Source organism: Aureicoccus marinus (assembly GCF_002954325.1).
Taxonomy (GTDB): Bacteria; Bacteroidota; Bacteroidia; order Flavobacteriales; family Flavobacteriaceae; genus Aureicoccus; species Aureicoccus marinus.
On sequence record NZ_MQVX01000001.1, the window covers coordinates 3,000,320 to 3,047,489 of the forward strand.

The window sequence follows — 47,170 nt, forward strand, 5'->3', positions numbered from 1 at the left end:
GGGTAGCCGTTTTACCCGCCTTGAGCTCAAAGGGGCCAATAAACTTGACCATAGGCTTAAAGCGCTGTGCTTTGCGGTTCTTTCCTCCGTCGGCAGAGCCTCCTCCACCCACGGCGTAGATATTATCGACACTCAGGGAATAAGCCCCCATCACATCATCGAAGATGTCGAAGGTCTTTACTCCCAAGGCTTGGCGGGCGTAAAAGGCCTTGTGGATATCGGGGGTGGCAAAACGCGTGAGGTCCAGAAGTCCTTCGTCGACCACGGCCAGGGTATAGGTCATGGACTTGTTGTTCGCTTCTGACACCTTCACGTCAAAGTTCGTCTCGGGCTTAATTTCTTTGGCGAGTTGCAGCTGGGGTTCCAGTTGAGTTGCTGGATCATCTACCAGCACCGGGATTACTCCGTATAAGCGCAGGGGCAGGTCGTTCTTGCGTTCTGTATGTGGCTGCAGTAAAGACACGGTGAAGTAGACATTGGGTGCCATATCCGCCTGAATAGGAATGTCGGCAACCGTTTCTTTGGTGGTGGTATTCACCCACAGGGTTTGCAGCACTTCGGTTCCGTTTTCGATACTGATGAGGGCTCGACTGCCTTGATCAGAAGGGAAGGTAATTCGGGCGGTTTCACCGGTGGTGTAGCGATCCTTATCAGCCGAAAAAATCAGCATTTTAGCGCTCTCGGCGTCTTGACTACCGGCTCTCTTCCACCAATCACGGTAGAAGTAGGCGATTCGACCGGTGGCGTGCCCGGAGGACTTGTCCAGGATTCGAATCAAAAAGCGGCCGCTTTCGTCTTCCGGAATATTGAGATCAAATTGGGCCTTTCCTTGGGCGTCTGTGGTGATCTCTTCTGTTTTGAACGGGCGGTGATAGGTCGAATTCTCGTAGCGCGAAAGGTTGTCGTATCCGCGGTTCCACCACCAGCGCCATTCGATTTTGTAGACCTGTACAGTGAGTTTTCGGTTGCCACTTTTCTTGCCTTGGGCGTCTACAGAGAGGAGTTCAAAGGCGTTGTTTTGATCGGTAAAAAAGGAGCCGTAGCGCTGGGCTTCAGGAGACTTTAAACCGACAAAATGCGAATAGGGGGCCAGGGGTTGACTCATGACATCCAACGAAAAGTCCCCTCCACCTTCCAATAATTTGGTGGTAAAGGTGGCTTCCAGCATGCCGGGAGACTTTTTAGAAACTGAGAACTGCTCTTGGAAGGACTTGAGTCCGCTGGCATCCAACTGACCTTTGGAGAAGGTGTTTTGCACCTCGTAAAAATCCCGAACCGGATCGGTGAATTCGTAGCCGTTGTGTTCCGGGAAGGGGTTGCGCTTCAGGCGTAATGTAGATTGAATTTCGTACTTGAGGTTGCGGGCGGGAGCACCGTGTAACCAGCTTCCCTTCAGCTCTCCCCGAATCGGTTTATTGCCTTCCAGAATCGCGTTCTTAAAGCTGAGGTCGATCTTGAGTCGATTGGGTTTGACGGTGGCGACCTTCAGGCTTTTGCTAAACTGAGCGCCACCCACACGGATGCGAGCGTACCAACTGCCTGTTGGCGCATCTTCTGCCGTTTGAATTGGGAAGTAGTAGAAATTTCCTTCTTGCTTGGCGTAGAGTCCGTTGCCCACTTCCTGGGGCACGCCTTTGAGGATGATCCTTTCGGCAAGCTTGCCTCGTGCATCAGTCACTTCCAGCTCCACGGGGTGTCCTTTAGGCAGGGGGTTGGCCGAGTCATCTAAAACAAAAGTGAGGTGGATGGTCTCTCCCGGGCGGTGGACCCCTCTTTCGGTATAGGTAAAGCCCTGAAGGCCTTCCTGCAGCTGTTCGCCGGAGATGTCAAATTTACTCATTGACAGAGCGTTTCCGTCATTTAGTTTGGCGTAGGCGAACATATTATTGAGTTCTGCCACGGCAAAGGCCACATTCTGCTTGGCGTCAAAAATGGCTACCCCATTGCGGTCTGTGGTCAGGGTGCTCAGGAGCTGTTGCTGGTAGTTGTAGAGTTTGACCTGGGCTCCTTGCAGAGCTTTGGCCGAAAGCAGATCCGTCACGATAAAGTGGTAGGATTGGTTCTTGCTCTTTTTGGCAATCAGTCCCAGATCGCTGCCCATCAGGTTAGTGAAGACCAGGCGGTCCTCGTTGTAGTAGGCTTCGTGACAGGGATTGTTGCGCTCTCTCCAGTTGTAGCGGTAACGTCTCCAGTTATAGAGCTCGTTGTCCCAGTACTGTTCTTCTCTTCGGGCCTCATCCGGATCTTGTTCCGTATTGGCATCGTAGGGCACAGCCTCGCTGTATTCGAATTCTGAACCACTTGAAGCGCTTCCTTCATCATCGACACAGCCATAGGCACTGTGCTCTTTTTTAAACGAGAACTCAACGCGGTAGAGGGCTCCCGGATCGGCTTCGATCATGTCCGAGAGGTCCAGTGCATGGGCCTTCCAAAAACTGGTGTTCGTCTGCCCGTCTTTGGTCAAATCGATGACCTTGTAAGCGACTCGCCGTCCGACACGTCGCAAATCACGTCGGTAAGAAACCCCCAAATCCTGGTCTTGCAGGAATTGCAACATATTGTCTTGGAAAACCTTGATCACTCGTACTTCAACCGCATTCAAGTTCACGGTTTCAAAGTAGATGGGTGTGCTTTTGGCGTTGGGTAAAATGGTCCCCTTCGAAATCATACGGACCGCCGGCTTGAGCTGTTCAAAACCAAGCACTTCAGAAAAGGACTTGCTCAGCTTGGCTCCGTAAATCGACTGCAATCCGGGATTGACCTTTACCCGGGCTTCTCCTTGTACCCGAATACTCGGATACACCCGCAGTAAGTTGCCATCCACCTCATAGCGCAAGTTGCTTTGGTTGCCGATTTGCACCAGACCTTTGAGCTCCTGTCCTTCATCCAAAGGCTCAGAAAAGTTGATGAGTAGCATGGTATTGGGGGAGCCCGTGGCGCGCGCACTGATCACGGTAAAATCTTTGAGTCCAGGAATAGAAAAACTGGAGTTTCCTTTGGTGTCCGCATTCACAGAGCTGCCATCCCAGCTCAGTTGCAAGTTTCGGGCCTCAGCGACGCGGGGAATACTATCCACCGTAAAATCGTAACTGCTTTGATCACTGTCCGAAAGCTTCCAATTGATGGTCAAACTTTCGCCCCCCAGGCTGGCCTGGATCAAATCTTTCATCTTTTCTCTGGGAAGGAAGTCGGATCCACGAAGACGCCCTTCCAGGTACTGCCAGTTGCGATCATAAGACTGGAGGGAGGAAAGGTCCACCTTAAAAGCCGGAGCAATGGTGGCAAAGGCGAAACGGTAATTCCTGAACTCCTTTTTAACCCCGTCGTAGAGTTTGTCCAGATGCAGGTTGACTTGGTATTCTTGATCGGGCTGCAGGTAGGCTTCCGGTTCAAAGACAAGGGTGTTGCTGTTTTCCACTACCAGGCGTCCCTTGACTTCGGGATCCATTTGCAAGTATTCCGCGGGAATCTCCTGGTCCATTTCGAACTGTTCCAGGGCTTGAGTGAGCCCAATAACGACCGGTTCGGCTATACTTTGTATCCCTTGGGAGTGATAAGAAATGTACTCTCTGAACTGATAGAGGTTGTCTTGTTGGTCAGCCGGAGCCTTCTTTTTACAAGAGCTGACAAGGAGCAAAACGATGAGGCTGCTCCCTAGGAAACGATGCAGTGTATTCATGGCGGAAAATCTTCCCCTTAAATTAGGGAACTGACTGAGTATGAACAAGAAGATTGGTAAAAAAATAACAGGTTTACCAGCCACCGGAAGCCCCTCCGCCTCCAAAGCTACCTCCACCGAAACCTCCACCAAAGCCTCCACTTCCACTGCCAAAGCCTCCTCCGGAGGAGCTGCTTCCACCACCGCTTCGGCCCATATTGCTGAGGATGATGATGTCCATAAGGTCAGCACCAAAGCCACCTTTGCGGCCTCCGCGTTTTCCGCCACCTCCGCCTCTGCGAATGATAACGAGGATAAGGATAACAAAAAAGAGGACAATGGCTACTACAAATGCCACCACGATCAGTGGAAGGGCCTTAGCATTACTAAGGTCTCGGGTTTCTTCGAATTCACCCGTTAGGATTTGAAAGAGCGCATCGGCGCCTTTGTCCAGCCCCCCGTAATAATCCCCTTTTTTGAATTCAGGAGTGATCACCCGATCGATTACCCGATAGGCCAAAAAGTCGGTAACAATCGGTTCAATGCCCTGCCCAACTTGGATGGTCATTTGGCGATCGTCCTTGGCCACAAGAACCAGAATGCCGTTGTCTTCTTCTGCCTGCCCAATACCCCATTTTTCGCCCCATTGAGCGCCGAGATAACTGATGTTTTCACCCTTGGTACTCGAAATAATGGCCATGGTGATCTGGGTGGAAGTTGAATCGGCATAGCCCCTCAACTTATTTCTCAATTGGGTGATTTCAGTTCCCGAAAGCAATTTGATTTCGTCATAAACAATTTGCTCCGGGCTGCTGGCTGGAGGCGCATCAGGAATATCGTATTGCGCACTGAGCTGAAGCGGCATCAAAAAGGCAAACAGCAGGCCCAGGCCCCATAAGGACCTAAGCACTGCGGAATGATATTTTTTAACCTTTTGAGATTTCATCGCTGAGTTCGTTGATATCGTCTTCCTCCCAAGGGAAGTGTTTTTTGAGTTCTTCTCCGGCTTTGAGCACTCCAGAGATAATGCCGTCTTTGAAGTTACCCTCCTCGAATTGCTGTTGCATCAGGGCCTTGGTGCTGTCCCAAAATCCATCGGGAACGGCTTTGTAAATACCCTCGTCTCCGTAGATCACAAACTTTCGGTCGTGAACAGCAACATAGATGAGTACTCCGTTGCGCTCCTCGGTCGCGTCCATTTTTAGCTGAACAAAGACCTGCTGAGCTCGACTAAAATGATCGATTTTGGCGAGGGCCTCAATGTGGACCCGAATTTCACCTGAGGTGTTTTTTTCGGCCTGCCGGATGGCGGCCACAATCTCGTCCTCTTCTGCTTTGGTCAGAAAAGCTTCGACTTGTGACATAGGATTCTGATTAAGATCCGAAATCGACTTCCACTGGTTTTTCGGCACCTTCAACCGACTCGAAACGGGAAAGATCATCTTCCAGTCCGAACCAGCCGGCCATGACAGAACCAGGGAACTTTTTGATGTGTTGCTTGTACTTGTTCACCCCATCGTTGTAGCGATCACGGGCGACATTGATGCGGTTTTCGGTACCTTCCAATTGCTGCTGTAACTCAGAAAAGTTCTTTGTGGCCTTAAGGTCAGGATAGCGCTCGACGCTAACCAACAAACGAGATAAGGCGGAAGAAAGACCTGCTTGGGCCTCTTGGAAGGCCGCGATTTTTTCTGGAGAAAGATCATCAACGCTAACGTTGGTCGCGGTGGCCTTGGATCGGGCTTCAATGACGTCCTTTAAGGTGCCTCTTTCGAAGTCAGCGGCCCCCTGTACGGTTTTAACCAGGTTGCCAATCAGGTCGTTTCGGCGCTGGTAGGCGCTTTCTACTTTGGACCATTCGGTTTTGGCGTCCTCGTATTTGACAACGCCATCGTTGTAGAATCCGACGGCGTAGTTGTAAACTACAAAGCCGAGGATTACAACGATTACCAAAGGAATAAGCCATTTTTTCATCGTGTAAAGTATTTGGTATTTATGAATAGGTATAAAGATGTTTCAATTTGTTACAGGACAACCTGCAATTGACCTAAAGGTTCTCCTTTATTTTCAAAAGCTCAGCCTTGACCCGTTCCAATTTCTGTATGATATCAAAGGTAGATAAGGCTTCTTTCTTTTCTTCTTTCAAGTGAATTTTTGCCCCTTCCAGGGTGAAGCCTCTTTCTTTAACCAGGTGGTAAATCAGTTGTAAATGCTTGATGTCGTCCGGGGTAAACTTCCGATTGCCCTTAGCATTTTTCTTGGGCTGAAGAATATCGAACTCCTTCTCCCAGAATCGAATCAGAGAGGTTTTCACGCCAAAGGCCTTGGCGACTTCACCAATTCCGTAGTAGCGTTTTTCAGGAAGATCAACATGCATAGGCCCTGAGGATTAATCCAGTGCTTGATTTTCGCGCTGAGAGAGTTTAACCAATAGGGCGTACTCTTCTGACGTGAGGTTGCCGGAGTAGAAGTTGATCGGATTCAACTTGTTTCCGTCTTTCCAGATTTCGTAATGGAGGTGAGGCGCTTGAGAGCGTCCAGTACTTCCCACAAAACCAATCAGGTCTCCACGCTTCACCTTTTGTCCCTTGGTCACGTTGTAACGGCTCAAGTGCGCATACAAGGTCAGGTAACCAAAGCCGTGGTCAATACGAATGTGCTTTCCAAATCCAGTCGATCGGCTGTCTGCACGAGTAACCACTCCGTTCCCGGTCGCGTAAATTGGCGTACCACGAGGGGCAGAAAAGTCCATTCCGTAGTGGAACTTACGCACCTTGGTAAAAGGATCCGAACGCCATCCAAATCCGGAGGCCATTCTTCTGAGGTTCTCGTTACTCACCGGCTGTATGGCGGGAATAGACTGTAGAAGCTCTTCTTTTTCGACGGCGAGTTTGGCAATTTCATCCAAGGACTTGGACTGGATGACTAATTGCTTTTGAAGCGTGTCCAAACGCTGAGCGGTCGATTTAATCAATTCGGTATTGTTGAAACCTTCCAATCCTGCATAGCGGTTCACCCCACCAAAACCAGCTCGGCGCTGGTCATCCGGAATAGGGTTAGCCTCAAAATACAGGCGGTAGATGGTGTTGTCGCGTTCTGCGATATCCGACATGACGGATTCCATGCGCTCCATCTTCTTGTTCATGATCTCATACTGCAACTCGTATTGCTTTACCTCACGCTGTAAAAGGTACTCGTTTGGAGTGATGACGAAGTTGGCGTTCAATAGAATGGTCAGACCCAATAGACCGAACAAGGCAGATCCCAGCAGGAAGAAAAATATGCGCAAATACTTGCTCGACCTTTTAGGGTCGATTTTTCTATAGGAGAGCGTGTCCGGATCGTAGTAGTACTTTACTTTAGACATGAGCGTAAATTATTCTATTTTTGGTCGGTATTTGGTAAACACACAAATATAGAAATTGTTTTGCTTAAAGCGTTAAAATTCACTAAACGCACACTATTCCAATGACTTCTTCCGAGATCCGCCAGGGTTTTTTGGATTTTTTCGAGAAAAATCCCATAAAATAGTTCCTTCAGCTCCCCTGGTCATGAAAAATGACCCAACCCTTCTTTTTACCAATGCCGGGATGAACCAATTCAAAGAGTACTTCTTGGGGTTGAGCCAGGTCGAGCACCCTCGTGTCACCGATACCCAAAAGTGTTTGCGCGTAAGTGGAAAGCACAACGACCTGGAGGAAGTGGGTAAAGATACCTACCACCACACCCTTTTCGAAATGCTCGGAAACTGGAGTTTCGGGGATTACTTCAAAAAAGAAGCCATTGAGTGGGCCTGGGAATTGCTCACCAAAGAATTTAAAATTTCGCCTGATCAGCTCTATGTCTCTGTTTTTGAAGGGAGTCAGGACGCTGATCAGCTCGAAATGGATAAAGAAGCCTATGCCTTGTGGTCGGCCATCGTACCCGAAGACCGCATTATCATGGGGAATAAAAAAGACAACTTCTGGGAAATGGGAGATCAGGGCCCTTGCGGTCCCTGTTCTGAAATCCATGTGGATATTCGTCCGGAAGAAGAACGCAAAAAGACCTCAGGCGCCTCTTTGGTCAACCAGGACCACCCGGAAGTGGTGGAGATTTGGAACCTGGTCTTTATGCAGTTCAACCGCAAAGCCAATGGGGAGTTAGAAAACCTGCCCCAAACCCATGTCGATACCGGGATGGGCTTTGAACGCCTTTGTATGGTGCTTCAAGGAGTGCGTTCCAACTACGATACCGATATTTTTACTCCGCTGATCCGGGAGATCGAAACCATCAGCGGCAAACGCTATGGTTCGGATGAAGAAACAGACATCGCCATCCGCGTGGTGGCCGATCACCTGCGGGCAGTTGCCTTCGCCATCGCGGATGGGCAATTGCCGAGTAATTCTGGAGCCGGATATGTGATTCGCCGCATTTTGCGTCGAGCCATTCGCTACGGCTTTACCTTTTTGGGAAGTAATAAGCCCTTTATCTACCGCCTGGTCAAGGTCTTGCGAGAAGTGATGGGCAAAGCTTTCCCAGAAATTGAAAAAGAACAACAGCTGATTGAGAACGTCATCCGGGAAGAGGAGCAGTCTTTTTTGAATACCCTGGAGCAAGGATTGGTGCTTTTGGATCAGGTCATGAAGAACGCCAAAGGGAAAGAGATCGACGGGCGAAAGGCCTTTGAGCTCTACGACACCTTTGGGTTCCCCATTGATTTAACGGCATTGATTCTTTCTGAAAAAGGGTATTCCCTGGACGAAGAAGGCTTTAAAAAGGCCTTGCAGGCCCAAAAGGACCGTTCCAAGGCAGCCGCTCAGATCAGCAAAGAGGATTGGGTTGTTTTAAGACAAGACAGCGAACAGGAGTTTATTGGGTACGACCAATTGGAATCCAAGGTGAAGATTGTCAAGTACCGCAAGCTCAAGAGCAAGAAAGAAGGAGAGCAGTATCAACTGGTTTTTAACTTGACTCCTTTCTACGCTGAGGGCGGAGGCCAGGTGGGTGACAAAGGCTATCTGGAAGCTTCCAATGGCGATGTGACCTATGTGGTCGACACCAAGCGCGAAAACAACGAAATCGTCCACTTTACGGAAAGCTTGCCTGCGAATTTAGAGGACGGCTTTCGAGCGGTTGTCGATGCCAAACAGCGGCATAGAACGGCCAGTAATCACACGGCGACCCACTTGCTTCACCAAGCACTTCGAGAAGTTCTGGGAACCCATGTTGAGCAAAAAGGTTCATCGGTACACAGCAAGTACCTGCGTTTTGACTTTTCGCATTTCTCTAAGCTGTCGGTAGACGAATTAAGAGCGGTCGAAAACTTTGTCAACGCCCGTATCGAAGGGCAGTTATCTTTGGAAGAGAATCGCAACCAGCCTTATCAGGAAGCCCTGGAACAAGGCGCTATTGCTCTTTTTGGAGAGAAGTACGGCGATACAGTTCGCACCATCCGTTTTGGTCAGTCTATGGAACTCTGCGGGGGAACGCATGTGAAGAACACCTCCGAGATCTGGCATTTTAAGATTACAGCCGAAAGCGCTGTGGCTGCTGGAATTCGTCGGATTGAAGCCATAACCTCCGATGCGGTCAAGTCGTTCTACTTCGAAAACAACCGCACCCTGTTTGAAATCAAAGATGTCTTGGGCAAAGCCCAGGATCCCGTACAAGCCGTACAGTCTCTGCAAGACGAAAACCAGCAATTGCGCAAGCAGATCGAAGGTCTCCTGAAGGAAAAGGCCAAAGGACTGAAAAAAGACCTGCAGCAAGCTGTACAGGAAGTCAATGGAGTGCAGTTTTTGGCCCACGAAGTGGATTTGAATGCTGGGGGTATGAAGGATCTCGCCTTTGAATTGGGGCAGGAAGTCGAGCCGTTATTCTTGGTGCTGGGAAGTAAACAAGACGGTAAAGCCTATTGGCCTGCTATATTTCGAAGGACCTGGCCACCGAAAAGGGTTTGCATGCTGGGAAAATCGTCAAAGAACTCGGTCGCTTCATCCAAGGGGGTGGGGGAGGACAACCCTTCTTTGCTACTGCTGGAGGGAAGAATCCAGACGGGATTGCCGAAGCACTTTCAAAATCAGCGGACTGGCTGAAGTGATTTCCGGGCTTTTGGTTACCTTTTGGGGGTTAAAACCCTACAATACACACTCATGAAAAATCTAGTTCTCATCTTGATCACGGCAGCTGTGAGCATTTTTGGCTACCGCTACTACGTCGAGAATTACGGAGATCCTTTTGTTATGGAGAGCGAATCTGCGCTGATCCAGGAAAAGCTCCAAAACGTCTCAAAAATTGTGGTGACCGAAGGTCATTTTTCGGAAGTCAAAAACATCAAGGAGTCCAAGGATCTTCTCGGTTCCTATTTTAACCCGAGTTGGCTGCGTACCCACCGAAACGTGCTTCTTGTGGTCAATACGGATGCCTCCATCTCTTATGATCTTTCCCAATTGGATTACGAATTGGACGACGCCACCAAAACGCTCCGTATTCTAAGTATTCCGGAGCCCGAGATTATGGTGAATCCTCAAATGAAGTACCTCGAGATGAACGAGGGATTTTTCTACTCTTTTGAAGAAGATGATCTCAACAAGATTCGGGATCGCGTTGAGGCCGATATGCGCGAAAAAGTGGAGGCTTCTACTTTACGCACCAATGCCCAAAACCGCCTGATGAGTGAGCTGTCTAAGTTCTTTGTTCTAACTAATTCTCAGGGTTGGAAACTGGAGTATCAAGGCGAAATCGTCAAGCCCCTGGAAGTCTTTACGGAATCCATTCAAAAGGCGAACTAAGTAGGTAATATGAGGCACTTCTTCGGTCGAATGGTGTTTTTATTGAGTGCACTACTCTTGGTCAGTAGTTGTCAAGAAGAAGAGCGTCTGTCGCTGAGTTACACCATACGTCCGGTACAAAATGACTCCCTTCCTCTTTTGGAGGTGCTTTTGGATTTGCCGCCTAATCCGGCAGGTTTTACACGTTTGCATTACGCCAACACGGCTTGGGGGGAGGAAGAGCTTCACAGGGCTTTGTTTTCCCTGCAAATGGAGCCCGAGCGACCCGATAACCGTGTCGAAATAAACAAGGACAGCGGCTGGATCGACCTGCATTACTCCCGTGATCTTAATCAATTAAAATTCCGCTACCAACTCCAGCAGGACTTTGATCAGGCCAAGCTGAGCACCTCGGAGGTGTATCGTCCGATCATTCAGGAGAACTACTTTCACCTGTTTTCGCACCACCTCTTCATGGGGCCTGCGACCGAGAAACCCCTCGACATTGCTGTTCGGTGGGCGGATTTTTCGGAGGACTATGTGATTCACAACAGCTTTGGAACAGGGCAGCGGATCCAACGCCTAGAATCGGTGGACTGGAATGACTTCCAGAGTGCCATTTTTGTGGGAGGGGACTTTCGGGTTTATCAGGATGAATTGATGGGGAACAAGATCAGTCTGGCCACAAGGGGTGATTGGATTCCTTTTGAGGAAGAAGAGGTTTTTGCCATACTCAAAGAAACCTTGGAGGCACAGCGTGAATTTTGGAATGACCACAGCCAAGCATACTTTACGGTGAGTCTCCATCCTTTTGGACAGGAGCAAGGCAGCAGTTTTCAAGGGACCGGTTTAACCAACAGTTTTGCCACCTCAGTTTCCAACAACAGCTATACCGATTTGGATCAACTGGTTTATCTCTTCAACCACGAATTGATGCACAACTGGATTGGACACCGAATTGAAAACAGCAATGAGGAAGAGCAGTATTGGTTTAGTGAGGGCTTTACCGAGTACTACACCTTTAAAAACATTGCTCGAAACGGGGTTGGAGGGGCGGAAGAAAGTTCCTTCTTTTCCTCCTTAAACTTAGCTGCCCGACAGCTGTATTCTTCGCCGGTTCGCGAAGAACCCAATAGCCAGATCAACTACGAGAACTTTTGGAGTAATCCGGACTACGGGAAGCTGCCCTATTACCGTGGGGCCTTGTTTGCCTTCCTGGTCGATATGCAAATTATTCACCATTCGGCAGGACGTAAGTCTTTGGACGATATGATGCGGGAATTCTTGGTTCTGTCGCAACAAGGAGAGCGCTTGAGTCACGAATTGTTTTTAGAGGTTTTAGAAGACTATTGGGAAGAGGGGAAAACCTATTTTGATCGGCACATTATTCGCGGGGAGTTTTTTGATTTCGCCAAGGAATATGCCCGCTTAGGACTGCAATACGAACCGGAAGCCGTGGTTTATGAAATGGGTTTTGAACTCTCCGATGATCGAAAGCAGATCAAAAGCGTCCAAGCCGGAACAGCGGCGGAGAAAGCCGGATTGCAAGCCGGAGATTTACTCTTTTCGCGTAGTATCTGGTATGGCAATACCGAGAAACCCATTGATTTGGGTGTTGTCCGGGGCAAGAAACAGCTACAGATTTCTTTTTTTCCAATTAAACGAGTGCAGCTACCCCAGCTCATCGAGAGCGGGAACAATTGGGATAAGCTCCAGATTTCCGTTAATTGACCTTAGTCGAAACTTCTAGTCGAGCCAGTTCCAGGCCGTCCCCAATCAGCTGGTTTTTTGCAGGCATTTGTGCCGCTCTTTCTTCCAGTACTTTTTGTAGCTCATCGGCCCAATCGAAGGCTTGGTTTTTCAAGGCAAATTCAAAAATTTCGACCCCCAATAACCAATCCTCTTTATAGGTGGATTCCCATGCATTCCAAAGCTGCTGCGCTTCTTCCAGAGATCCTTTTTGTTCGCGTAAAGTCCTCATTTGGCCATAAAGAGCTTCCTGCTGTACTTGTGCGGGGTCTTTTTCGGTTTCTCCGTGAGAGGGCTCCAATTCATGCGAGATCAAATTAAAACTCAAGAGGTCTGCCGGCCCATTGAATGCCGAGATCAACTCAGCCCCAACCGCCATATGATAAAGGCCCCAATCGGGTAAGAAGAGCTGTCTGCCTTCACAACTAACCGTACATTCTTCAAAGGTGATCAGTACGATCTTCCCGAGCAGGTTTCGGGTGCCGGTAATGATACGTCCCTCGACGACCACACCTCCTTCAAATTCCAGACGTACTTCTTCCCCTTCGTATATTTTATAAGCTTTCAGATCACGAGGCGCCATATCTTCGATGGCAATATTGATGCCCTTGAGTTTGCCAATCGGGGAACCAAACCCATCGGGGTGGTTTCGCGTTCCGTGACCGACCAGCTCCTTTTGCTGGTAGGAGAGAGCGGTAGGGCCCAAAGTCGTCATGTAAACGGGCTTGCCGTCTTTCTCTAAGACCTGGTTAAAGATTCCGGAAACTTGAATACCGGTACTGAGTTCTACCGTACCAAGAGACTTGGAATCAACGAGTTTTTGAATGCCCTCCAGACCGCCACGTCGCAGGGCCATACTGTCGGCAAAATCCTCCAGAACCTGGCTTAAAAAGGCAAAGTCTGGGGTTACATAGAGTTGAGGTTGGGGTTTGGTGATGTCAAAGCCTTGACGCGTAGCCTCAATGGAATAAGGCAGTTTTTGGACCTCGTCAGTCAAACACCATTGACTCTCGCCGATGGAAGAAAGCAAGCCGGCACCATAGATTTTAGGCTCTTCCAGGGAGCCGATTAGGCCGTATTCAACGGTCCACCAGTGGAGATTGCGAATAAGGGCCATTTCGCTGGGTTCACCCATATTGTTCTGCACCTGTTCAATGCGTTCTTCGGCCAATTTTATTTCTTCCGGAGCGGTTTCCGGAGCTTCTTTGATGATGGAGAGGTGACGTACTGCTTCGTAGAGTTCGTAATCCTTTCCGCTCGAAATCGCCTTGGAGCCAATTTCACCAAATCTTCTGAGGTATTCGGCGTATTCGGGGTTGGCAATGATGGGCGCGTGCCCTGCGCCTTCGTGAATAATATCGGGTGCCGGGGTGTATTGGATGTTCTCGAGCTGTCGGATATCCGAGGCGATCACCAGTACATTGTAGGCCTGGAATTCCATAAAGGCAGAAGGGGGGATAAAACCGTCCACAGCGACCGCAGCCCAGCCAATTTCTTTGAGAATGCGGTTCATTCCGTACATGTTCGGAATGCTGTCAATCGAGATCCCCGTCTTTTCTAAACCTTCGACGTAAGAGGAGTGGGCCACCTGACTGAGGTAGTCCACATTTTTACGCATCACGTAGCGCCATACCGCCTGATCAATAGGGCTGTAATCCTCGTAGTTTTGAGGTTTGATGTACTGACGCAGGTGGTCTGGAAGTCGGTCCAAAACCGGGTTACTCTCGTAAGACATAAGGTATTTTCTAAGGGTCTAAAAATACGAAATCAGGAGCGCATAAAAAAAGAGCCGCCCCGGTAAGGGAGCGGCTTTAGAGTTGTATAGCCTGTAGGTGTTATTTGGCTTCTGGCGGGTACTCCTGCAGAATTTCCTGAACGAATTCCTGGATACGGGCTTCCCGCTTTTCTACTTTTTTGCTGGTGCTCAAGTTTCCTGCACCGCGGCCTTGCCAGACCAGTTTCTTTTCATCCGCATCGATAAAGTCAATAAAGAGGGAGCCTTCTGTGCGGGTGCTCACGTTGTTACCTCCCCAGCCGTCCCCAGACCCAGGGGTTGTAAAAGCCGCCCCAACCACGACCCCAGCCCCAGCCGAAGTTGTTGTTGTACACGTCTACACGTTCGCGTTCTTTGGTGAAAATACTCACCAGTAAATCAGGATCATTGGACTTCACAAAGCCTCTGGCAGACATTTCCTGGTCGATGGCACGCAGAATACGGCGTTTATCCAGGTCGGAAATCTGGGCTTTGTCTATGCCTGTTTTGTAGAAGGCATAGGTCTTGTACTGTTGGAAATTCATTTTTTGGTCGTAGTCCGCGACCACGCGAACCGAGACACAGGAGCTCAGGACGAGCACCGAAAGCAGGGCAAAAAGGGGCATGCACTTTTTCATAGAACTTTTCATTTTCAATGGTTTGATAACAGGAAGAATACCACAAATAACATGCCGAATTTGCACTTATTTACGCTTTTTTCGGCCATTGCGTTCGTGGTAGCCGTAGGGACAATGGCGGCAGCCACTTTCGCAGCAGTACCCCCTTTTGAGGTGGTACTGTTCGGTAAACACTTTATACCCCTGTTCAGAGAGGTAAAAGTCTCCTTCTTCGAGTGGAATTCTTTCGTTCATTCGCAGGCTTTTGATCCGATTTTGGGATCCAGAGCAAAGATACGCTGGCTTTTTTTGATAAAGTGTTGGTAACTAACGATGAAGCGCAAATCGAAATAAGGGCCATTGGGTATCTTTGAGATGCCTCAATAAATGAAACCTTATGGTCCTTGTTATTCGCCAGTTTTTCCCCAAAGATTATGTTGGATTGTGCCTTTGGCCTTTCATCATTCTGCGGGAAAAGCACCTGCTCAATGACCAGATTCTTATCAATCACGAGCGCATCCATTTGCAACAGCAATGGGAATTGGGCATCCTGCCTTTTTACGTTTGGTACTTCATTGAGTGGTTATGGAAGTGTTTGCTTTACGGAGATCGTTACCTGGCTTACCAGAACATTTCTTTTGAGCGCGAAGCGTACGCCAACGAAGACAATTTGCTCTACCCTGCTCAGCGCAAGCGTTTCTCCTTTTTGCAGTACTGCTTCAAAAAATAATGCCGCTTTCTCGCCTACAGCCGATCGGCTCCTTTTTAGGTCTCCATGATTCCATAAGCCTTGATCTATTGCGGGAAGACGAACTACATCCTCTTGTCTCAGGGAATAAATTCAGAAAGTTAAAATACAATGTTCAGGCCGCCCTGCAGGGCTCCTATCCAGGCATTTTGACCTTTGGAGGCGCCTATTCCAACCATCTGGTGGCCACCGCTGCGGCCTGCGCAGAGGCGAGGATAAAGTCGATTGGAATCGTGCGGGGGGAGGAAGTCGCTAGGCTTTGGAAAGGCAATCCAACCCTGTCGACAGCAGCGGGTCTCGGGATGGAGCTTCACTTTGTCTCACGGGAAGTTTATGCCTCTAAAAGGGGAAACGTGTGGGCGGATTGGAAATCCCTTTTGGGCTTGGATAGTTCAAAAGATTACCTCGTGCTGCCCGAGGGAGGTACCAATGAATTGGCTATACAGGGCTGTGCCGAAATCCTTGAGGATTGTGACGACTATGATGTGGTTGTTGCGGCCGTGGGTACAGGGGGAACACTGGCGGGCCTTATCCGTGGATCAAGCCCTCAACAGCATATAATTGGAATCTCTGCCCTTCCGGAATCCGGAATGAGCGACCTTATCCGTACCTTTACCAAGCGAACCAACTGGGAGATTAGGTATGACTATCACGGAGGGCGTTACGCGAGCATAACCCCTGATCTGGTACAGTTTATGAATACCTTCTACCAGCAAAGCGGAATCCCGCTTGATCCGGTTTATACCGCAAAAATGCTCTGGGGGCTAAAAGAACTGTTCAATTCAGGCCAGCTGTCAAGCGACCAACGCGTTTTAGCGATTCACACCGGAGGCCTGCAAGGCATTGCAGGTATGAACCAAAAACTGGAGAAAAAACAATGGCCAAGAATTCTAGATCCCTCCGAATAACCGCGCTCTTTGCCTTGCTGATTGTTTCAGCCTGTGGAACCAAGAAGCGCACCTATTCCGATCGCAAAGAACGTCCGACCGAAGAAGTACGCGTGCCTAACAATCCAACCCCTGTTCCCCAAGGTGGAGTAGTGGTGGATAAAACGGAACTCTACCCCATGCCCGAGGATCCGGGTCGTTTTATTCGATTTACCATCAATTCGGTAGAAGACTACATCAGCACCTTTTCGGATATCGCCCAACAAGAAATGAAAGCGTACGGAATTCCAGCCAGTATAACGCTGGCTCAGGGCATTCTTGAAAGCGGAGCCGGTCGTGGGGAACTCACCCAGAAGACCAATAACCATTTTGGGATTAAGTGTCATCAGAATTGGACCGGAGCAGTAGCCTATCACGATGATGACGAAGAAGGAGAATGCTTCAGAAGATACAACCACCCGATGTACTCTTTTCGGGACCACAGTGTGTTTTTGTCGTCTCGCGCGCGTTACCGTTCTCTTTTTGACTTAAAACGGACCGACTATCACGCTTGGGCACGAGGCCTTAGACAAGCCGGTTACGCTACTGACCCGCGTTATCCACAAAAACTCACCTCCCTGATTGAGCGCTACAAGTTGTATCGCTACGACAATGAGGTCATCCGTCAGGGGATGAAAGTAAAGCGGGATCCCATCCCAACAGAAATTGTGACTTATGAGGTCAAAGCCGGAGATACCTTGTACGGAATTTCCAAGAAGTTCTTCGTTTCGGTTAAGGAATTGATGAGCTTTAATGGCCTGAAAAGCACATTAATTGAACCCGGTCAACAACTTAAAATTCGGAAAGAAAGCCGATGAGGTACCAAAGAAGTAGTGCCCTCTTTGCCGAGGCACAACAGGTGATTCCCGGTGGTGTGAATTCGCCAGTTCGGGCATTTAATGCCGTAGGAGGAACCCCCGTATTTGTGAAGTACGCCAAAGGTGCTCACCTCTACGACGAAGACAATAACCGCTTAATCGATTATATCTCCAGCTGGGGGCCGCTGATTTTAGGGCACGCCCATCAGGAGGTGGTTGACCGCATTGTGGAGCAAGCCCAAAAAGGTACTTCCTTCGGCATGCCGACCGCCATCGAAACCGAGCTGGCGGAGCTGGCCGTTTCTATGGTCCCGAATATTGATCAGATTCGTTTTGTCAATAGTGGTACCGAGGCTTGTATGAGTGCGGTCCGTTTGGCGCGCGGATATACAGGACGCGAAAAGATCATCAAGTTTGCGGGTTGTTACCACGGACATTCCGATGCCTTTTTAATTCAGGCAGGAAGTGGAGCGGTCACCTTTGGTTCGCCCAACAGTCCAGGAGTAACCCAAGGGACCGCGAAGGACACACTCTTGGCGAATTATAATGACCTGGAAAACGTCAAGGAATTGGTGCAGGCCAATAGTGGAGAAATAGCAGCCATCATTCTGGAGCCCGTAGCCGGAAATATGGGTTGTATACTCCCAGAAGAGGGATTTTTGGAAGGACTCCGGGCGCTCTGTGATCAAGAGGGAATTCTGTTGCTCTTTGATGAGGTAATGACCGGATTTCGCTTGGCTCCGGGAGGAGCACAAGAGCTTTTGGGAATCCGTGCAGATATCCTGATGTTTGGTAAAGTGATCGGAGGAGGATTGCCGGTTGGTGCTTTCGCCGCCCGAAAAGAAATCATGGCCCATTTGGCCCCATTGGGGCCCGTCTATCAGGCGGGTACCCTGAGCGGAAATCCCTTGGCCATGAGTGCTGGCTTGGCTATGCTGACCCATTTGAAGAATAACCCAGATGTATTCAATAGTTTGGATGCCAAGTGCGAGCAACTCGCCGATGGAATAGGTTCCATTTTAAAAGAAAAAGGCATCGTTCACCAGGTCAATCGTCTGGGAAGTATGGTGTCTGTGCACTTTTGTGAAGAAAAAGTTCGGGATTTCGCTTCGGCGGCTAAGGGCAATAACGAGCATTTTATGCGCTACTTTCACGGGATGCTCGATCGAGGAGTCTACCTGCCACCTTCCGCTTTTGAAAGTTATTTCTTGAATGATGCACTGAGTCAGTCCGATATCGAGTTTACTTTAGACGCAGTAAAAGACTTGTACAGCTGAGGCTAAAAAATAAGAAGGCCACGCGCATGTCGTGGCCTCCTCAATCAACAAAAAACACTACCTACTTCTACCTTTCCTCAGCATGCTCCTCTTGCCTTCCACACTGCGTGCTCTGATCTTTTTCCAGCGTAGGTACTGGTCCTCGTCAAGGAGCTCTCGCAGTTGTTGTTGGTAGGCGATCTGCTGGTCCAACACTTGGTTTTGTCTTTTATATCGTTCTTCCGCACTGGATCGGGTCTCCGAGGACTCACGGGCTTCTTTGCGGGTCTCCATCATTTCTTGTTTCCAACGGGCTTCTTCTTCGTTTAAAGCCTGAACTCCACGTTGTTGCTTGGCCGTCAAATCCAAAGCCAAGGACATTTTTTTTGTTTTCAAGGTTGCCCGTTCTTCAGGTGCAAGCTCAGAAAGCATTTGGCGTTGAGCTTTCATTTTTTTCATTGCTTGGTGTCCCTGAGCCTGCACAGCACTGAAGCTGCCCAGCAGAACAAGGGCAATAATTACTTTACGCATGATTTTGATTTTAATGTTACGCCTCTAGGACTTCTGTCATAGGGAAGCGTTTAAAACCAAAACCAATTTTGGGAAGGATTTCACATTTGCCTTCCGTGGTTCTTCGGTATTTAATCCAGGGTGTTTTGGTCGAGGAGCTCTTGCTCTTCTCCTTGAAGCTCTGAAAGATCTTGAGCTTCCATTTCTACGTAGTTTTCGCTAACGATCTGTAGAGAGTTTTGATTTTGTTCGTAGTCGTAGTAAAATACAGCTGCGATTACGAAGCAGGAAAGATAGACCAGGCTTTTGATTTTGTAGGTTTTCATGATTCATAGGATTTGGGTTACCTAAAGTACTCATTTATAACGCATAGAATTCGAATATGTTGTGAACCTAGGGAGAAGTGTAGGTGAACACCTGATTTTTGTACACGAAAAAGGGCAAACATATTGTTTGCCCTATGAAATTCGTCTAAACCCTCTTTTTAGCGAGGATCCAAGATCATATTGATGCGTTCCAGTGCATCTTGCAGGTGGTAACGGCTCATCGCATTAGGATTGCGCTTAAGTCCATTCTGAATGTCTGTTTTTAAACGATTCAGTTCTGCACGTGCAACCGAACGGATATCAGATTGACTGGTGTTTACAGAGGTTCTCCAGCCCCATCCGCGAGTTGATCCACGCTGGTTTTCTGCTGTCATAAGATACTCCAATCGGTCGATGTGAGCCTTTTGCAGGTTACGACGATAGGTGTCGATGGATTTACCGGTTCGGAGTTCAGACCAGATTCCTCTGCGCAGATCATACATCATTTCGGTCAGTGGATAAGCTTGTCTTCCGTAAAGGGCTTCCTGCTCAATAAGACGAGCCATACGACCTACCTGTAGCAGGTTGTTTACCGTACCGGCTTGCAGGGCACGTACGCGCTCTACTGCACCAGAACCTTCAACACGAGAAAGAATGTCTGTGTCGATCATCCAATTCGGTGTTTTAAAAAGCTGGGTCTGTAAAAAGGCCATGGCCTTCTTTTGGTGTGACTTCGAGACAGGGGTGTAAACTGCTCCCTCTTGGTCGTAGGTCTTGTAGTTTTCGTACACCCCACCAATATTGTTGGATACGTGACCCATATAACGACGGAACTGACCTAAAACCTGACCATACAAAGTGTTGAGGTCATCGTAGTTCTTACCGTCTTCTGAAGTCCACTCAATCAAGCGTGGCATGATGCGTTTCAGGTTCGCAATTCCGTACTCACTGGCTTTGACTGCATCGTCCCCAAGATCCTCCGTTTGAGAACTCGGATCGAGTACGCGCCCTTGTTGACGACCAAAGCGGTACATCGGATCTCCGGCGTGCTCCAGAATCCAGCTGTCCAAGATGGGTTTTTCTTCCTCAGCCGTTTTGCCGAGAATAGGACGGTATCCCCATTTGATGGAGTACTTGTCGTATATCCCAATGTTCGGCATAAGAGCAACACCTTTGTCCTGAGGTTGTGCAACGTAGTTAAAACGCGCGTAGTCCATAATAGATGGTGCTGTTCCGTATTTCTTCGTAAAGCTGGCCGAACGCAGGGAATCTACAGGGTAAGCCGCACTACTTCCCATATTGTGTGGCAAACCAAGTGTATGGCCAACCTCATGGGCAGAAACAAAGCGAATCAAACGTCCCATCACTTCGTCCTTAAAGGCGGTCCCTTGGGCTTGTGGGTTGATCGCAGCTGTTTGTACGAAGAACCAATTGCGAAGCAAGGTCATGACATTGTGGTACCAGTTGATGTCTGATTCCAAGATCTCTCCACTACGCGGATCACTTACGTGAGGACCATTGGCGTTAGGGATGGGTGAGGCCAGGTAACGAACCACAGAATAACGAACGTCTTCCGGTGACCATTCTGGATCTTCTTCTGAAGATGGAGGGTCCTTCGCTATAATGGCGTTTTTGAATCCAGCTTCTTCAAAGGCAACTTGCCAGTCTTCGATTCCTTGCTTGATAAAGGGAATCCACTGCTTTGGTGTTGCCCGGTCCACATAGTAAACGATCTGTTTCTTCGGTTCAACCAGTTCTCCTCGATTGAACTTTTCAATGTCTTCGTCTTTTACCTCGAGTCTCCAACGATCCAGGTAACGAACTGTTTTACTCTCTTGGGCGTCCAAACCATAATCGACCTGTCCACGAGCAAACCATCCAACGCGTTGATCAAAGTAGCGACGCTTCATCGGTTCAGCAGGCAATAAAATCATGGAGTTGTTGATCTCAATAGAGATGGAACCCAAACTTTGGTTGCTGGGTGCGGAGCGGGCTACATACGTCTTCACATGGCGCGCTTCAATATTCAGCGGGTAACTCTTGACCGATTCGATATAGCTTCTTTTGCCATCCAAACGGCTCACGCGGTAGCGGGTACGGTAGAAGCTCGGCATACCCAACGCTTGTACGTCGTCTTTAAACAGAGGGCCTGCTTCAATAACGGTAGCCGGCGAAAGAGAATCCTTCTTTTTGGCCTTGATATCAAAGGCAAAAAGCACAGGCTCGAAATTGGAATTGACAACGGCCTCATGTACGGGAAGGGAGTCTGCAGCAAAGTTGCCGTAAGAAACCACCCGAAGGAGTACTTTTTTGTCTTTCTTCTCCCAACGGAGCACCTGGGTGTTGATTTTACCACCACCGAAACCGATACCGGTTGCCGTTTTAGCAATTCGGCTGACCATCAACATCTCTCGGTTGAAAAGGGAATCAGGGATTTCGTAGTAGTGCTTGTCATCTACTTTGTGCACATCGAAAAGCCCTTTATCGGTTTTCGCGCTTTTGGTGATGACTTTGCTGTAGGGTTGGATACCGCCTTTTTTACTTCCCCCGCCTCGCGCTGCAGTAGATGCCGGTGCTTTCTTTTGTTTTTTCTTGAAGATTTGGCTGTGGGCATCAGGGGTTCCTACAACCAACAAGAAGCACATCAATAGTGCTGATCGTAATGCTGTTTTCATTAAATAGGGATTGAGTTAGCTCTTAACTGATCAAAGAACTTAAAAAAATCAGAAAGGATCTGTTAAATAATACTTAAGCCTAATGTGTCAAAAAAATCCGCCGGCATTTGGCGTTCCTGAATTTTACTAAGGATTCCCGCGTTTACCCCCTGTTTTCGGGGGATACAGAAGTCCTATAGAATTGTTAATTCGAGATCCGTCGGTGTAACATTTCCGAAAATCAAGAGTCTTATAAGCAAATCAATCATCAAAAAGCTTCGGCTTTATCATCAATCAAAATCAATCGGAATGAACAGTTTAATCATCATGGTAGGAAGTACACTTTTAGGGGGTACTTCGCTGGAGGCACAAAACCAGCAGCTCGAAAGCGCTACCCAGCAACAAGAGGTTGTTTATGTGGATCACCACAACAGCCAGAAAAAAGAATCATTGTACAATCCTTTCCTCATTCCTCAGCAGGACATGGAGAACGAGGTTGCCACAAAAAACCCTTTGTCTTTGGAGGATATCGCCTTCATCGAGATGGAAGGAGAAGTGGAGCTGGACTTCGATACCAAACCGTATCTGCCAGCAGGATTTAATCCGTACAAGAGTGGATTTGACGCTGATCAAATCGCCTTCGAGGATTTGGATGAAATCGGTCAGAACTTCGGAATTGCGAGTTCTCTACCCGCTAATTTTGATCCATATGCCATCGGAAACGTCATGACAGCGGTCAATTATATAGAATTGGAAGACGAAGTGGAGCTTGGCTTTGATACAGCCCTCTACCTTCCTGAGAATTTTGATCCGTACGGAGAATACGATTTCCTAAGTACCATCGAGTTTATCGAGATGGACGAAGAAGATTTTCAATTGGGATTCGATACCGTGGCTTACTTGCCATCTGATTTCGACCCACACAATAAAGAGTAGTTTTCATTTATCAATTCTTTGAGTTAGTTAGTTAGGTGAAAAACCCCTGGTGTCAACTGGGGGTTTTTTGCGTTCAGGGGTGAAGGATAGTGCAGTTCGTCGGACACACAACAAAAATGCACCCTTAGACAACCCCGTTTTGTTATTCTGATGAAAAGCGTGCAATTTTCTACTTCCCAAATAGAACTACCATGTTGAAATCCATCGTTTTAAGCCTGCTGTCTTTCTGTTGTTTAGCCCTGTCCTATGGCCAAAGCGAGGCTGAATTCTCGGCATTGGTTTCTCTGTATTACTCTACGGGAGGTCCGCAATGGGCCAAGCCCTGGGATTTGGGTCAGCCTGTTTCTGGATGGGAAGGGGTGGTTTTGGAAGAAGGTCATGTGGTCGAATTGCACTTGCCACTCAATCGTCTCAGCGGTCATTTACCGGAAAATTTTTACCAACTTCCTTACTTACGCGTACTCAACCTAGCCTATAATGAGCTGGAAGGACAGTTGTCTTCTCGCTGGAAGAAATTGCAATCCTTGGAAGAAATACAACTGAGTCAGAATAAGTTCACCGGGCCCATTCCTGCTGGATTGCGCAAGATGAAATCCCTGAAATCTCTCTTTTTAGCGGATAATGGATTTACTGATTACCGCGGTCTGCTGGAGATTAGAGAAGGGCAATTGCGCTCCTTTGACCTCTTAGCTCCTGGCGGTCAAGTACCGCAACAACTGCGTTCGCAACTTTCGAATACGCTCTTTGCGGACGAAGAATAGCACTAAGGAAAGAGTAAGGGGATGACCGTCAGGTACATCAAGATCAACACCCCAATCGAAATCAAATTCAAGACAACCCCTACACGGGCCATTTGGGATACTTCAATGTAGCCACTGGCAAAGACAATCGCATTGGGTGGTGTTGCCATAGGCAGCATAAAAGCACAGCTACTGGCCATAGTCACCGGAATCAGAACGTGTAGCATGGGTACCCCCAAACCGATAGCAATTCCGGCAACCACGGGGGCAAGTACTGCGACCAAGGCCACGTTACTCATCAATTCTGTCATAAACAACATCAGGGCGATCAAGAGACTTACCGTCAGAATGACGCTCCAGTCACTTTGGGCAATACCCTGAGCAACCAGGTCGACAATTCCGCTGGCTGACATGCCTTTGGCCAGTGCCAGCCCGCCACCAAAGAGAATTAGAATTCCCCAGGCGAGTTTGCTCGTGTCTCTCCATTCCAAAATAAAATCTCCTTTTCTCCAGTTGTTCGGAATGGCGAAGAGGGCGATGGCAGCAAAAATACTGATGCTGGTATCGGTAAGGCCCAAATCCGGAAACCAACCGTTAATCACCGTTCTAAAAACCCAGAGAGTTACGGTTACCGCAAAGATCCCAAGGACCTGTTTTTCTTTTCCGCTCAAGGGGCCAAGAGCTTTGAGCTCCTGGTCGATGAGGTTGCGCGAAGTCCCGAATACCAATCCTTTGTTCGGAAACATCCAATAGACCAAAACCAGGTAAATGATGGTGATCATGACAGCCGAGAAAGGCAAGCCAATTAGCATCCAGTCCACAAAGGCGATTTCGGTATTGTATTCATTTTCTAAAAGGCCGATGAGGACGGAGTTCGGCGGGGTTCCGATCACTGTGGCGATTCCACCTGCGTTGGCCGAAAAGGCAATGCCTAGCATCACACTCAGGGCAAAATTTCTGTCTTTTTTGGTGAAGCCGTCTTCGTCCTCGATAAGGAGCTGGATCACCGAGAGGGCGATGGGTAGCATAACCACCGTGGTGGCCGTATTGCTGATCCACATGCTCAGTGAAGCGGTCGCCAGCATAAAGCCCAGGACCACCCGATTGGGGGTCGTGCCGGTCAGGCGTATAATTGTGAGGGCAATTCTGCGGTGCAGATTGACTTTTTCGAGCGCCAAGGCCATGACAAAACCGCCAAAGAATAAAAAAACGATCGGGCTGCCGTAGTTGCTGCCCACATCGGCCAAAGGCATCACATCAAGTAGTGGGAAGAGTAGTAGCGGTAGGAGGGCCGTCACCGAGATGGAAACCGCTTCGGTCACCCACCAACAGAGCATCCAGGCGGCTACGGCAAGTACCATATCGGCCTGAGCTGAAATCAATTCTCCTGGCAGCAGGCTCATGATTCCAAACAGCAAAGGGCCAGTCAATAAGCCTAGGCGTTTGCTGTTTTTCATTCGACCCAGTGTGCCAGTAGTTGATCTTCTGTTTTCTCGACTTTCATCAAGCCTAATTTAACTAGATTTTTTGTGGATTTGTCCCATTTCTTTCCGCTGAGTCCTGCCTGCCCTTTGAGTTCCGCTAAAGGCATCTGCCCTAGGGGCTTGAGAATATCCCGAACAGCTTTCTCCTCCTCACTCAATTCAACCGCTTTTTTCTCTGGGCGCATTTGCGGGAAGAAAAGAACTTCCTGAATGGAGGCGTTGTCCGTGAGAAGCATGCACAGTCGGTCGATACCAATTCCAATTCCACTGGTTGGAGGCATACCGTATTCCAGGGCGCGTAAAAAATCCTGGTCGATGAACATGGCCTCGTCGTCTCCCTTTTCGGAGAGCTTGAGCTGTTCCTCGAAGCGCTCTCTTTGATCGATCGGGTCATTGAGCTCGCTGTAGGCATTGGCGATCTCTTTTCCGTTCACCAGAAGTTCGAATCGCTCGGTCAGGCCTTCCTTCTCGCGGTGGGCCTTGGTGAGCGGGCTCATTTCTTTCGGGTAATCGATAATGAAGGTCGGCTGAATGTAGTGGTGCTCGCATTTTTCACCGAATATCTCGTCGATGAGTTTACCAATCCCCATACTGGAGTCCACTTCGATGCCCAAGGATTTCGCGATTTCGGCCAATTCCGCTTCGCCTTTGCCGTGCAGGTCATGCCCGGTGTGCTCCTTGATGGCCTCCAGGATAGGCACCTTCGGATAAGGAGCCTTGAAGTCGATTTTTTGTTCCCCAACCGTCACCTCGGTTTGCCCGTGGGTGTCTTGGGCCACTTTTTCAAGGAGTTGCTCGGTCATTTCCATCATCCAGAAGTAATCCTTGTAGGCCACGTAGAGCTCCATTACGGTGAATTCTGGATTGTGGGTACGGTCCATTCCTTCGTTGCGGAAGTCTTTGGCAAACTCATATACACCATCAAAGCCACCGACAATCAGTCGTTTTAAGTAAAGCTCATTGGCAATCCGCAGATAAAGCGGAATATTGAGTGCATTGTGGTGGGTGACAAAAGGACGAGCGGCCGCTCCGCCAGGAATCGGCTGGAGGATGGGCGTTTCGACTTCCAGATAGCCCTTTTCGTTGAAAAAGGTGCGGATACTGTTGGTGATGCGCGTTCTTTTGACAAAGGTTTCACGCACGCTGGGATTGACGACCAAATCCACATAGCGCTGGCGGTAGCGCATCTCTGGATCGTTGAATTCATCGTACACCTTCCCGTCGGCATCGGTTTTCGGTAGAGGCAATGGGCGCAGGGCCTTGCTCAACAAAGAGAAGTTCTTGACCATTACGGTGGGTTCCCCCACTTGGGTGGTGAAGAGTTCTCCTTCTATTCCGATAATATCACCGATATCCAGCAATTTCTTGTAGACCTCGTTGTAGAGAAGCTTGTCTTCCCCTGGACAAATCTCGTCCCGGTTAAAGTACACCTGAATACGTCCGCTGCTGTCTTGAATTTCAGCAAAGGAAGCCTTACCCTGGATACGGCGAGACATCAGTCGTCCGGCCAGGACCACCTTCTTGCCTTCTTCGAATTTAGCTGTGCTGGAAGAAGCCGTGTCTTCCACTGGATACAAGGCTGCGGGATAGGGCTCAATTCCCAATTCCCGTAGACGCGTTAGTTTTTCTCTTCGTACGAGTTCTTGCTCAGATAGCTGCATGCCGCCAATTTTGGTGGCAAAATTAAGGTTTTGAACGGATTACTCAGCGTGAGTAACGAGGCAAATAGCTTTGGTCTTGGGTAATGGCCAGCAGGTCTTCTTCCAGACTGCGCCAAGGCCGTTCCACAATGCGGTTTATTTCTTGCCCCTGAGAGAGAATAATCAAGGTGGGTATACGCTTGATATGGTACTTCTTTTCTAGGCCTTCAGGACTGGTCTTGTACTTGCCAGGACGCCGGTCCAAAGCGATGATGCGAATTCGACTTTCCGCCACTCCAGCTTCTTTAAAAATACGCAGCATCCGCGGAACTTCCCGCTTGCTGTCTCCACACCAGGTGCCTAAAAACAAGATAAATTCCTTGTCTTCTGTGGAAGTTTTTAACTCTCGAAGGATTTCCGCTTTGGGGGTGTAGTTGGTGTATTGGCCTTCAAACCATTGGTTGTAGGTACCCATAGTCAGGTCGGACTGTTCGATATCTCCCAAGAGGAAAGGAGGGATAGGCGATTGATTGATTTCTTTTTGTGCTTGGGCATTTTGAACACAAAGCAACAGGGCCATTAGGCCAGTAGAAAGGATTAGTTTCATGGAAAATTACTTTTCCGCTAAACTCAAGCTCTCGCTGGGGTTGATCAAGGAAGTCCGGGTGGAAATAGGGCCTAGACCGGGGTGGAAATTCCTGTTTTTTCTTGTTTGATCTTAAGAATCAGCTCTTTTCGGCTTTGGACTCCGGTCTTCTTGTAAATGTTGTTCAGGTGAGTCTTCACCGTGCTCAGACTGATGTGGTGAAGATCTGCCAGCTCTTTATTGCTTTTACCCAAGGCAATATCACCCAACAAAGCTTCCTCTTTGGTACTTAAGGATTCGAAGGTGTTTTTGATTTGTTTTGATGCTGCTAGTCTCTTTTTAAAGAACCAATACCCCAATCCCAAGGCTACCAAAAGAAAGAGGTAGGGAAAAAGCAATGGGGTCTTTTCGGGTTTGGGTAGGCTATTCGAAAGTAAGTTGCTGTATGCGCTTTCGGAATAGCGGCTCGCCAGTTCGGATTCCAATTCACTCAAGAACGGATAGTCCTCTCTGCTCAAAAGGGAGCGGTATTCGTTTCGAGAATCCAGCACATCGCAAAGAGCAAAAAGGGTGAGCAAGGGGTCTTCTCCATCACGGTAATAATGCTCCAAATCCTCCATCCATTGCTGAAATTGAAGGCTTCGAGTGGTCTGGTTCATGGCCGCCTGGTCCCCGAGTGGTAAGGTCAGACGCAGGTCTTGGGCTTGCACCCCGGCGATGCTTTGTTCTGGCGAACCCTGGCACAAAAAGCCACCTTCATCTATGGAGCGAAAAACCAATTGGTCCTGGTTATTAGCGACAAAAAAGCGCTCTTCCAGGCCATGGCAGCGCATGCGGCTGTCGTGTTGTCCTTCAAAACAAGGGGCTGCATGGATTCGGTAGAGGCGGTTTTCTTCTGGTAAAAAGGCACCCTTAAAGGCAAACTGACCGAGAGAGTCCACTTCGGATTGCAGGAGAATTTGGTCGGCATAGACCCGATCACTTCTCAGGGGGTCCTTGATCAGGGACAAGGAAATGAGCTGCCCGGCCCATTCCTTGGGAACCTGGCCCTCGAAAGAAAACTGCCCGGAAGCCATACAGGAAAAGAGCATCGAAAAGACCAAGAATCCTATCCCTTTTTTAGTCATGCAGCACGAATTTCTTTCTAAATGTAACAAATCGGAGAAATGAGCGTCGCATAAGTACATCGTCAATCGAAAATACTATGAGCATCTGGAGAGTCTTACTAGCTATTTTGTTTCCGCCCCTTGCGGTTTACGACAGGGGTTGTGGGTCCATTATAATTGTGTTAATTTTAACAGTGTGTGGTTGGGTGCCCGGTACGATCGCGGCCCTAGTCATACTCAATAAACCACAGTATAACACCTACACTGCATACGAATGAAACAACTACGATTAGTATTTGCGGCCTTTACCTTGATTTGGGCTGCCTCCTGTAACTTTACCGAAGAGATTTATTTTGAGGACGACGGTTCCGGAAAACTATCCATCAGTTTTGACGGCTCAGCGCTTATGGCCATGGGCGGCGAAGAGATGGCCAAAGAAAAGGCAATTGATTCGACCATGTCGTTTAGAGATCTTTTAATCGAAAAGAAAGACAGTATAGCCCAGTTGCCGATTGAGGAACAAGAAAAATTGAAGAAGCTTGAGCCATTCAATCTGCATATGGTCATGAATCCAGAGACCAAGGAAATGAATTTCGACATGTACAGCGAGTTTAAAAACATCTCCGAAATGAATGACGCCTTCAATACCTTTCAGTCGGCCGGCACATTGGATCAAAAGGAAGGCAACAACAGCCTACCGATGATGGGGAATTCAGCGACCAAGGTGGAGTATACTTACAAAAAGAGAAAGTTCTCGCGTAGGGCCCGTATTTTGGATAAGGCGTTGCATCAGCAGGCCCTAGACAGTATGGCCAGTGCTGAGATGGTGTTGTCCAGCTCGAATTATACCCTGAAGTACCACTTCCCTAAGCGAGTCAAGTCGGCCAGTTTGGAAGGGGCTACCATTAGTGCTGATGGGAAGACCATGACCTACACCGTTAACTTTTTAGAAGCGATAAAAGACCCGACCAAGCTCAATGTTGAGGTCGAGTTAGAGAGACGCTAAGTCCGTATCTTTGCCTGATGAAAAACAGGCAAGTGCTTTTACGCGATCTGGGATTCCAGGATTTTAAAACAACCTGGGATTTACAGGAGCAGTTGTTGGCAGAAACCTTGAAGGTAAAGTCTGCTAATCGCGACCGGGAAGTCCCTGAATCAACGCCTAACCACTTTCTTTGGGTAGAACACCCCCATGTGTATACTTTGGGCCGCAATGGCAATCCGGAAAATCTTTTGGTTTCGGAGGAGTTGTTGGCGCAAAGAGGTGCTCAATTCTACAAGATCAATCGGGGAGGTGATATCACTTACCACGGTCCTGGTCAGTTGGTGGGTTATCCTATTCTGGATTTAGACAACTTCTTTACGGATATCCATAAATACCTGCGTTTTCTGGAGGAAGTCATTATACTGACTTTAGCCGAATATGGTATTGAAGGGGATCGCTCTCCTGGAGAAACCGGGGTGTGGTTGGATGTTGGGACCTCCCAAGCCCGTAAAATTTGCGCTATGGGAATCCGCGCCAGTCGCTGGGTGACCATGCATGGTTTCGCCCTCAATGTCAATGCGGATCTCTCTTATTTTGATTTGATGATTCCCTGTGGAATCCAAGACAAGGGGGTCACCTCCATCGCCAAAGAGTTGGGTAGAGAAATCCCACTCGAAGAGGTGAAAATAAAAATCCAAAAGCACTTCGAACTACTCTTTGAAGCTGAGCTTCAAACCTCCTAATTGAGTTGGTAAACGGTTAGGGCATTGGCTGCATCCCGAGTAACCATTTCTAGTTTCCGGTCTCCGTTCATATCGAGTAAGTCCACCGCAGAATTCCCTGTCACCGGGAAGCCTCCAAAGAGTTCAGCATTGCTGTCAAAAAGAAAGACCTTGCTGTTTTGGATATCGGTCACCGAGATATACAAGACATCTCCAAGGTAGAAAATGGTCGGTGAGGTATACACGCCGTTATTCAAACGTACTTTCTTGCCCTTTATATTCAGGGTGTTCTGATCCAAAAGTGCGAGGGTCTTGCTCGTGGTGTAGAACCCGTGGTCAGGGCCTTGCTGAAAACTCGTCGTTGTCACCCGACCATTGGCATCCACCTGATGGAGTACCCCTTTTTTATCGGTCACCGAGATTTTGTCCTTGTATAAGAAAGCGGGGTTATTCGAAAAATCTATTTTACCAGAAAGTGGAAGACGGTCTCTACCGTCACGGTGTTGAATTTTTAAGCTGCCATCAGCCAATTGGAAGACCAGGAAGTCCTTTTTCGCTATTCTGAAATGCTGAGGCGGGAATAAAACATCCGCTTGCGTCTCGGTGTACTTAAATCCATTGACCACCTGCCCTTTGCGGTTATACATAAATGCCTTTTTACCTTGTGTTACTACAAAGCGGTAGTCTCTGGACTGATCGTAGTCAAACACGGCCAGACCATTGAGGTTGCCACCAGAATAGGATTTTTCGAAACTGCTCACCGGGCGTCCGTTGCGATCATAGACCAGGAATTGATCTTCTGTGCAGAAAGCCAATTGCAGTTTTCCGTTTTTAAACAGGTCGACTTGGCTGATCTTTCCTTGGATTTGACTTTTGAGTTTGCGTTTCCACAAGACCTTTCCGTCGGTCGATATCAAATACAAGTTGTTGCGCTTGTCCTGAACAATAATTTCCCATTGTTGGGTGTAGTGATTCCTGACGTATTGGGGCTGGGTGGCTACGTCGTCATCTAGCAGAACACTAAAAATTGGATTGACTTCTGCATTGGATCGCACTTCTCCCTTGCGCACCACACGGGCCGTGGTATGGAAAAAGTCATCCTCTGCGATCAATTGGAAAGCAAAACCGTAGTCCTGGTAATTTGCCTTCTTGACTTCTCGGAAAAGTTCAGGAGCAAAATGATCGGACAGGGCCGATTCAATTCCCCGTGAATTCGCGATATAGAGAATACTGGATTCTTCTGCCATGTTTTGCATGACGCTTTGGTAAAGTGCCGTTTGCTGGAAATGATCGTCTTCCTTCCAAGAGCGAATAACGGCTTGTACGGGTTTGATGCTGTTTCCAAAGACGATGCTGTTGTCCAATTGAGCGCAATACTTGGGTTCAAAACGGTCGAGAAGTGGTGCAAGCCCTTTGGTCAGGAACTCTGTTTCTGTGATTTCTAAAATATCAAGGTTTTGGTAGCGGGTACTTCCTTTGCTGTTGATCTGGAAGTAGGTCATGATGTCGTTTGGTGACAGAGAATGCAACACCATAGCTTCTCCTTCATTTAAATTTAAAAAGCCTACTTCTTCAATAGTGTTCAACAAGGTGTCTTGGTTGATCTCTTGCAGATCGAGGTAGCGTTTTTGGTTTTGAGCAAAAAGCTGGTAGTCGTTGAATCCGAAGTTCAATAGGCTTTGGGTGGTTGTCGGTGCCAAGCGCTCAGGCGATCCGTCAGCGGAGGCGTGTTCAGAAAGAGGCTCATGAACTGCAGGGTGGAGTCATTGACCATAGTAACACCATTGAATTCTATCCCGCTATTATTAAGGTCTACATCCAAAGAAATCCACTCGGCGAACTTTCTGACCTCGGGAATACGTGCAGCATCAACCTGCTCCTTGAGCATGCCAGCGCTTCTTTTTAGGTGGATGAAGAGTGTGCCTGATTTTTTGGTGTCAGCCACATTGTAAAGCTTGGCGAGCTCTGGCTCAACTATGCTGGGCTGAGATTCCAAGATAGCATTCTCTAAAAGCACCTGAGATGAGCTGATCAGAATCTCATTTTCTTTTAAGAGGCTAAAAAGGATGTGGTCGTCGAATTGGTATTTTTTGATGACCGTTTGTTCGTAGGTCAGGGTCTCTACCGTTGTTTCATTGATTTTGTTGGTGTCAAAGATGTCAGGGCGATAGGGAGTAAGCAGAAGAAAGTCAAAGTCATTGCGGCCCAATTCATAGAAGGCGAGTAAAGCCCCAGCGTCGGGTTTGAGATAGTTGAGTCCGCCCAATTTGTCTTCGACCTTGTCGTAGAGGTTAAGGCTTTCGGACTTTTGGAGCACGGAGTTGTCTTCCAGTGCTTCGCGAAAACGTTCCAAGTGATTGATCTTCAGTATGACCGCAGGGTTTTGCGGAAATTTACTGAGTTGGGAGGTGCTGTCGGTCAGGTCCTTTTTGCAGGATCCTAAAAGTAGAGTAAGGCAGGCAAGAACGCCCCAAAAGATTCTTCTCATTCCGGGAGTTTAGACAAATGTAGACAGATTCACTTAAAACCGGTCTTCCTTCTGAAGTTTTATGTGGAGAGGGAAGTCAAGAGTTTGAAGGACTTTCGATGATGAGGGCTCTTGTCGTGCAAGGCAATAGCCTTTCGGTGCTCTTGTGTTGGGTAGCCTTTGTTTTTGGCCCAATTGTATTGAGGGAATTCCGCGTGAATTTTTTGCATGTATTCGTCCCGATGTGTCTTGGCCAGAACCGAAGCGGCCGCTATACTGAGGTACTTTTGGTCTCCTTTTATTACACATTCGTGAACCAGAAAAGGATAAGGCTTAAATCGATTTCCATCGATGAGAAGGATTTCTGGTTTGTGCTTCAGGGCATCCACACAACGATGCATTCCTTCAAAAGTGGCTTGCAGAATATTGATCTCATCAATACGCTCTTCAGGGATGTGTTGGACGGACCAGGCTAAGGCATGTTCCTCGATATAAGCCCTAAATCGGGTCTTTTGTTCCTCGCTGAGTTGCTTGGAGTCGTTCAGTCCTTCCAGTTCAAAGTCTGGTGGCAAGATGACCGCAGCAGCGGTCACCGGCCCGGCAAGGCATCCTCGCCCAGCTTCATCGATGCCGGCAACCAAATTGGGGAAGTTGTAGCGTTTTAGCACAAGATTAAAGGTATCAAGAATGTAGGGGCTTTCCGCCAGTATAAGACCAAAGAAATATGTTAAATAAATGAGTTGTTGGCAATATTGAAAATTAATCGTTAATAAATATTTAATTCATCGGAGATTTTTAACATTACAACGGTTACAGCCAAAGTATTTTTTGGTTTTTTAAGCATTAATTAGGATTTTAGCAGTTGACTAATTCAAAAATTTTATTAAATGAAATCAAAGCTTACGAGGATACTTACACCGTTATTGGTGTTATGTGTCTCCTTTGCCTTTGGGCAAAAGACGATCACAGGTAATGTGAAGGGTCAGGATGGCCTTCCTCTGCCTGGAGTTTCCGTAGTAGAAGTCGGAACTTCGAACGGAACTCAAACTGACTTTGATGGGAACTACTCCATCAGAGTTGCAGACGGAAGTCAACTGCGATTTACTTATGTGGGTCAAAAAACAGTTACTCGTTCCGTAGGTTCTGCTACTGTAATTAATGTAACAATGGAAGATGACGCTACTCGGCTTTCTGAAGTTGTTGTAGTGGGTTATGGTGTCGGACAGGACAAGACAAAGGTCGCATCCGCTGTTACTACCGTGACGTCTGAGACCATCGAAGCTCGTCCTAACGCGAGTTTCGTACAGACCCTGCAGTCTCAAGCTCCTGGTCTGAACATTTCGACTGGTTCTGGACAACCTGGTGCGAACAGTACAATCCTTCTTCGTGGTGTAACTTCTTTAAGTGGTAATATTGAGCCGCTTTTCATCTTGGACGGTGTTCCTGTCGATGAAGACAACTTTAGAAGTATCAACCCGAACGACATCGCACAGATCGATGTATTGAAGGATGGATCTGCTTCTGCACTGTACGGTAACCGTGGTGCTGCTGGGGTAATTGTTATTACCACTAAAAAAGGTCGCTTCAACTCTAACCTGGAGATCACTTACCGTGGTCAGTCTGGTTTTACTTCTCCTCAGGATCCTAACTTCGACATCATGTCGACTTCAGAGATCATCGCTCTTGAGCGTTTGAGTGGAAGCACAAACTTCGACACCATGGCTGCTGATCCAGCGCGTTCTTTCTTGGTAAGCGAAAACACAAATACAAACTGGGCTGACATTATTACCAGAACTGGTAGTACTCAGTTGCACGAATTGTCTTTGACTTCTGGTAGTGCGAACGCTTCGAACTTTACCTCTCTTTCTTATTTCGAGCAAGAAGGTATTACTCGTCGTTCAAACCTTCAGCGTTTTACGTTCAGAACGAACTTCAACGGAAAGTCTGAGAATGGAAAGTTCAACTACGTAACGAACTTGACAGCTAACTTCTCTAAGAGTAACTTCATCCAGAACGAAGGTCAAGGATTCTTGGCTAACCCGTTCTTGGTTGCTTACTTGGCGAAGCCTTACTTACGCTCTAGAAACGAGCAAGGTGAGTTGGACATCGTAGGTCTTAACCGTGATGGATTCGACGTAACTCCTTACGTTTCTTTGAACAACACTTTCTTGAACACCTCTACCGATGAGGAATTGAAGTTGATCGGTTCCGCTTCTGCGAACTACGAGATTCTTCCTAATGTTACTATCGGTGGTCTTATCGGTATGGATTATACGCAGATCAACGACTTGAACATTACAAGTCCTTTGAGTATCTACGGTCAGAATGCTCCTAGCCCGGATTCAGAATTGAAAGGTTCTCAGTTCGAGCAGCAGCGTAGAGATTTCCAGTTTACTTCTAACGCCTCTGTTACTTACGAAAACGTATTTAATGACAAGCACTCTGTTGAAGTTTCTGGATTTGTTGAATTCAACCAAAACATCTTTGACGCCTTCAGCTTTACAGGTTTCGGTATCGATCCAAGACTTGAAGGATACAACTTCGCTCCCGGTGATTTGAGAGAATTCCCAGATGTTGATCCTGGAGACGAGAGCTTGACTAACCTTCAGTTGTACTATGCTCCAACGGTTGGATCTTCAAGAACTGAGGTAACCTTGTTCTCTTACTTTGGATTGGCCAAGTACGATTACGATAACAAATACGGACTAGACTTGTCTATCCGTCGTGACGCTTCTTCTCGTTTCAACCGTTCGAACAAGTGGGGTACCTTCTGGTCTGCTGCTGCTCGTTGGAACATCAGTAACGAAGACTTCTTAGCAAACTCTACTGTTGTTGACAACTTAAAGCTACGTGCTAGTTACGGTACTGCTGGTAACGACCGAATCACTGGTGGTCGTTTTGGAGGTACTAACTTGACCTTTAACCTTTATGGTGTCGGCGGTGGATACAACGCTTCTCAGGGTATCTTCGCTACAGGTCTTGCTAACCCAGACTTGAAGTGGGAAACTACTGAGCAGTACAACGTGGGACTTGACTTTGGATTCTTCCAGAGACTAAGCGGATCTATCGATGTGTACCGTAAAAACACGGATGACCTTTTCTTCGCAACTCCTAACACCTTGATCTCTACTTTCGGTAGCTTGAGCAAGAACATTGGATCGCTGAGAAACGAAGGGGTTGAATTGGCTTTGAACTACAAAGTGGTTAACAACGAAAACCTTCAGATTGAACTTCGTGGTAACGCGGCGATCAACAAGAACGAGATCACTGACCTATTGGAAGGTGAGCGTATCGAGCAAGGTCGTATCGCTCTTGAAGAAGGACGTCCATTCAACAGCTTCTACGCTGTACGTTGGGCTGGTGTGAATCCTGCAAACGGATTGCCAATCTACTTGGACGCTGACGGAAACCCAACATCGGAGTACAACCCAGATGACCGTGTATTCGTTGACAAGTCTACTATTCCAGAATTGACTGGTGGTTTCGGTACTTACATCAACTACAAAGGTCTTTCTTTGGATGCATTCTTCTCTTTTGTTGGAGACGTATTCCGTTACAACAACGCCTTTGGTGTAGCAGAAGACCCATCTTTGATTGGATTGGCTAACATGTCTACTACAATGAACAACATCTGGACTACTCCAGGTCAAGTAACTGACGTTCCTGGACTTGCTGCTGGTAGTACTAGAAACTTGTTGACTGACCGTTACCTAGAGAATGCTTCTTACCTACGTTTGAGAAACATTACTTTGGCTTATAGCTTGCAGCCAGACGTATTGGAAAAACTTCCAATCAAGCGTGCAAGAGTTTATCTACAGGGTGAGAACTTGATTACTTGGAGTGCTTGGAGAGGATTCGACCCTGAAGCTGATGCTCTGCGAGTTCAAGACTTCTTTAACTTCCCAACACCACGTATCCTAACTCTTGGTGTAGACATAACTTTATAATAAAAATTGAAATGAAAAGATTTTTAGTTAAATCAGGTTTTTTAATCGGGCTGCTCTTTTTGGTAGCATCCTGTGAAGAACAATTGGAGATCGATCCGATTGGTTCTCTTGGAGACAATAACACTTTTCTGTCCGTAAATGACCTTCAACAAGGTTTGAATGCGGCTTATACTGGTGTTGATCAATCCGATGATATTGTTTTTGATATCATTACTGATGAAGTGAAAATTGGTGCTGACAACGGTGGGCAACGATTCAACTTCTACAACTTCAACTTGAACTCTCAGAGTGGTGAGGCAACAAGCCACTGGACTGGTAACTACTTTGTTATCAATGCGGTTAACCGTACTTTGGATGGAGCTTCTCGTATTGAGGTAGACGCTGCTGATCAGGCTGCTTACGACAACATCCTTGGACAGTTGTATGGTTTGCGTGCTTTCGCTCACTTTAACTTGTTGAAGTGGTTTGCTACTGACTACACCGATGGTAGTTCTTTGGCTGTTCCTTATGTTGACTTTATCGTAACTATCGAGGAGCTGCCTAGAAATACTGTTTCTGAAGTAGTCGCTGGTATCAACGCCGATTTGGCTCAGGCTGAAAGCTTGCTAGGATCGAACAACAACGAACTGGTTAACCCAGATATGTTAACGGCTATCCGCGCTCGTATGGCCCTTTACCTAGAGGATTTCGCAGCTGCTGAAGGTTTCGCTCAGGATTTGATCGATACGTATCCTTTGGCTAACACGGCTCAATACCAAGCCATGTACGGTGATGCAGATAACACTGAGGTTATCTTCAAGGCTCGTCGTGTTGCTGGTGATGCTCCTATCGGTGGTATCTGGGTATTTACAGGAAGTGGAAATCCATTTCTTGAAATGTCTAACAGCTTGTACGATGTACTGTTGGCCAACGCGGCTATCGACGTTCGTTTTGGAGTTAACTTCTGGGCTGCTGCTTCAGATCCAGACAACAACTCTCACTTGGTAGGTAAGTACCTTGGACCTGCGTTCATCAACGACCACAAAATGTTCCGTGTGTCTGAGATGTACTTGATCAAAGCAGAAGCGCAAGCACGTACAGGAGATCTTCCTGGTGCTGCTGATACCTTGAAGGAGTTGCGTGATGCTCGTCTTTTCGACGGATTCACCAGTGCTCTTGAAAGCTTTGCAAATGTAAACGATGCCTTGACCACGATTTTGGCTGAGAGAAGAGTAGAGTTGGCCTTCGAAGGACACCGCTATTTGGATATTCGTCGTTTGCGTGACGTATTGAATATCGGTATCTCTAGAGCCGCAATTGACTGCCCAACAGGTCAGTGTACATTGCCTCCAGACGATTTCCGTTTCAACCTACCAATTCCTTTGGCTGAGTTGAATGCTAACAGTAACATGGTTCAGAACCCTGGTTACGGTTCATAAATTAAATACAGACAAAATCATGAAAAAAATATTTTTCTTTCTTATAGGTTTGACTGTGGTGCTGTCTTCATGTGAGCGTACTGAAGGTCCTATCTATGATATTAACAATGGAGTTGCTATCGCAGCTTTCAACAGACCAGTACAGACGTTTCCTGTAGATGATTCTGGGAACTCTTTCACGGAAGTAGTGGTAGGTGTACCAACAGTTTCTGACGTTGATCGTAACATCACGATCAGTATCGATCCTGCATCTACAGCTGATCCTTCTGAGTATACTATTGATCCTGCTTCTTTGGTAATTCCTGCTGGAGAGTTCGTAGGTCGTATCCGTGTAACAGGTAACTTTAATAACATTCCTGAAACAGGTCAAACAAATGCGATCATCAACCTAGAAAGTGTTGATGGAGCTGAGTTGGATCCAGGAGCTACAGCTACCTTGTCTCACCGCGTAAATTTCTTCCGTTTCTGCCCATTCGGTGATGGAAGCAACTTCTTGGGAACTTACGAGTTGAGTACTGTTACTACTGGTATCTTTGGAGTTGAAACTTTTATTGCAGGTAATGTAACGATCACAGAAGGGGCTACGGTTGCTGACCGTCAGTTTACTTCAGGTTTGTATGCTGCTTTCGGAGGATTCGGTCCTTACGTGTGGAACTTTAGCTTGATTTGTGGTGAAGTTGTTGTGCCTGGTTCAGTGAACACCGGTGTTGGTTGTGGTGGTAGTATTGTTGTTGGCCCTGGTGCTACCAATGCTACTTACGACTCAAACGACGACTCTGAGTTCTTTATCAACTTCACTGATGATGTTGATGGAGGCGGAGGCTGTGGAGGTCCTGTTCAAGTTCAAATTCGTTTGACTCGAGTATAAGATTTCTGAATAATGTCTTTAAAAGGGCCAGCTCATTGAGCTGGCCCTTTTTTATTGGCATAGAGCGAGAGGGAGTTGAATTCGCAAAGCCTGAATAGCTAACTCTTGGGTAGATTTTATGGTGTCAGAGGTTGACGATACCAGCAATAAGCGCTTTTCTAATTAGAGGAGTAAGCGCTTTTGGCAGGACGCAGTAGGCCTTGATAGGAAGGAGACTTTTTGCAAGTATTGAGGGAGGATGGATGGGCGTGCCGGTTTACTATAGTTGCAGACAAGTGCTACAGGTTCGAAGGGTCCTTATGCATCATCTGTTGCAAACCGAATGACCTATTGGCTAAATGATGATTCGTTGGCTATACCCCATAAAAAACCCTTCTGCAAGAGAAGGGTTTTTATGTTGTGGCACAGAATGCTCTTATCTCATATTCATAAAGTCAAAGACTTTTCTTAGGTCTTCTTCTCCTTTGAATTTGATTTTGTTGCTCTTTATAAAAGCACTAAGGTCTTTGTCATTCCCGAGTAGCTCCATAACCGACTTCTTCTTCATCTTAAAGGCTTGTAAAATGCCATCTCCTTTTTGCATGTAGTACTGACTGTCTACGCTAAAACGAGCAGGTTTTGCCTTATCATAACTGGAAGTTGCAGCCCGAGCTTCGGTGAAGCTGGCACGAGATACTTTCCAGACAGCGTAATCACCCTCTTTCTTCGCACGAATGATCACCTGAGCATGGATCTTTCCGTCTTCTGGCGTAGTAACTACACGGTAGATTTTAGGGCCAATGGTGATCGCTAGATCATCGGTTTTCTCGATTTGATTGATTTGCGCTGGGCCTACCTGTACTTCAAAAATATCGTAGTAAGCATTGTACCGAAGCAGTCCTGGAAGATCCTTTCCTTCTACCAGAATACGTCCATAAGAGAACTCATCCTCTAAATAAGGAGATCCTTGGTAAGAGCCGCCTCCTGTTAAATCGCTCACAGAAAATATCTGCGATCTTACATAATCAGTTGGCACTTGATAAAATTGCTGTGCGCAAACCATGGTGGTACCGAGAAACAGCGCTGCCAAACTCATTACATTTCTTTTTTTCATTTTGCCTTTGTTTTTTGGGTATTAAGTGATTATAAAATTCTGAATTGGAAGACCTCCGAATTGGAAGTGTTACCCGCACTATCTCTAGTACGCACCATCCAATAATAGGTAGTTCCGCTATTCACGGAAACGTTGGATAAAGTAGTCTCAGCCGTCACCCCAAGGGAATTCCCAGTGGGGTCGGCGTTGGTGTCCATAAACACCTCGTAGTCCACAATATCACCATCAACATCGCTTCCAGACCATTCAAGATCAACTTCCGTGCCACTTAGATTGGCCCCTCGAGCGGGGCTAATCACTGTTGCGGGAAAGGGAGCGTAGTTGCTGATGCCAGGGCCTTCATTGAAAAATTGGAAGGTTGTGCTTTCAGCAGTAGCATTGGTGCCCATGGCACGAGAAAGTACTCTCCACGAGTAGGGCGTTCCTCTGTCTACTGTAATATCGGCCTGTGAAATATCCGAAAAAGTCGTGAAGCTGATCCCGGTATCCAAATTGGTCACCGTAATGGCATAGCTGTCTGTATTTTGAGCATCATTCCATTGAAAGGTAATGGTGCTTCGGTCTTCGTCAATGATGGTGCCTTCCGTACATTCTGAATTGTTTTCAGGAAACACAAGAGTGGCCGCTCCAGGATCAGGTATATTACCCATTCCGTCATCGTCAGTTCCACCTCCGCCGTTATTTCCTCCGCCGGAACCGCCACAGCTCCAAAGGACAACAGTAAAAAGGCTCAAGTATAGAAGTCTAGATGAAAACTTTCTCATCGCTTGATTAATTTAAAGGTTTGTAATTGACCTACTCCGCTGATGTTAAGGAAGTACAATCCTGAAGGGTAGGCACTAAGATTCATTTCCAGGCTGTTGCCTTGATTGGTGTACTCACGGCTGAGTACTTGCTGACCTACGGAGTTGAAGATGTTGATCTGGATTTTACCTCCTTTGTTTCCTGTACCCAGGAATACATTCAGGATTTCGGTATCTAGTGGATTCGGGAAGATCAGTAATTGATTTTCCAAAACAATCTTCTGCTCAAAGGTTCCTTGACAGGCCTTGTTCGTACGAACTTTCAACGTACTTACTGGTTCTTTCAGATCCAATTCAAAAGTCGAATCGGAAGTTTGGTATAAGGCATCGTTCACCTCGATATAGTAAACCTCTGCTCCGCTCAGTTCTAGGGTCAGTTTAGCATCCAGGTTGTCTACTTTGGATGCAACACCTAAAGGTAGAGGCTGAGTCAAAGTAACATCGAAGCACTGCTCAAAGTCAGCTTGTCCATCAACCGTTATACATATACTATAGGCACCTGCTTCTAAATTGTCAAAACTCACTTGATCGGTAAAGGTTTGCATAGAAATCATCGTTCCTCCGCTGGAAAGGGTTGCTGTGTAAGGATTCGATTGAGCAGCAGTGAGGTTGATCTGCCCATTGTCTGAACCAATACAAGACTCCCCAACAGTATTCAAAGTAAAGTTGTCAGAAGGCAAGCTGAAAACAGCACATCCATCAACGTCTACAACAGCATTGGCAGGAGTGTTATCGCAAAGATCATTGCTGTTTGGAACACCATCTCCATCGATATCCGAATCACAGACATTGCCAATTCCATCACCGTCAAAATCTTCTTGACCCGCATTGGCAATCAAAGGACAGTTGTCATCCACATCCAGAATACCATCGTTGTCATCGTCGTCGTCACAGACATCACCAATTCCGTCACCATCGTTATCGGCTTGGTCGGCATTCGCCGTCACAGGACAGTTATCATCAACGTCCAAAACGCCGTCGTTATCGTCGTCTTCGTCATCTTGGAAACCAGTCACAACCAAGTCATCAATAATGGCTCCTTCATTATTTTCGAGAGGGTCAGAGTGGAATACGATACGGAAAACCACTTTGGCTTCTCCGGTTAGATCTGTTTCGCCAGCATTGGCATTGGCTACAAAGTCATAGGCATACTCACGGATGGTTCCGTCCGTACCGGTCCATTGACCTCCAGGACAGTTCTGACAATCGGTGCCGCCAGAGCTGGCAAAGGTGCGGTCAGATACATACCAGTTTGGTTGGCTATTTGTGGTGCCCAGAAGGCTCCAGTTGGCTCCTTCATCGGTGGAGTACTCCACATAAACCACGTCAAAATCCTGCTCTAAATCATAGGCCATATTGAATTTCAATACAGGAGCGACAATGTTCGCCAATTCATAACATCCACTGACCAAGAAGGATTTGGTGGCATCCGGATAGTTGCCTTCCAGGTTGGTTCCCCAAACCTGAGTTCCCGAGGCAGCTGCGCCGAGGATGGTTCCTGTTGGGGCACCCTGTTCCCAGACCGGGGTTCCTCCAGTTTCATTGAAGGCCAATAAAGTCGGGTTGCCTGCTTCAAAATCAAAGAGCTGATCGCCGTTGGCGAACTGGTTTCTGTTAAAGGTTACACTAGCGTTATTGTCGTCTAGCTGGGTTTCGCCGGCAATACTCACTCCAATATTCAAGCTGGTTTGACCAAAATCAAGCTGGCCTAAGCTTGGCAATTGAATGGTTTCGATACCATCAGGGTTGATTGTCCCATTGAACTGGAAGTTCTGATCACTTCCTCCATTCACGCTGTAGGTGAAATCAATTTGTGTGATATCGTTCAGTCCATTATTCTGGACAGTCACCGTTGGCATAATCTCCGCACAGTCTAAAAAGTTTGTATCGGGAGTTAGGGAGACAATAGCGATATCGTCTTGTTGGATTTGGACAGGAATAGGAGTTTGCCAAACGCCTCTACCGTAAGTAGAAGCAACGAGTACTTCATTGTCTTTTTCTAAACTGATGTCCAAGTCACTAACTGCAACACTCGGTAGGTTAGTAAAGTAATCTTCCCACTCTGTGAGGGTGTCGTCCAAACGGAAAACCCCAAGACTGGTGCCGACAAATATAGGATTGTCCGAGTGCTTTCCTTGGTGAACAATCGAGAAGATTCCTTGGTCGATCGATAAATTGCGTGTGAGGTCTTCCACGTCAACGGAAGAGCCAATCGTTACTTTAAGGACTCCAATGTCGTTGGGTTGTCCACTATCCGAAGTCCCTACTCGACGCGATGTTGTTACGTAGACTGTGTTCGGGTCTGTTGAGTGAATCGCCATATCCGAGATTTCGGCGTCAAAACGATCAATAAAAACAAAGCTAACCCCGCCATTGGTTGAACGGTACATGAGGTCATTGCGAGCCACATAAATCACATTGGGATCCGTAGTGCTCACCTCTATATCCGATAGATTGGGTTCAGTAGAACTCAGGTTAGAGGAGATCTTTTCCCAAGAACTTCCATTAAGACGGTACAGGGCATCGTAACCCGCGTAGACTTCTCCGGTGGTGGAAACCGCTAAAGGCGTAATCCAGTTCCCGGTGATATTTCCATTATCTGGGGAGTCCACAGTCGTTACGGACTGTCCCGAGTTAGTTGTGATGAAGAGCGGGCTACCGAACTGCACAAACCCGTAAATCAGATCCGGATTGGAAGGGGATACTTCGTAGTCCATGCCATCTCCTCCCGTATAGCCACTCCAGCTTCCATTGTTGTATACAAAACCGGCATTGTCCTGAGATCCAACGGCGATCTTACTCGCGAGGTTCTTTCCGATCGACATGCGGTAAAATTGCGAAATTCCCATATCTCCTGTTCGGTCGGTAAAGGTGTTTCCGTCGTCATCAGAACTAAATAGTCCACCATCTGTACCGGCGTATAGGCGGTCTCCAAAATAAGCCAGGGTGTGGATGTCGGCGTGTGTGTAAGCCGCATCATTAACAAACCAGCGATTCAAGCGCGTAAAGGATCCACCACCATTTTGACTTCTCCAGATATTCAAACACCCAACAAAAACTTCGTTAGCATTGTCTGGGTTAACCGTTAATGCTAAATCAAACCAGGCTTGGCTTGATTCCAAAACGTTGGTTGTATTCGCTGTTTCTGTAAAGGTTAGACCGGTATCGTTGGAACGGAATAGGCCTTGGTATTCAAAGTTATTGGCTCCTGTCGCTGCACTAAGCAAATAAACCACTGCAGGGCTGGCAGGACTTACTGCTAAGATGAGACGACCAGAAGAGGTCGGTAAGAAATCACTAATTTCGGTAAAGTTTTCTCCATCCGAAGTTCTGAAGTAACGGTTGTTGGTTACCGCATAAGCGATATCAGAATTGCTCGGGTGCAGTTCAAAATCTTTGATGTTACCGTTGAGTTTTCTGTCCCAGGTAACACCCGCATCTTCTGATTTGTAAAGACCAAAATTGGTACTGCCCCAAAGGACATTGGAATCAGAAGGATCGATGATGACCCCACTCATTTCTGCACTCTGGCTAAAGCTGTTGTCGTTTTCGGCACTTAGGCCGGTTGCGGCCCAGGTGTTTCCTCCATCGGTACTTTTGTATACCCCTAAACTGAAGGAGTCCCGAGCGTCATCATCCCCTGTGGCGATGTACATGATGTCCGGGTTATTGTTGTCAATGGCGATTCCTGAAACTCCGATCTGCAAGAAACCATTGAACAAGCTGTTCCAGGTTGTTCCGGAGTCCGTAGATTTCCACAATCCTCCTGCAGGGGCACCGGCAAAGATGACCGTTGGGTCTGTTGGGTGCACAGCAAAGGAGTTGATTCGTCCTGAACCCGGTAAACTACCGGCCAATTGCCCGGGAGCATTTGGCCCAACCTCGGTCCAGTTGGCGGTCGGGTTCTTGCTGAAACGTCCGTCCATCTTTCTTTTGTAGGCAGCCAGGATTTCAGCTGAAGTGGGAAGCATCCCATTGGCATCGGCCATATGCTTCCAGTAATTTTCCCAACGCAGGAATGGCTTGAAGCCGCTTCCTTTGGCGTCTTTGTCTTTGTCTTTCCAGTATTCCCAAAATGCTTCAGTGATTTCGTCGATGGAAAATCGGAGGTCGGTTGGTTCTGCTGTCTTGCTAGTACCTTGTTTGGAGGCAATCAATTCCTGCATCCAAGGACTGGAAGAATTGTATTGGGCACTCGCATGAAGGCATAGAAAAAGAGTAGAAAAAAGTAAAATTTTCCTCATAGTTTCATAGCGTTTAGTAAAGGATATGCAAAATAGCGATTAATTAGGTTTCTTCAGTTATATGAATAACACATATTTGGTCTGAAAATTGTTAAATTCTTAACGGCATCACCCGATTTTTTCACTTTTTCTTCAGGTCAAAAAAACTACCTTTGGCTGCAATACGATCGAATGCGCGCTTTACAGATATTACTACTATTGGTTCTGGGTACTCATTTGACGCTTGCACAAGAGCGGCCAGCCCCACCTTCTAAAGACAGTTTGAAGATTAAGATGCGAGACTCTGTCATGGCGGCCAGAGACAGTCTAATCAATAAATCGAGAAAAAAGGAGGACGAAAAAACCCTTCTTACCATTAAAGACTACAAGATTATTTCGATCGATCGGGATACGAGCTTTGTCGATACTTCCCAATCCATTCAAAAGGACTACAAATACAATTACTTGCGCCGGGATCATTTTGAGCTCATGCCTTTTTCTAACGTTGGTCAGGCGTACAATAGGTTGTCGCACAATTTCGAGCAGTATTTACCTTATCCTCAATTGGGAGCGACCGCGCGTCAATTTGCCTATTACGAGGTTGATCGTATCAACTATTATAATGTGCCAACTCCTTTGACGGAGTTGATGTTCAAAACCACTTTTGAACAAGGGCAGTTCTTGGATGCTTTGCTGGCAGTCAATACCTCCCGTAGATTTAACTTTTCACTGGCCTATACCGGAATGCGATCGGTGGGCAAGTACCAGGACGATCAGGCAGAATTGGGCCGCTTCCGAACAACCTTTAATTATGTCACTGCCAATAACCGCTATTGGATACGGGGGCACTACGCTTACCAGGACTTAGAAAACCAGGAGAACGGGGGTATTTTAGAAAGTAGTCAGGCAGCCCAGTTCGAATCAGGAGATCCGGAATTTCAGGACCGCTCGCGTATTGATGTGACTTATCAGAATACCGATAGTCGGGTGGTCGGCAGGCGCTATTTCCTCGATCATCAATACAATATAGTGCGCCCCAAAAAGGACTCCTTGGAGACGCGATCCACGCTCTTGTCGGTGGGCCACAGGCTGATGTACGAAACACGCTTTTTCCAATTTCTGCAGGATTCCCAAGCCGATAGTTTTGGGGAAGCCTTTGATACCCCTATTAACGATAAGGCAAGACTGCAGAGTTTTTACAACGAAGCTTCTGTTAATTTTTCGAATCCGACCTGGGGAACCCTATCTGGTCGTTTGAGTCATTACCACTACAACTACCGTTTAGAAAGTATCCTAATACAGGATGATGGATCCGTCATACCGAATACCATGGAAGGTGAAGAAATCCTTCTGGGTGGGTTTTACGAGAATCGAATAGGGGGCTTGCATTTAAAAGGAGATGTTCAATATGCCTTGAGTTCGGAATTGACCGGCAACCAGTACGATTTCTATGCGGGTTATCAGTTGGGGGAAAATCTTTCCTTGTATGGTCGGCTGAAAGCCACCTCCCGCATGCCCAATTTCAATACCCTTCTCTACCAAAGCGAATACAGCAATTTCAATTGGGACAACCGTGCCGCATTTGATAAGCAACAAAGGAGGGCCATTGAGGCCGGCTTGAATGCAGGAAAGTGGGGATCGGCCAAAGTGGAATTCAATACCATAGAAAACTACACCTACTTTGAGTTAGATCCTGAGATACCCCTCCAAGAAGTAGTGGATGGAAATATCAATGCCTTTGTCAGCCCTCAGCAGGAGGAAGGCACCGTGAATTACTTTAAGGTCGAGTATCAGAATGAACTCAAATGGAGAAGATGGTCTTTGGACAACCGAATACTCTACCAGGAAGTCGGGCAGGAAAATCAGGTATTCAATGTGCCCCAGTTGGTCACCCGGAATTCGCTGTACTACAGCAAATGGGTTTTTGACAAAGCGATGTTCTTACAAACCGGTGTCACCCTAAAGTACTTCACCAAATACAATATGGACGGCTACCATCCTCTGCTCGGGGAGCTCTACACCCAGAACCGCGAAGAACTCGGCGGTTTCCCTATGCTGGATTTCTTTATCAATGCACGGGTGCGCCAAACACGAATCTTTTTAAAGGCTGAACACTTCAATTCGGGCTTTGGAGAGAACAATTTTTACTCCGCTCCAAACTACCCTTACCGGGATTTTGTGATCCGTTTTGGACTGGTTTGGAATTTTTTCTCTTAAGGAAAATTTCTTAACTATCTGACAGGCAAAGAAGTGGGAAAAATCAACGATCCTTCAAAAAAAATATTGCAAAAAAATTGAGTGGATTGTTTTGTCAAACGTAAAAAAGCTTTCTATATTTGCACCCGCTTTGATAGAAAAAGGCGGTTTTTTTGAAGGTATGAGAGGCCTTGTTAGAGGTCTTTTTTT

36 protein-coding genes and 2 pseudogenes (1 of these 38 only partly in view) are annotated in these 47,170 nt (G+C 47.3%); 16 read left to right on the forward strand and 22 right to left on the reverse strand.

What is annotated here, in order from left to right; all coding sequences use genetic code 11:
• The 6 genes from BST99_RS13970 to BST99_RS13995 form a co-directional block, all read right to left on the reverse strand.
• Positions 1–3,679 carry the 5' portion of an alpha-2-macroglobulin family protein gene (locus BST99_RS13970; protein WP_105002343.1) on the reverse strand. The gene continues 1,916 nt to the left of window position 1, outside the view, so only the first 3,679 of its 5,595 coding nucleotides appear in the window; its start codon is at positions 3,677–3,679; its stop codon lies off the left edge, out of view.
• Positions 3,680–3,752: 73 nt separating this feature from the next.
• Positions 3,753–4,568 carry a TPM domain-containing protein gene (locus BST99_RS13975; RefSeq protein ID WP_245916283.1) on the reverse strand — a complete coding sequence of 272 codons (816 nt, stop codon included), beginning with the start codon at positions 4,566–4,568 and terminating at the stop codon, positions 3,753–3,755.
• Positions 4,569–4,584: 16 nt separating this feature from the next.
• Complete coding sequence (locus BST99_RS13980; RefSeq protein WP_105002344.1) at positions 4,585–5,022, reverse strand: TPM domain-containing protein; 438 nt, start codon at positions 5,020–5,022, stop codon at positions 4,585–4,587.
• A gap of 10 nt (positions 5,023–5,032) precedes the next feature.
• Entirely contained in the window at positions 5,033–5,632 is a 600-nt protein-coding gene (locus BST99_RS13985) for a LemA family protein (RefSeq protein ID WP_105002345.1), read from the reverse strand.
• 73 nt (positions 5,633–5,705) lie between these two features.
• Entirely contained in the window at positions 5,706–6,035 is a 330-nt protein-coding gene (locus BST99_RS13990) for a MerR family transcriptional regulator (RefSeq protein WP_105002346.1), read from the reverse strand.
• Positions 6,036–6,047: 12 nt separating this feature from the next.
• Complete coding sequence (locus BST99_RS13995; protein WP_105002347.1) at positions 6,048–7,025, reverse strand: M23 family metallopeptidase; 978 nt, start codon at positions 7,023–7,025, stop codon at positions 6,048–6,050.
• 101 nt (positions 7,026–7,126) lie between these two features.
• Here BST99_RS13995 and alaS point away from each other — a divergent pair.
• The 3 genes and pseudogenes from alaS (at position 7,127) to BST99_RS14010 (ending at position 12,141) form a co-directional block, all read left to right on the forward strand.
• Positions 7,127–9,740: pseudogene (gene alaS, locus BST99_RS14000) on the forward strand (alanine--tRNA ligase).
• Positions 9,741–9,792: 52 nt separating this feature from the next.
• Complete coding sequence (locus BST99_RS14005) at positions 9,793–10,431, forward strand: DUF4230 domain-containing protein (RefSeq protein WP_105002348.1); 639 nt, start codon at positions 9,793–9,795, stop codon at positions 10,429–10,431.
• Positions 10,432–10,440: 9 nt separating this feature from the next.
• The gene (locus tag BST99_RS14010; protein ID WP_146106314.1) at positions 10,441–12,141 is read left to right on the forward strand and encodes a M1 family aminopeptidase; all 1,701 of its coding nucleotides are present in this window, start codon (positions 10,441–10,443) and stop codon (positions 12,139–12,141) included.
• Here the strand turns inward: BST99_RS14010 and BST99_RS14015 are convergent.
• The 3 genes and pseudogenes from BST99_RS14015 to BST99_RS14435 all read right to left on the reverse strand — a co-directional run bounded on the left by BST99_RS14015 (position 12,134) and on the right by BST99_RS14435 (position 14,784).
• The gene (locus tag BST99_RS14015; RefSeq protein ID WP_105002350.1) at positions 12,134–13,894 is read right to left on the reverse strand and encodes an aromatic amino acid hydroxylase; all 1,761 of its coding nucleotides are present in this window, start codon (positions 13,892–13,894) and stop codon (positions 12,134–12,136) included. The genes BST99_RS14010 and BST99_RS14015 overlap by 8 nt on opposite strands.
• Positions 13,895–13,994: 100 nt before the next feature.
• Positions 13,995–14,550: pseudogene (locus BST99_RS14020) on the reverse strand (DUF4136 domain-containing protein).
• 66 nt (positions 14,551–14,616) lie between these two features.
• A complete protein-coding gene (locus tag BST99_RS14435; protein ID WP_181044243.1) occupies positions 14,617–14,784 on the reverse strand; it encodes a DUF5522 domain-containing protein in 168 nt (55 codons plus the stop codon).
• 142 nt (positions 14,785–14,926) lie between these two features.
• On the opposite strand from BST99_RS14435, the gene BST99_RS14025 reads away from it, so the two are divergent.
• Genes BST99_RS14025 through hemL form a run of 4 tightly spaced genes read left to right on the forward strand, consistent with a single transcriptional unit; the run spans position 14,927 to position 18,298 of the window.
• Complete coding sequence (locus BST99_RS14025; RefSeq protein ID WP_105002351.1) at positions 14,927–15,259, forward strand: hypothetical protein; 333 nt, start codon at positions 14,927–14,929, stop codon at positions 15,257–15,259.
• Positions 15,259–16,185 (forward strand): 1-aminocyclopropane-1-carboxylate deaminase/D-cysteine desulfhydrase, encoded by a 927-nt coding sequence (locus tag BST99_RS14030; RefSeq protein ID WP_105002352.1) that lies wholly within the window; start codon positions 15,259–15,261, stop codon positions 16,183–16,185. Before BST99_RS14025 ends, BST99_RS14030 begins: the two co-directional genes overlap by 1 nt.
• A complete protein-coding gene (locus BST99_RS14035; RefSeq protein WP_105002353.1) occupies positions 16,155–17,021 on the forward strand; it encodes a glucosaminidase domain-containing protein in 867 nt (288 codons plus the stop codon). The genes BST99_RS14030 and BST99_RS14035 overlap by 31 nt, the downstream gene beginning before the upstream one ends.
• Positions 17,018–18,298, forward strand: a complete 1,281-nt coding sequence (hemL, locus tag BST99_RS14040) for a glutamate-1-semialdehyde 2,1-aminomutase (RefSeq protein ID WP_105002354.1) — start codon at positions 17,018–17,020, stop codon at positions 18,296–18,298. Before BST99_RS14035 ends, hemL begins: the two co-directional genes overlap by 4 nt.
• A gap of 57 nt (positions 18,299–18,355) precedes the next feature.
• Here hemL and BST99_RS14045 read toward each other — a convergent pair whose 3' ends face one another.
• The 3 genes from BST99_RS14045 to BST99_RS14055 all read right to left on the reverse strand — a co-directional run bounded on the left by BST99_RS14045 (position 18,356) and on the right by BST99_RS14055 (position 21,767).
• Positions 18,356–18,808 (reverse strand): hypothetical protein, encoded by a 453-nt coding sequence (locus BST99_RS14045; RefSeq protein WP_105002355.1) that lies wholly within the window; start codon positions 18,806–18,808, stop codon positions 18,356–18,358.
• A gap of 110 nt (positions 18,809–18,918) precedes the next feature.
• Positions 18,919–19,113: a hypothetical protein gene (locus BST99_RS14050; protein WP_105002356.1), complete on the reverse strand. Its 195-nt coding sequence runs from the start codon at positions 19,111–19,113 to the stop codon at positions 18,919–18,921.
• Between the two features lie 158 nt (positions 19,114–19,271).
• Positions 19,272–21,767 carry a zinc-dependent metalloprotease gene (locus tag BST99_RS14055; protein ID WP_105002357.1) on the reverse strand — a complete coding sequence of 832 codons (2,496 nt, stop codon included), beginning with the start codon at positions 21,765–21,767 and terminating at the stop codon, positions 19,272–19,274.
• A 288-nt stretch (positions 21,768–22,055) separates the two neighbouring features.
• Between BST99_RS14055 and BST99_RS14060 the strand changes: the two genes are divergently transcribed.
• Together BST99_RS14060 and BST99_RS14065 are read left to right on the forward strand one after the other, a co-directional pair.
• Positions 22,056–22,682 carry a hypothetical protein gene (locus tag BST99_RS14060; protein WP_105002358.1) on the forward strand — a complete coding sequence of 209 codons (627 nt, stop codon included), beginning with the start codon at positions 22,056–22,058 and terminating at the stop codon, positions 22,680–22,682.
• Between the two features lie 191 nt (positions 22,683–22,873).
• Positions 22,874–23,443 carry a hypothetical protein gene (locus tag BST99_RS14065; protein ID WP_105002359.1) on the forward strand — a complete coding sequence of 190 codons (570 nt, stop codon included), beginning with the start codon at positions 22,874–22,876 and terminating at the stop codon, positions 23,441–23,443.
• 2 nt (positions 23,444–23,445) lie between these two features.
• Here the strand turns inward: BST99_RS14065 and BST99_RS14070 are convergent, their stop codons facing one another.
• The 4 genes from BST99_RS14070 to BST99_RS14085 form a co-directional block, all read right to left on the reverse strand.
• Positions 23,446–24,879, reverse strand: coding sequence for an SLC13 family permease (locus BST99_RS14070; RefSeq protein ID WP_105002360.1), 1,434 nt, complete (start codon positions 24,877–24,879; stop codon positions 23,446–23,448).
• On the reverse strand, positions 24,876–26,567 hold the full coding sequence (gene lysS / locus BST99_RS14075) for a lysine--tRNA ligase (RefSeq protein ID WP_105002361.1): 1,692 nt from the start codon (positions 26,565–26,567) through the stop codon (positions 24,876–24,878). Before lysS ends, BST99_RS14070 begins: the two co-directional genes overlap by 4 nt.
• A gap of 43 nt (positions 26,568–26,610) precedes the next feature.
• Positions 26,611–27,153 (reverse strand): thioredoxin family protein, encoded by a 543-nt coding sequence (locus tag BST99_RS14080; protein WP_146106315.1) that lies wholly within the window; start codon positions 27,151–27,153, stop codon positions 26,611–26,613.
• Between the two features lie 71 nt (positions 27,154–27,224).
• Complete coding sequence (locus BST99_RS14085; RefSeq protein WP_181044244.1) at positions 27,225–28,259, reverse strand: response regulator transcription factor; 1,035 nt, start codon at positions 28,257–28,259, stop codon at positions 27,225–27,227.
• A gap of 77 nt (positions 28,260–28,336) precedes the next feature.
• On the opposite strand from BST99_RS14085, the gene BST99_RS14090 reads away from it, so the two are divergent.
• The 3 genes from BST99_RS14090 to lipB are packed head-to-tail and all read left to right on the forward strand — an operon-like array spanning position 28,337 to position 29,966.
• The gene (locus BST99_RS14090; RefSeq protein WP_105002364.1) at positions 28,337–28,516 is read left to right on the forward strand and encodes a YqaE/Pmp3 family membrane protein; all 180 of its coding nucleotides are present in this window, start codon (positions 28,337–28,339) and stop codon (positions 28,514–28,516) included.
• The gene (locus BST99_RS14095) at positions 28,513–29,244 is read left to right on the forward strand and encodes a hypothetical protein (RefSeq protein ID WP_105002365.1); all 732 of its coding nucleotides are present in this window, start codon (positions 28,513–28,515) and stop codon (positions 29,242–29,244) included. Before BST99_RS14090 ends, BST99_RS14095 begins: the two co-directional genes overlap by 4 nt.
• Positions 29,245–29,261: 17 nt before the next feature.
• The gene (gene lipB / locus BST99_RS14100; protein ID WP_105002366.1) at positions 29,262–29,966 is read left to right on the forward strand and encodes a lipoyl(octanoyl) transferase LipB; all 705 of its coding nucleotides are present in this window, start codon (positions 29,262–29,264) and stop codon (positions 29,964–29,966) included.
• Here the strand turns inward: lipB and BST99_RS14105 are convergent.
• Genes BST99_RS14105 through BST99_RS14115 form a run of 3 tightly spaced genes read right to left on the reverse strand, consistent with a single transcriptional unit; the run spans position 29,963 to position 33,080 of the window.
• Positions 29,963–31,645, reverse strand: coding sequence for a hypothetical protein (locus BST99_RS14105; RefSeq protein WP_105002367.1), 1,683 nt, complete (start codon positions 31,643–31,645; stop codon positions 29,963–29,965). The two genes, lipB and BST99_RS14105, sit on opposite strands and share 4 nt — an antisense overlap.
• Complete coding sequence (locus BST99_RS14110; RefSeq protein ID WP_105002368.1) at positions 31,615–32,433, reverse strand: hypothetical protein; 819 nt, start codon at positions 32,431–32,433, stop codon at positions 31,615–31,617. The genes BST99_RS14105 and BST99_RS14110 overlap by 31 nt, the downstream gene beginning before the upstream one ends.
• Before the next feature lie 59 nt (positions 32,434–32,492).
• Positions 32,493–33,080 carry a ribonuclease HII gene (locus BST99_RS14115; protein ID WP_105002369.1) on the reverse strand — a complete coding sequence of 196 codons (588 nt, stop codon included), beginning with the start codon at positions 33,078–33,080 and terminating at the stop codon, positions 32,493–32,495.
• A gap of 219 nt (positions 33,081–33,299) precedes the next feature.
• On the opposite strand from BST99_RS14115, the gene BST99_RS14120 reads away from it, so the two are divergent.
• Genes BST99_RS14120 through BST99_RS14130 form a run of 3 tightly spaced genes read left to right on the forward strand, consistent with a single transcriptional unit; the run spans position 33,300 to position 38,645 of the window.
• Positions 33,300–36,359 carry a SusC/RagA family TonB-linked outer membrane protein gene (locus tag BST99_RS14120; RefSeq protein ID WP_105002370.1) on the forward strand — a complete coding sequence of 1,020 codons (3,060 nt, stop codon included), beginning with the start codon at positions 33,300–33,302 and terminating at the stop codon, positions 36,357–36,359.
• Positions 36,360–36,370: 11 nt separating this feature from the next.
• Positions 36,371–37,777: a RagB/SusD family nutrient uptake outer membrane protein gene (locus tag BST99_RS14125; RefSeq protein ID WP_105002371.1), complete on the forward strand. Its 1,407-nt coding sequence runs from the start codon at positions 36,371–36,373 to the stop codon at positions 37,775–37,777.
• Positions 37,778–37,796: 19 nt separating this feature from the next.
• Positions 37,797–38,645, forward strand: coding sequence for a hypothetical protein (locus tag BST99_RS14130; protein WP_146106317.1), 849 nt, complete (start codon positions 37,797–37,799; stop codon positions 38,643–38,645).
• Between the two features lie 415 nt (positions 38,646–39,060).
• Here BST99_RS14130 and BST99_RS14135 read toward each other — a convergent pair whose 3' ends face one another.
• The 3 genes from BST99_RS14135 to BST99_RS14145 are packed head-to-tail and all read right to left on the reverse strand — an operon-like array spanning position 39,061 to position 44,785.
• Entirely contained in the window at positions 39,061–39,738 is a 678-nt protein-coding gene (locus BST99_RS14135; RefSeq protein WP_105002373.1) for a hypothetical protein, read from the reverse strand.
• A gap of 29 nt (positions 39,739–39,767) precedes the next feature.
• A complete protein-coding gene (locus BST99_RS14140) occupies positions 39,768–40,502 on the reverse strand; it encodes a fibronectin type III domain-containing protein (protein ID WP_245916284.1) in 735 nt (244 codons plus the stop codon).
• Positions 40,499–44,785, reverse strand: coding sequence for a thrombospondin type 3 repeat-containing protein (locus BST99_RS14145; RefSeq protein WP_105002374.1), 4,287 nt, complete (start codon positions 44,783–44,785; stop codon positions 40,499–40,501). Before BST99_RS14145 ends, BST99_RS14140 begins: the two co-directional genes overlap by 4 nt.
• Positions 44,786–44,956: 171 nt before the next feature.
• Here BST99_RS14145 and BST99_RS14150 point away from each other — a divergent pair, with 171 nt between their 5' ends.
• A complete protein-coding gene (locus BST99_RS14150; RefSeq protein ID WP_105002375.1) occupies positions 44,957–46,981 on the forward strand; it encodes a putative porin in 2,025 nt (674 codons plus the stop codon).
• Positions 46,982–47,170: the final 189 nt, after the last annotated feature.

Excerpts from the sequence above, each read along its gene's own strand:
- BST99_RS14050 (WP_105002356.1), bottom strand. The coding sequence starts at position 19,113 with ATGAAAACCTACAAAATCAAAAGCCTGGTCTATCTTTCCTGCTTCGTA.
- BST99_RS14080 (WP_146106315.1), bottom strand. The coding sequence starts at position 27,153 with ATGAAACTAATCCTTTCTACTGGCCTAATGGCCCTGTTGCTTTGTGTT.
- BST99_RS14090 (WP_105002364.1), top strand. The coding sequence starts at position 28,337 with ATGAGCATCTGGAGAGTCTTACTAGCTATTTTGTTTCCGCCCCTTGCG.
- BST99_RS14025 (WP_105002351.1), top strand. The coding sequence starts at position 14,927 with ATGGTCCTTGTTATTCGCCAGTTTTTCCCCAAAGATTATGTTGGATTG.
- BST99_RS14010 (WP_146106314.1), top strand. The coding sequence starts at position 10,441 with ATGAGGCACTTCTTCGGTCGAATGGTGTTTTTATTGAGTGCACTACTC.
- BST99_RS14140 (WP_245916284.1), bottom strand. The coding sequence starts at position 40,502 with ATGAGAAAGTTTTCATCTAGACTTCTATACTTGAGCCTTTTTACTGTT.
- BST99_RS14435 (WP_181044243.1), bottom strand. The coding sequence starts at position 14,784 with ATGAACGAAAGAATTCCACTCGAAGAAGGAGACTTTTACCTCTCTGAA.
- BST99_RS14120 (WP_105002370.1), top strand. The coding sequence starts at position 33,300 with ATGAAATCAAAGCTTACGAGGATACTTACACCGTTATTGGTGTTATGT.
- BST99_RS14065 (WP_105002359.1), top strand. The coding sequence starts at position 22,874 with ATGTTGAAATCCATCGTTTTAAGCCTGCTGTCTTTCTGTTGTTTAGCC.
- BST99_RS14130 (WP_146106317.1), top strand. The coding sequence starts at position 37,797 with ATGAAAAAAATATTTTTCTTTCTTATAGGTTTGACTGTGGTGCTGTCT.
- BST99_RS14055 (WP_105002357.1), bottom strand. The coding sequence starts at position 21,767 with ATGAAAACAGCATTACGATCAGCACTATTGATGTGCTTCTTGTTGGTT.
- BST99_RS14150 (WP_105002375.1), top strand. The coding sequence starts at position 44,957 with ATGCGCGCTTTACAGATATTACTACTATTGGTTCTGGGTACTCATTTG.
- BST99_RS13990 (WP_105002346.1), bottom strand. The coding sequence starts at position 6,035 with ATGCATGTTGATCTTCCTGAAAAACGCTACTACGGAATTGGTGAAGTC.
- BST99_RS14145 (WP_105002374.1), bottom strand. The coding sequence starts at position 44,785 with ATGAGGAAAATTTTACTTTTTTCTACTCTTTTTCTATGCCTTCATGCG.
- BST99_RS14005 (WP_105002348.1), top strand. The coding sequence starts at position 9,793 with ATGAAAAATCTAGTTCTCATCTTGATCACGGCAGCTGTGAGCATTTTT.
- BST99_RS14125 (WP_105002371.1), top strand. The coding sequence starts at position 36,371 with ATGAAAAGATTTTTAGTTAAATCAGGTTTTTTAATCGGGCTGCTCTTT.
- BST99_RS13980 (WP_105002344.1), bottom strand. The coding sequence starts at position 5,022 with ATGTCACAAGTCGAAGCTTTTCTGACCAAAGCAGAAGAGGACGAGATT.
- BST99_RS14035 (WP_105002353.1), top strand. The coding sequence starts at position 16,155 with ATGGCCAAGAATTCTAGATCCCTCCGAATAACCGCGCTCTTTGCCTTG.
- BST99_RS13985 (WP_105002345.1), bottom strand. The coding sequence starts at position 5,632 with ATGAAAAAATGGCTTATTCCTTTGGTAATCGTTGTAATCCTCGGCTTT.
- BST99_RS14060 (WP_105002358.1), top strand. The coding sequence starts at position 22,056 with ATGAACAGTTTAATCATCATGGTAGGAAGTACACTTTTAGGGGGTACT.
- BST99_RS14045 (WP_105002355.1), bottom strand. The coding sequence starts at position 18,808 with ATGCGTAAAGTAATTATTGCCCTTGTTCTGCTGGGCAGCTTCAGTGCT.
- lysS (WP_105002361.1), bottom strand. The coding sequence starts at position 26,567 with ATGCAGCTATCTGAGCAAGAACTCGTACGAAGAGAAAAACTAACGCGT.
- BST99_RS14030 (WP_105002352.1), top strand. The coding sequence starts at position 15,259 with ATGCCGCTTTCTCGCCTACAGCCGATCGGCTCCTTTTTAGGTCTCCAT.
- BST99_RS14015 (WP_105002350.1), bottom strand. The coding sequence starts at position 13,894 with ATGTCTTACGAGAGTAACCCGGTTTTGGACCGACTTCCAGACCACCTG.
- BST99_RS14135 (WP_105002373.1), bottom strand. The coding sequence starts at position 39,738 with ATGAAAAAAAGAAATGTAATGAGTTTGGCAGCGCTGTTTCTCGGTACC.
- BST99_RS14095 (WP_105002365.1), top strand. The coding sequence starts at position 28,513 with ATGAAACAACTACGATTAGTATTTGCGGCCTTTACCTTGATTTGGGCT.
- BST99_RS14110 (WP_105002368.1), bottom strand. The coding sequence starts at position 32,433 with ATGAGAAGAATCTTTTGGGGCGTTCTTGCCTGCCTTACTCTACTTTTA.
- BST99_RS14085 (WP_181044244.1), bottom strand. The coding sequence starts at position 28,259 with ATGACTAAAAAAGGGATAGGATTCTTGGTCTTTTCGATGCTCTTTTCC.
- hemL (WP_105002354.1), top strand. The coding sequence starts at position 17,018 with ATGAGGTACCAAAGAAGTAGTGCCCTCTTTGCCGAGGCACAACAGGTG.
- lipB (WP_105002366.1), top strand. The coding sequence starts at position 29,262 with ATGAAAAACAGGCAAGTGCTTTTACGCGATCTGGGATTCCAGGATTTT.
- BST99_RS13995 (WP_105002347.1), bottom strand. The coding sequence starts at position 7,025 with ATGTCTAAAGTAAAGTACTACTACGATCCGGACACGCTCTCCTATAGA.
- BST99_RS14070 (WP_105002360.1), bottom strand. The coding sequence starts at position 24,879 with ATGAAAAACAGCAAACGCCTAGGCTTATTGACTGGCCCTTTGCTGTTT.